The organism is Providencia sp. PROV188, from assembly GCF_027595165.1.
In the GTDB taxonomy this organism is placed as follows: Bacteria; Pseudomonadota; Gammaproteobacteria; order Enterobacterales; family Enterobacteriaceae; genus Providencia; species Providencia lanzhouensis.
Genome location: NZ_CP097291.1, coordinates 2,883,576 through 2,941,246, shown reverse-complemented (window position 1 = coordinate 2,941,246; position 57,671 = coordinate 2,883,576). Strand labels below are relative to the sequence as shown.

Sequence of the window (57,671 nt, the reverse complement as noted above, 5' to 3'; positions counted from 1 at the left end):
GCCAGCTCCGTATTGGCAGGTGATAAACTAATGACTCGGGATTTGGGGGTGGCGAATGCACTATTGATTAGGGTTAAGGAAAATAGAAAACCAATCAGTGAGCGCATGAGTTTGGTCGTTAGATTCATAGCATTACTTCACAAAGAGGTATTAGAAAAGGCATAAATGAAGGTCAGTTATGCCTTAGAAAGTGAGAAATAAATTACGCTAATGCTGTGACAATCGCAGCAACCATCAAGGATGATTGGCGTGCAGCGACAGGTAAAAACTCGTCAAAGCTAGTGTGGGACTCTTTATCTGCCACATCTGAAATTGCACGAACCACCACAAAAGGCACGTTAAACTGGTAGCAGACATGGCCGATAGCAGCGGCTTCCATTTCAACGGCAGCAACGGTCGGGAATGTCGCTTTGATACGCGCTAAAGGCTCAGCTCCGTTGATGAAAGCATCACCACTGCAAATCAAACCGCGAACGGCGTTCATATCTAACGCTTTCACGCACTGTTCGGTAGTTTCAATGAGTTTTGCATCGGCAATAAATGCCGGTGGGCACTGTGCCATTTGACCCGGCTCATAACCAAATGCGGTGACATCCGCATCGTGGTAGCGCACTTCGGTAGATACGACGATATCACCTACATTTAAACGTGGATCTAAACCGCCCGCAGAACCTGTATTGATGATAACATCAGGCTTGCAGTGTTCTAACAATAATGTGGTACCGATTGCCGCTGCGACTTTACCGATGCCCGATTTTAATAAAGCGACGTCAACGCCGTTTATTTTCCCTGTATAAATTTCACAGCCAGCAAGGCTCAATGTTTGGCAACCTTCAATTTTTTCGCGCAGGGTCGCAACTTCTTGCTCCATCGCACCTATGATACCGATTTTCATTATGTCATACTCACTGTTGATTAATTAGACACTTATGTCGTAGATGGCTAAAGTGTAACATCGAAAGGTGGGTTTTCCTCTGCCTTTTCTTTGGAGATTCAGGAATAAAACGGTAAGGCATAGAGGCTAGCATGGCGGGAAAAAAGATTAATTTTGTTAAAAAACTGAGTTTCCAGCGTAACTATATGAGCAGTGCGAAAAATCAAAAAGTCTCACCCGATGATGAAGATGCCGTAAACCGTCTCTTTGAAAGTGACCGTGGGCGGATTATCAACTCCGCTGCGATTCGTCGTTTACAACAGAAAACCCAAGTTTTTCCCCTTGAACAAAACTCCGCCGTACGCAGCCGTTTAACCCATTCTCTTGAAGTCCAACAAGTTGGGCGCTACATCAGTAAAACGGTGTTGGGTGAGCTGAAAAAGAAAAAAATGCTTGATGAATATGGGTTAACGGACCGTTGTGATGCCTTTGAAAGCCTGGTGGAAATGGCGTGTTTGATGCACGATATTGGCAACCCGCCGTTTGGGCATTTCGGTGAAGCGGCTATTCAACGCTGGTTCAGTAAATTGTTATCGCCAGATTATCTCTTCACGCCAGAAACGACAGACCCTTGCAAAATTAAAGCGTTACAACTGACTGGTAATGAAAAACAGGATCTATTTCGTCGTCAGCTTAAGCGTGATTTATGCTCGTTTGAAGGGAACGCTCAAGGGCTGCGCATGGCGCATCGCCTGCTCAAGCTGAATTTAACCTACGCCCAAATTGGCTCTATTTTGAAATACACTCGCGGCGCTTATGACCTTGAGCCTATCCCGCCAGAATTTGATTATTTAATGAAAAAACCGGGCTATTATTGGTCTGAAGCGGATTTTGTCAGCGAGTTAAGTAAAAAATTGGAAATGGGAAAATATTGCCGTTTTCCGCTCTCTTATATCATGGAAGCTGCGGATGATATTTCTTACTGTATTGCGGATTTAGACGATGCAGCAGAAAAGGGCATTTATACCGTTGAGCAGCTAATTGAATACCTAAAAGCGGAGTGGGGCGAGGTAAAATCTGGGGATCTCTTCGACCAAACTATTTTGCGGGCATTCAATAATATCAGCGATAACCACACAAGGCGCATTCAGCAAGATCAGTTTTTTATGTATTTGCGTGTCAATATTACAGGAAAACTCGCCCATTACAGTGCTCAGCGCTTTATTCAAAACTTGCCTGAAATTTATCACGGCAGCTTTAACAGCGCGTTACTTGAGGATAAAAGCCAAGAGCATCGCCTCTTAAAAGCTTTAAAAACAGTGGCGTTTAAGCATGTGTTTAATCACCATGAAGTGGAAGAGTTAGAGCTACAAGGCTACCGAATTATTAGCGGGTTGTTAGATGTTTACAGCCCACTATTGATGATGGATAGAGAGGATTTTGCGGCATTAGTGGCACAAAATTACCATAAACACTTTTTTATCGAAACTCGCCTATTTCATAAGTTATCGAATAAACATCGACTCTCCTATAACGAAGCCTTGGAAAAAATTTCAGTCACCAGCGATGCGGATAAATCGATGCTAGAGTTTTATTATCGAGCCAGACTGCTCCAAGACTACATTAGCGGAATGACTGACCATTATGCTTATGAAGAGTATCGAAAATTTATGGTGACGAATTAACGCTGATAAAAAAAGTCAGTATATAGCGTGACAAAAAAACTAAGTGGTCACTAATTTTGGTAAAAAAAATGCTATGATAGCCCGCTAATTTGTCTACCCAATTATCAGGCAGTCGCAGTGATAAAGTAAGCCGTTATAAAGTAAATATGGGCTTACCACCTGTGGCTTGAAATAGAATTTATTTAACTCCGTTTAGTGACTACTTATGGCCCAATTTTACTCGCCAAATCGCCGCACCACCCAACGCCGTCAAATCACGGTTCATGTCGATAGTTTAGATGCCGCTGGGCAAGGCGTAGCTCGTCATGATGGCAAAGCCATATTTATCACTGGTTTATTACCAGGGGAAGAGGCGCAAGTCGAACTGACGGAAGATAAACGTCATTTTGCCAAAGCCAAAGTCATTAAACGCCTTAGCACTAGCCCGCAACGAGTGAAACCCCGCTGCCGTTATTTTAATCAATGTGGTGGCTGCCAACAGCAGCATGTAGAGATTGGGCTTCAACGCGAAAGCAAGGCGCAGGCTTTACAACATTTAATGGGGCGGGAGACTGGCTCTGTACTGCCACCTATTTCGGTGATTGGCGGTGAAGAATATGGTTATCGCCGCCGCGCGCGTTTGGGGCTGCAATATCAAAATAAATCTAATCACTTAATGATGGGATTTCGCCAAACGCAAACCAACACGCTGGTGGACATTAAAAGTTGCTCAGTATTGCACGCAGAACTTGATGCACTGTTAGCGCCATTGTCCATCTGTTTAAATCAGCTATCGATTGCCAGCAAATTAGGGCATGTAGAGCTGATTCACGGGGATAACGGCAATCTTATCCTACTACGCCATTTAACCCCTGTTGACGCATCTGATAGAAAACACTTGCTAGAATTTGCCAAGTCTCATGGACTTAGTATTTGGTTAGCAGGGAATGAAGGTCAGTTAGTCCCGCTTGAGGCTGGCTCCATTTTACCTGAATATCAGGTGGCGGGTGAAACCTTACAATTTAGCCCTGCCAATTTTATTCAAGTGAATGGTGAAATTAACCAGCATATGGTGGCACAAGCCTTAGCATGGTTAGATCTAAGCCCAGAAGATAGGGTATTGGATCTTTTCTGTGGGATGGGTAACTTTACGCTGCCAATTGCCCGCTTAACAAAAATGGCGGTAGGCGTTGAAGGTGTTGAAAATTTAGTCAATCAAGCCAGGAATAACGCCCAGCGCAACTCAATTGAGAATGCGGCGTTCTATAATGAGAACTTGGAAGAACAGATTCACACTCAGCCGTGGGCGCAAGAAGGTTTCAATAAAGTGCTGCTAGATCCTGCTCGAGCAGGCGCCGCTGGTGTAATGGAACATTTAATTAAACTGATGCCAGAAAAAATTGTCTATGTTTCTTGTAATCCAACAACGTTAGCAAGAGACAGTAAAGTTTTGCTTGAAGGCGGGTATCAGTTATCTCAATTGCGGATGTTGGATATGTTTCCGCAAACTAGTCATCTGGAATCCATGGCGCTATTTGTTCGTAGCCCAGAGGTGTAACAGGTAGGGAGAATATATGGTTGCAGTAAGAAGTGCGCATTTAACCCCAGCAGGTGAATTTGCCCCCGAAAAATGGGTTAATGATTTGGGTTTGAATAATAAACAATCAGAAGAAAAACTCATCCATACCTGGCAGTATTGTCACGATAAATTATCGGGGCAGGATATTGCGCCTCTGCTACTGTGGCGCGGCATTGAAATGACCGAAATTCTATCCACGCTCAGCATGGATATTGGTAGCTTACAAGCTGCGTTGCTGTTCCCTTTAGTTGAAGAGGGAAAACTCGACGAACAATCCGTTATTGATGATTTCGGTCAATCCATTCATGCGCTGGTAAAAGGCGTGATTGAGATGGATGCCATCCGCGAACTTAAAGCTACTCAATCTAACGAAACCAGTTCCGTACAGGTGGATAACATCCGCCGTATGCTGTTGTCGATGGTAGAAGACTTCCGCTGCGTGGTCATTAAACTCGCCGAGCGTATCGCTCATTTACGTGAAGTCAAAGATGCCAGCGAAGATGAGCGCGTCTTAGCAGCGAAAGAGTGTTCCAACATTTATGCACCGTTGGCAAACCGCTTAGGGATCGGGCAATTAAAATGGGAATTAGAAGATTTCTGTTTCCGTTATTTGCACCCTGAGGAATACAAAAAAATTGCGAAATTGCTGCACGAGCGCCGTATTGATCGTGAAGAATACATCGACAATTTTGTTAGCACACTGCGCAAATATATGCTCAAAGAGCAAATTCAAGCTGAAGTGTATGGCCGACCAAAACACATTTACAGTATTTGGCGCAAAATGCAGAAGAAATCCTTAGCATTTGGCGAGTTATACGATGTGCGTGCGGTACGTATCGTGGTTGAACGCCTGCAAGATTGCTATGCGGCGCTGGGGATTGTGCATACTCATTTCCGTCATTTACCCGATGAGTTCGACGACTATGTAGCGAACCCAAAGCCAAATGGCTATCAGTCGATCCATACAGTGGTTTTAGGTCCAAATGGTAAAACACTAGAGATCCAAATCCGTACCCGCCAAATGCATGAAGATGCAGAGCTGGGCGTTGCTGCGCACTGGAAATATAAAGAAGGTGCAAGTGGCGTAGGTAAGGGCAGCAGCTACGAAAACCGCATTGCATGGCTGCGTAAACTCATCTCGTGGCAAGAAGAGATGGCAGATTCTGGTGAAATGCTGGATGAAGTACGTAGCCAAGTGTTTGATGACCGAGTGTATGTGTTTACGCCAAAAGGCGATGTGGTGGATTTACCAACAGGTTCAACGCCGCTCGATTTTGCTTACCATATTCACAGTGATGTCGGACACCGCTGTATTGGAGCGAAAATTGGTGGCCGTATCGTGCCATTTAGCTACCAATTGCAAATGGGCGATCAGATTGAAATTATCACCCAGAAGCACCCAAACCCGAGTCGCGACTGGCTCAATCCTAACCTCGGTTATGTGACAACCAGCCGTGGACGGGCGAAAATTCAAAACTGGTTCCGTAAACAAGACCGCGATAAAAATATTCTGGCGGGACGTCAAATTCTCGACAGCGAATTATCTCATCTAGATATCAGTTTACGAGATGCAGAAAAACAGTTGATTGCCCGTTATAACGTACACTCACTGGATGAAGTCCTTGCGGGAATTGGCGGCGGTGATATTCGTATCAACCAATTGGTTAACTTCCTACAAGCTAAGTTTAATAAAGCGACGGCAGAGGAAGAAGATCGCGCTGCGATGAAGTCGCTGGAGAATAAATCCGGTGTCCCAAGAGCACCATCCCACGGTAGTGGGCGTGTGGTGGTCGAAGGGGTCGGCAACTTGATGCACCATATTGCTCGTTGCTGCCAACCAATTCCGGGTGATGAAATCGTCGGCTTTATTACCAAAGGTCGTGGAATTTCGATTCACAGTGCGGATTGTGAACAGCTTGCCGAGCTGCAAAGCCACGCGCCAGAGCGTGTGATTGATGCAGTTTGGGGTGAAAACTACTCTAGCGGTTACTCGTTGGTGGTAAGAGTGATAGCCAATGACCGCAGTGGATTATTGCGCGATATTACGACAATCCTCGCGAACGAAAAAGTCAACGTGCTAGGGGTAAGCAGCCGCAGCGATGTGAAGCAGCAGCTCGCCACTATCGATATGACCATCGAGCTGTATAATATCGAGGTGTTGGGAAGGGTGCTTTCGAAACTGAATCAGTTGCCGGATGTTATCGAGGCGAAACGCCACTCTTCCTAATTTTCTTCATATTTTGGCGCGCAGCGTTGTTGGCTGCGCGCGCTCGCCCTAGTCACATACTTATGTATGCTCCTAGGGTCTTGCTTACTTGCCGCCTAGCTGCACATCCAAACTATTTTGAAAATCTACTTTCGGTATATTTGGGTATGATCTTGAAAAGAGTTTTTTCGTTGTTTAGTTAATAAAAATCTGAAAATTTAGCGTATTCAATTCAATTTGGTTAAGGTATAACCCTCATTAAAACACCATGTAATTATTTTTTGATAAGGGTTAAATATGCAGCAGGGCAATAAACAAATTGAACGGTTACTCACTATTATGGCGCGTTTGCGAGACCCGCAAAATGGCTGTCCGTGGGATACGCAACAGACATTTAAAACCATTGCCCCTTATACCCTTGAAGAAACCTATGAAGTTCTAGACGCCATTGAACGGGAAGATTTTACCGACTTAAAAGGCGAGTTGGGGGATCTTCTCTTTCAAGTGGTGTTCTACGCGCAAATGGCACAAGAGCAAAATCTATTTGATTTTGATGATATTTGCCAAGCTGTCAGCGACAAACTTGAACGCCGCCATCCTCATATTTTCGACGAAAACAACCAACTCAGCAGCCAAGAAGCCATTGCAGGTTGGGAGCAGCGTAAAGCCAAAGAGCGTGCAGAGAAAGACCAATACTCAGTGTTGGATGATATCCCGAATGCACTTCCTGCCTTAATGAAAGCCTATAAAATTCAAAAACGTTGTGCCTCAGTAGGCTTTGATTGGGATACACTGGGTCCTGTGGCTGGTAAAGTCACCGAAGAGCTAGCGGAAGTGATGGAAGAAGCCACTCAAGCAGTAGTGGATGAACAGCATCTTGAAGAAGAAATTGGTGATTTACTGTTTGCGACAGTGAATTTATCCCGCCATTTAGGGCACAAACCTGAGCTTGCCTTACAAAAAGCGTGCAGTAAGTTTGAACGCCGTTTTCGTGAAATCGAAAGACGATTAGCAAAAACTGGCAAATCGACAGAAACTGCTACACTTGATGAGATGGAAGCATTGTGGGTGTCTATCAAATTAAATGAATAACCCAATTCAGACAGCTAAATTTTGCAAAGAATGCTCGTCGATAATGATAGTCACGGATTGAAATAGTTATTCAAAATCAAACAATCGGCAAAATGATGTTTTTTCAGTGATAGATTAAGCTGAAAGGATTTAGCATTTACACAAAAATGTGTTAATCTTGCAAAACAGTTGAATAGCACCCTAGAAAGTGACTATTTATCAAACGATAAATATTTTTATTTTTAACTTGCTGATTTATTTAAGGTATTAATGAAAACTAGCCTTATTGCGCTTAGAACATTTGTAGGAGATTTAAGGTTCGGGTATACTGTTTTCCCGTCCTGTTATATCCATCATCTTTTAAACCTAAACGTTCAGGTTCAGCATGAAAACTAATTATATTTTTGTGACCGGCGGGGTCGTATCCTCTCTGGGTAAAGGCATTGCCGCAGCCTCCTTGGCGGCTATACTCGAAGCCCGTGGACTCAATGTGACCATTATGAAACTGGATCCCTACATTAACGTAGATCCAGGCACAATGAGCCCAACCCAACACGGGGAAGTTTTCGTTACAGAAGACGGCGCTGAAACTGACTTGGATTTAGGTCATTATGAGCGTTTTATTCGTACCAAAATGACACGTCGCAACAACTTTACGACTGGACGTGTTTATTCTGAAGTCCTGCGCAAAGAGCGTCGTGGCGACTACTTAGGCGCGACCATCCAAGTTATTCCTCATATCACTAATGAAATCAAAGATCGCATCATCCGTGGTGGTGAAGGTCATGACGTCGTATTAGTCGAAATCGGCGGTACAGTCGGTGATATCGAGTCTCTACCATTCCTAGAAGCTATTCGTCAAATGGCTGCAGAAGTGGGCCGTGAGCGCACACTGTATATGCACTTAACCTTAGTGCCATACTTAGCGGCTGCGGGCGAAGTGAAAACAAAACCAACACAGCACTCTGTGAAAGAGTTACTGTCAATTGGTATTCAGCCAGATGTGCTGATCTGTCGTTCAGATCGCGTCATTCCTGCGAATGAGCGCGCGAAGATTGCCCTATTCTGTAATGTTCCAGAAAAAGCGGTTATCTCTCTGAAAGACGCAGATTCAATCTATAAAATCCCTGGCATGCTGAAGGCGCAAGGTTTAGATGAATACATCTGTAATCGCTTCCGTCTTGACTGCAAAGAAGCTGATTTATCTGAGTGGGAACAAGTTATTTACGAAGAAGCCAATCCAGCAGGTGAAGTTACCATTGGTATGGTGGGTAAATATGTAGAATTACCAGATGCATACAAATCAGTTATCGAAGCACTGAAACATGCGGGTCTGAAAAATCGCTTAACAGTGAATATTAAGCTGATTGATTCTCAAGATATCGAAACCCGTGGCGTTGAGTTACTCAAAGGTCTGGATGCGATTTTAGTTCCTGGCGGTTTTGGTTCTCGTGGTATTGAAGGCAAAATTCTGACGGCACAATATGCCCGTGAGAATAAAATTCCTTATTTAGGTATTTGTCTGGGAATGCAAGTCGCTCTCATTGAATTTGCACGTAATGTTGCGAATATGAAAGACGCGAACTCCACTGAGTTTGATGCAGATTGCAAATTCCCAGTTGTTGCGCTGATTACTGAATGGCGTGATGAAGATGGCAACGTTGAAGTGCGTTCTGAAGAGAGCGACCTTGGCGGTACAATGCGTGTTGGTGGTCAGCAATGTCATTTAACCGATGGCAGTTTAGTGCGCGGTATGTATGGCGCAGAAACAATTGTTGAACGTCACCGTCACCGTTACGAAGTGAATAATCTGCTGTTGAAACGTATCGAAGATGCGGGTCTGAACATTGCAGGTCGTTCCGTGGATAATAAACTGGTTGAAATCATTGAAAATCCAAACCACCCATGGTTTGTGGCTTGCCAGTTCCACCCTGAATTCACTTCGACCCCAAGAGATGGTCATCCGTTGTTTGCAGGTTTTGTTAAAGCCGCTGGTAAGTACCAGAAAGGTGAGTTGAAATAAGATACGGGGAAGTCGGCAATTTTCGCCAACTTCCCGAAATTTAACTTGTACTGAGGAAAACCTAATGTCCAAAATTGTTAAAGTGATCGGTCGTGAAATCATTGATTCTCGTGGTAACCCAACTGTTGAAGCTGAAGTACATTTAGAAGGTGGTTTTGTTGGTTTAGCTGCGGCTCCATCAGGCGCATCTACAGGTTCTCGTGAAGCACTGGAACTGCGTGATGGTGATAAATCACGTTTTCTGGGTAAAGGTGTTCTGAAAGCTGTTGCCGCTGTTAACGGTCCAATCGCTCAAGCAGTTATCGGTAAAGATGCTAAAGATCAAGCAAATATCGATAAAATCATGATTGACTTAGATGGTACTGAAAACAAATCTAAATTCGGTGCAAACGCAATTCTGGCAGTTTCTTTAGCAAACGCAAAAGCAGCAGCTGCGGCAAAAGGTATGCCTCTGTATGAGCATATTTCTGATCTGAATGGTACTCACGGTCAATACTCTATGCCTCTGCCAATGATGAACATCATCAATGGTGGTGAGCACGCAGATAACAACGTTGATATCCAAGAATTCATGATCCAACCTGTTGGCGCACCGACTCTGAAAGAAGCGGTACGTATGGGTTCTGAAATTTTCCATCACTTAGCAAAAGTACTGAAATCTAAAGGTATGAATACGGCTGTTGGTGATGAAGGTGGTTATGCACCTAACTTAGAATCTAACGCTGCTGCACTGGCTGCTATTAAAGAAGCGGTTGAGCAAGCGGGTTATGTTCTGGGTAAAGATGTGACTCTGGCGATGGACTGCGCAGCTTCTGAGTTCTACAACAAAGAAACTGGCAACTATGAACTGAAAGGCGAAGGTAAAACCTTCACTTCACAAGAGTTCACTCATTACTTAGAAGAACTGACTAAACAATACCCAATCGTTTCTATCGAAGATGGTTTAAACGAATCTGACTGGGATGGTTTCGCATACCAAACTAAAGTTCTTGGTGACAAAATCCAATTAGTTGGTGACGATTTATTCGTAACTAACACTAAGATCTTAAAAGAAGGTATCGAGAAAGGCATCGCTAACTCAATCCTGATCAAATTCAACCAAATTGGTTCTCTGACTGAAACATTAGCTGCGATTAAAATGGCGAAAGATGCTGGCTATACTGCCGTTATCTCTCACCGTTCAGGTGAAACTGAAGACGCAACTATTGCTGATTTAGCGGTTGGTACTGCTGCAGGTCAAATCAAAACCGGTTCTATGAGCCGTTCTGACCGTGTTGCTAAGTATAACCAACTGATCCGTATCGAAGAAGCTCTGGGTAACAGCGCACCATTCAACGGCCTGAAAGAAGTTAAAGGTCAAGCGTAATTTATATTCGCTTAGATTAAATTGAGAAAAGGGACGAGAAATCGTCCCTTTTTTTTATTTAAAAAAAATGCTTTTGAAAGTATTTAAAATCTATAAATAATACAGATTAACTCTATTTAGTCATTTTGAAAGTTTGTGTTAGTAATAGGATAACAATCTAATAGGATTGTTGTATTAACTAATATGAATACTAAATAGGGATATAATTATGCCGACAAATAGTCGTAATTCATTGTTAACTGAAACAAAACATCTTTATCAATATGCCAATAGTAATACGGCTATTAAGAAATTAGTGATGGAGATAAAGACAGAATATAAAAATAATGGATCTTGGAGTTCATCTTCAGTTAAAAAACTAAAAATAATAGAATCAAATCTTTCAAATTTTATATATAAAAAATACAGTTCAAATAAGCCTATAGATGCAAGCAGCTTAACTAGTGAAGAGCAAAAAGAATATTTGGATAAGTTTAAATTATTAGCTGAAAATAATTCAAATATTGAAATTAGAATTCAAGGAAAAAATGAAGACTATTTTAGTCACTTATCGGATAGTGATCTCTTAGATGGTGATGCTTATCGTCTTTTACCCAAGGACTTCAATGGGCGATATAAAAATAATTCGATGTTAATGTCACGATTAACAATTAATGTGAAAAAAGAGCATTACTTTTCATTAGCTGAAGCACTAGTTTATTTGTATGAACGAGATCCTCATAATAAAATTATGCAGTCAAAGATTATGGGGCCTAAAAAATTAGGTAACTTAACAGATCAAGCTGTTATTTATTTTCCCAATGCAAATTTACAAGATGCAATTGAGATTGCGAATGAATTAAAGGAACTATTACCTGAAGATGCATTTGTTGAACATGTACCTATAGGGATGCACCGTATTGATAAGGGAATCTCTTATTCTGAAACCTTGAAAAATCAATCGAGCAGCCATGGAGAAGTGAGAGCAGAGATAATGGCTAAAGCTGTGTCCGAGTCATTATTAACAGGGACGCCTGTAGAGGAGTGTCTTGACCATCAGCTAAGTATCTATGGTTATTCAGTTGAAAATCCAGCATTGATCTCTCAATCCGTTCGCGAGGCTAGTCATGATATTAGTTTAGCTGGCAGCAATCATGGGGTAGAGGTATTACCCAGTAAAGATATTAATATTTTTAAACAGGATCCTATAAATTTTTCTCAGCAGTATATATTGAATGCGAAAGAATTGAATACAATTTTACAGTTACCATCGGAAGGCAAAGTTATTTTTAATAAAAAGATTGGTCACGGTTATTTTATTGAGTATGTAGATGATAGTTATAGAAATGATGACTTTAATTCTATTGATTGCTATTTTTTAGAATCAAAAATGAGAAGTAAAGATAGTCAACAAGTTGAATATATTGATATCCCTAAAAAAAATTCGGAAATACAATTTTTATTTACAGGGCAATTGCGTGGTGGTTCTATTATTGTTACAGAATTGAATAGTGAAACATATCGAGTATATAGGGATAATCGAAGTGATGCATCTTTATTATATGATAATGTCGTGATGGCTATTGATGAGCGAGATTACAATATTAAAGAACATAATATTACTAAAGCTAGCGTATTTATGCATTATAATGATGGAGAGTGGAGCCTTATTTTTCAGCCGCAAAGAAACGATAGTTCATTAAATCCAGAAAGTAATATGGTTATAAGGCAAAAGCCTGGAGATTACTCAAGAAAGCAAAGAATGCATGATTTTTATATTTATAGAAATAAGATACATCAAGAACTGAAAGATTTGGCTAGTAATCTAAATATTATATTTAGTGATATACCTGAAAGTGAAGATATGTTGCAAGAGCCATTAGAGCAAAGTGCATCAGTAAACACTTGGTTGGATATAGGTGAGTGTATAAAATTAAAATTAGATATCCAAAATAATAAGCTAAATGAAAAATGTAAATTCTTAGAATTTGAACTTTCCAATACAACCGATAGCAATAAAAGACAGTATCTAGAAAGCCTTATTAAAACGAATAAAACGATTGTTTCATTGAATAAAAGAAAATACGGGAATTTACTTTATGCTTTACGAGAGGTGGAACGGAGTTGGATATGGATCAGTACTAAAGAAAAACATGGGACAGATGCTGTTATTCAAACAATTGATCATGATGAAAATATAGAAGTAAATGCCAGCTCCGAATACCACCTTACTATTAATGAACGCTATGAAAATTTAATTTATTCACATAAGTTAACTCGAAACCTACGATTTAAAAATGAATTTAACCTAGGTATTGAAAATTATAAAGAGATTAACATTCCTGGTTTTGATGTATCAATGAATTCAAATAAATTAAAGAAATTGTATGTTACTGGAGAATATACAGCAAAAGAAAGAGGTGCACTATATCGCCAAATTCAAGATGTAAGTTATTCTGAATATATTTCAAAGGTTTTAAATCAAACAGGGAAGATTAGTGAGTTATTTTCTTCTTTAGGCAGTAAAACAAATCGGTTAATACCACAAGATTTTTATTTATCATTAATAAGAAGTGATTCAGGTGGTCGCTGTTACCCTTTAGTGAGAACGATGTCTGTAGCATTAGCTCTTAATGGACATACAGGTGCTGATAGATTTATTGATAAGCTATATATGGCAGCGGCAGCGCCTGAAAGTAAGGATGCGCTATTATTACAATCGTCACTCAAAAATCTTCATTCCAATGTTAGTGCGGTTGAATCCTCCTTTTCTCATGGCGTGATGGAATTGAAGAAAATACAGACATTACTAGATATCAATGAAGAAACAAAAATGTTTGCAATGAACAGTAAAAGCCATTCGATGCTAGTTGGGAAGGTTGTAGAAAATGGGAAAAGTACATATTATTTTTACGATCCTAATTTTGGTTTATTTTCCTTCAAAAATAGTAAACGATTATTTGCAGCCTTAAAGATTTTTTTTATTGATAAGAAAATGGCAAGTTATTATAGCGCTTTTGAGCGTAATAATAATCCTGCATTTGAGTTAGTCTTTATTGATGTCGGTCGTATGAAAGATGTTCCTATCGGTAATCATTTGACTGTAAATGACTTAGTTTCATCTGAAGAATTATCAATAAAGTCATTAAGAGAAAAGGAAATCGAGGATTTATTCCATCAACAAAATGAAATTATCCATGACACTCAATTGAAAACATCCTTAGTGATTTTAGATGCGGAGCAATGGGCTGAAAATATCGATCAATCGCTAACAATATTAACAACAGAAAATAAATTGGATGAAAACTGGATACCATTATTTTCGTCAGTAGAGTCATTGGGTAATGAAAATTACAAAATTCAGTTCGTTAATATTAAGGACTCAAAGTTAACTTGTTGGGTTGAAACTAAAGATAGTGTTTTTATGCGATTTCAGCGCCATTCCTTAGAACAAATGGGAATCTTCAGACAATATTACACATTTGAAGAAAACCATCTACGTGAAAAGTTTGGTGAAGCAAGTTCTTCATCATTTGATGGATTAAATGCAGGTATTGCAATCCAATCAATAATTCAATGGGCAGAAGAAAAGAATCATAATAATGTATCAAAAGGAAAAATATCATCAAATTTATATTTAGCATTAAAAATTCATAGCTATGTTAATTACTCAATGATGGCACATGGTGCAATGAATGACATAGTAAAAATCAATGATATTGTTAAATTAGAGATAGCCCAAGAAAATGAAATAGCAGGGAAAGGAATGAATTTTTTCTTTTCATCAATGACAAAAACAGCGAATGAAGGAATGACAGTTATTTTTAGTGGGGCCTTAGTTGGTTTTGATGCTTATGAATTATCAAATGCGGAAAATGATCCTGAACGTATTATATTTGGTACTCAACTTGCTTTTGACTCTGCTAGTTTTGCAGCAGGCTCTGGAGGAATAGGATTAGGTATTGCTGGATGTACAGGGGCCGCAAGTGCTTTAGGGAGCGCTAGTGTTCTTGTGGCAGGGTTAGGTATCGGATTTGTTGGATTAGCACGTAATTTTGCAATCATTGGTGAGGATGCAAAGGCAGTTGGACGCTATTTTTACACACTAGATGAAGCTTATAAAGGTAATGGTTTTGATTATATTTCAGATAAAAATATGCTCATTCCAAAATTTGGTGCGGTATTTAGTACTATCTCTCTTAGAGATAGTAAAATTGAATTTGATAGTCAGTATATATATCGTACAAAACCGAATTCAGCAGGAGGTGGACGGAAAAATTATATCTTTTGGGCTGGTAATTTTCCCTCGATGCTATTGGATAAATCTAAAGCCATAAATATTCGTCAAGGAATTGGTTATGAAAACAAAGAGCGTGATATTGATTTTCAACATGTGGACACAATAATCCTTCCAGTTATCCCTAAGTCTTATATAAAATACAGTTATAACTTATGGCCCGGTTGTACATCGCGTAATGATAGTGGCTTTAATGTTATTAGGCGTTTAGAGAAAAAAGATAACTTTGATTATGACTTTTACATATTCCCAAGTGAAAATACGATTACCCAAATTTTTCATGAATATGTAGATACATCTATAAATATTGTTCTTGATAAAAAGGACCGTAATTTAGTTATACCTCAATTAGCATCGGAATGGTATGGAAAGATTGAGTATCATATACAAGGCTATGGCGGTACATATAAATTAACGTTGAATAAAGGTGTCAAAATTAAGCTAACTGATGATTCATCTAATAATCAACATTCTAAGTGGATTATTGATATTAGTCAGTTAGGAAGTAATTATGTTGAGATAAAAAATGGTCAGTTGATAGTAGATGGAATCATTATTGATGTCGATTCCAGTAGTATTCAAGGAATGATACTATTTATTGATAAAAATAATGAAATACAAAAAGTTACTTTCTCATCACAACAAATGAGTATCCTTAGTGAAGATGAAAAAAAATGGAAAGAGGGGCCACAAGGTTTAACTCAACATTTACAACATTACGCTGAACAGAATCAAAATCATGGGCAATATGTTGTGATAGAAAATCATCAATATAATAATGAAAATGTTGGGCGGGCGTTCTATGAAGTCAGTTCTCAGCGCTATATTTTTATTAGTAGTACGAATGAAAATAAACAAAATGCAGTTTTTAGCACAACTGTTGGTCAAAACGCTTATTTTTACTTGCCGGAACAGAAAAAGATATGGGAAGTTGATATTGCTACAGGTGTGATTAATGCTGAATACCAATTAGAAAATAAAAATAATCGGAATTTTGAAATACTACAATTATGGAAAGGTGATGGACATATTTATTTTTCGTGCCGTTATTCTGATACTTATGAAGTTGCCAATTTTCAGCTTAAGGAAAATCAAGTCGAATTATTGGGTTTAAATGCAGATTCAAGATTATTAATGCGTCTTGCAGAAACGCCGACTCAATCTTCATCACAATCCCCTCACTCATTTCTACAGAGTTATATGCTTAGCAGTACCTATAAATTACATGGTCAACAAGTACAACATATGGATGCGATTTTAGGTCAAACAGTTACTATCTCAGGCGTCGATGGTAATCAAGCATTGCACCGCTATTGGTTGAGAAAAACGGATGGTTTACTTATCAAACCTAATTTATCCCCTTCTTTAGGCTATGGAGAAACACCGACAAATATTCGATTACACCAAAGTCATTGGCCTATTCCATCTGACCTCACATTAGTTGGTAGTTTGTTCGATAAACAAGGTACTGAGATTTTCTATTTTTATAGCAAGAAGAATAAGGAAGTTTATCGCCAAGAAGGGCCAGGACAAGATGTACTTAATGTGATTAAACCGACCGCATGGTTCTTAAATACCCCTTTTAGTTTACAAAATGTGGTGTTCTTACAGGGGAAAATTTTTATGTCTGATGCGGATGGAATTGTCAGCCGAATTGATGCAGAAGGGAAATTCCATGTGGTTGCAATCAATGAAACTTGGTTTAATCAACGAGCGGAATGGTGGAAAGCATTAGGTGATTACTACTGCTGTCAGCCTATTATGTTAATTGGATTACAGGATTCGACAGGTCAAGACTCCTTTCCCGGTTGGTTTGTTAATGGTGAAATTGTGATAGCACACGAATTATCACTGAAAAATGAGATTAAATTTTTGGGTTTTGATGAACAGAAATCAAGTGCTTTACTTTTCGATTCTACGACAAAAAAATTGTATAGGCAGCCTGTGGTGAGTGAACGCCAATTACGGTTGGCGTTTGCGCAAGGCTCAACACTTTTAAAGCATGAGGATCTACCTTCTGCTGAGGATATTTATCCCAATTTGCAATTTTCAAATATTAAACAGATTGGTCACGGGCTATTACTTTCAGCGGTGAGCGGTGAGATTATCTATATCGATATACTAGAAAATAATGGAATGCATATAGGCTCTTCGCTAGTCATACGTGGTGGAAGAGAGAATGATGTATTGTCTCCATCGACCATTAAGAATGTCAAAAATATCGTATTAAGCGCAGGTGAGGGTGAGGACACTTACTGGATTTCACAAGAAGTTTGGCAGCACTATCATGGAATTATCATTGATAATAATTCACATGACTTAAAGTTGGATACATTGATATTACCCATTGAAAACATAGATGAGCTACTCGTGAATCAACATGGGGATGATTTATTGATTACGGATGTTAGCCAAAATACTGTACTGGTTTTACGTCAGGTTTTTGGGGATCAGAAAGCGTCTCATCAACATTTGCAATTACGTTTTATTAACCAGCCAAATAGTATTCCTCTTGAGGAATTTATGAGTCAACATCTGCTCATAATGACTGACGACTTGGTAGAAACAAACATTAGCATACCAAACTACAGTGATATAGAGAGTGACGTGGATATATCACTATTGTCAGGGTACACATCCAGTCTTGAACAAAAAGAATCTTTAGGGGTATCAGGAATGCAGACTGAGCAGCTGCCTCAAAAGAGACTATATTATAGCCTGTTAAATTCCCCTTCCTAAGATAACAAAGAAAAATGTAAGCCAGTCTAAGTTACACAATTAGCTGGCTTACAGTTCACAAAATGAATATAGGACGATTTATCTGAACTATCAAATTGTTATATGTTTTTAAAGGGAATAATTTATAGAAGGGAAAGTAGTGAGTTATGCTTGCCTATACCTTGTTTTCGGTAATTAAATTGCGATTTTTGTGAATCGCTAGCGAGATTTTTAAGATTTTAGCTATAAAGCAAATAAATTGCGCGGCTCAGATCGCAGTTTTAGGTTATCTACATTTCCATCTCATTAAATTAACTCTATATTTTACCTCCTGTAAAAAATGATTAACAAAAATTACTTGAAAACTTAAATTGCTTCCGAGCTATGGAGTAAACATGGATGCTTCTGAATCTTTGACACCAGCAGTTCCTCCAACCCCTTCTAATAAGCGTGGTTGGATAATTTTAGCTGTTGATGTTGTATTACTGATTTTACTGTTGAAATATTTGCCTTTTGATGACAAAGCAAACGCTGGGCTGGCCTTAATGGTTTTTGTCGGTGTGCTTTGGCTGACAGAGGCTATTCACGTGACCATTACCGCACTTTGTATCCCATTATTGGCAGTAGGTCTCGGATTAATGGGAACAGGGGATGCTTTAAAAGCATTCGCAAACCCAATTATCTTCTTATTCTTTGGTGGATTTGCACTAGCAACTGCATTGCATATTCAAGGTCTTGACCGCCTGATTGCTAACCGCCTGCTGATGGCAGCACGTGGACGCTTATCTGTTGCAGTGATTTTGCTGTTCGGGGTGACCGCAGGGTTATCGATGTGGATCAGTAATACGGCAACTGCCGCAATGATGTTACCACTGGTTTTAGGTATTCTTTCTAACCTTGATGTTCGCCATGAGCGCAATACGTTTGTATTCGTATTATTGGGTGTGGCTTATAGTGCCAGTATTGGTGGCTTAGGAACCATCGTAGGTAGCCCACCGAACGCAATTGCAGCTTCTGCTCTTGGCTTAGATTTCCTATCATGGATGAAATACGGTATTCCAATCATGGTAGTTTTACTGCCAATGATGTTTGTTTTGATGTATATGATGCTGCGTCCAAACTTAAAACACCGTTTTGAAATTGAATTAGAAAAAGTTGAATGGAATGGCAAGCGTATTACTGCGATGAGTATCTTCTTATTGGCAGTTGTTTGCTGGATCACTAGTACATTTATTAGTGATGCTCTTGGTGGTGTGAAAGATTTAGATACCATCATTGCATTGAGCGCGGCAGTATTAATCGGTATTACGGGGGTGGCGAGTTGGTCACAAATCCAGAAAAATACCGAGTGGGGCGTATTGATGCTGTTTGGTGGTGGCTTGACACTGAGCGCGATTTTAAGCTCATCTGGTGCAAGTAAAATCATGGCAGATTGGATGCAAATGACATTTGGTGAAAGTCATTGGTTTGTAATCATTCTTGCGGTGACGACTTTTATTATCATCCTGACGGAATTTACCAGTAATACAGCCAGTGCGGCGCTGTTGGTTCCAATCTTTGCAACGGTTGCGGAAGCATTAGGTATGCCTGTTATGGCGTTAACCATGATTATCGGTATCGGTGCATCTTGTGCCTTTATGTTACCTGTCGCGACACCACCGAATGCGATTGTATTTGGTTCGGGTTATATTCGACAAATTGAAATGGTACGTGTAGGTGCTGTATTGAACGTGGCATGTATCATTGTCATCTCTTTATTTGCTTGGTTCTTCTGGCTGTAATAGCCCCCGGAAAATTCAACAAAATAGACGTTGTTAATAAAGCGCAATACCGTAAATAGCAACGTAATAATAGTACGGCCTCAGAGAATGAGGCCGTTTTTATTTTCTGATGCTGTTGATATGACATGCATCTATTGATTCTTCCCTAGCTGAAAGTCTCCTGTTCTGAATATTGAAATCTCACTATTTCCACGTAGTAAGGAATTTCTAGTTTGAGTGAATCCTTTAATATCAATTATATTTTGCGGGCAAAGAAGACATGCTTTGCATAATGTTTGATGGCTTTCAAGAGGGCGGATATTACCGAAAATCGTGACGTCCTTGTCTGTCACAAGATGGTGTGCTTGTTGATGAAAAGTCTCGATTTTCATATAACGAGCTGCACTCAAAATACCGTCATGAAGGGGAGTGAATAGAGTGTTTGATGGATTGAAGTTGTGTTGTTTCGAAGAAGTGATAAAAGGGGTGTTTTGATGACTGAAGCGATTAGCAAACAAGACAGGTTTTGCTAATTGAAAAGATGAGGATAATGAAGATTGGCTAGATGAACTTGAATTAACTAGCTTTATGACTCGTTGTTTTGGAAAGTGGTTCTCCATTTTGGGTATTTTCGCCCACATCATCTTGGCGATTTGAATGGTCAAACTCCGCTGACCATGATTCTCATTACTCAAGAAAAAATTATGCTCAATGACTATTGTTGAAAGAATGTTCCAACTGAGCAGAAAGGGGTTCGTTAGCATTATTGTGTGAATCATCTGTTATAAGTTCCTTGCTATTAAATGTCCTTAACGCAGATGACTATAACGCTAATTTTCTATTCTGACGTTATCAAAAAATAAGAGAGAGCTATTAAAAACACCAATGCTATTTAATACCTCTATTTTTAATGAAAATGAATTGGTATGGTTTTATATTTGATCTTAAATTTAATTTCACAGATGGATTTTGTTATTTATTTAAAACTATTGTGCAATAATTAAAATTAGAATAATTTTTTAATTATTACATTTTTTATTAAATAAATGGAGTTATAGAAATGAAAATTGATTTTCATTGTTCATCTGCTTTTTATTCTAAAAAAAATAACATTAACCCTAGAATCATATCTCAGGCATTACGTGATTTGGCGTTACGATCACCTTTTTGGTGGAATAGATCAGCTCAAGAAACTTCTGCAAGTCAAGATATTAAGCTATTTAAGGAGAATGCGATATCGTTCTCTAATACCAATACAATTAGTGCTGATAGCATGACAAGAGCAGGGAAACTCCCCTCACAAGGTTTTGTGAAATTGACTCAGAAATCACCAAATACTTACACCATTGAACCCATCTCCAGTGCTTCAAATCTTAGCCCAGAGCTAATCGTTAATGCTTACTTTTTAGGGTATAACGGCGCTAATCAATCAAGTACAAAACCGGCTTATGTTGATATACCTATACAGGCAGCGGAAGAAAGCTTTCTCTTTACTGGGTCTTTAACGGGATGCTCAGTTATCGTTACAAAACATAATGATACGACGTATCGTGTGTACCATGATGGAAGAGTTAATAGCTCGATATTATATGACAATGTGGTCATGGCATTTGATTTTATTGATTACCAAGTTGCCGGGACAGATGAAGGTTTGGCAATGGTTTATATGCGGTTTAATGAAGGTCAATGGGAGTTAATTTTACAGCGTCAGCAATATGAGATTATTAATGGCATTCCCACACCACAACGACGAACACAAGGTGAAACAATAAGTCAGTTATATCCAGATGAAGAATTATCTCAATCAAATCTAGAGAAATTTAATCGATACCGTAGTGATACTCACCAAGAATTAGTGAATCTTGCTCGGGATTTTAATATTGATACGGGGCATATTGAAGATGGTGTTTATGAGGGCGGTGACTTTTCATCACAACATCCTGCGATTCTTCCTTGGGTAAATCTTCGAAATGAAATAAAAAAACATCTCAATATTGAGAGAGAAAAAATAGATGTAAAAATAGAGGATGCAAAAAAGGAACTTAGTAGCTTACAAAATAAAAGAATCGAGTTAAATCAAACAGAAATCACACATGAAGATAAAGTTAGAATAGATGAATTAAATAAAATCATTGAATTTAATCAGAGGTTGAAAGAATATTATAAGCAAAAGTATAACTCTATTCTATCTGAAAGTTTATCTGTAGAACGTAGTTGGCTATGGTTGCAAATAAAAAACAATCATGGTGAAGATACTGTGATTAACGTAAATCAAGCGACTATTAAATCAGATGTTCAATCTGAAAACACCAGAGATAGAAAAAAATATAATGTCCTGTTAAGTAATGATATATGGAAAAATAATAGTGATTTTAATAATGGGATTCAACAATATGAAAAAGAAAGTATCCGCGGTTTCGATGATAAAATGTCTTCATCAGAAATGCGAGAGCTTTATATTAAGGGTGGGTTAAATGCTAATGAGCGTGGTGCTCTATCTCAATATATTAAAATAAAGGAAGAGTCTGAATACATAGAAAATGTTTTAAATTTCACATTAAAAACAAATACCCTATTTCAGGATGGAGGAAGCATTTATCAGCGCCTTGCTCCTCAAGATTTCTATTTACAATTAATGGGGGATGATGAAGGAGGGCGCTGCTATCCTCTCGTTAGATCCATGTCTGTTGCATTAGCGCTACATGATGGTACTTATGGTTCTGATGAACTTTTCAATAAGCTATTTACTGCAGCTGCATCACCGGAAGATAGAAACTCAGTTTTATTGAGATCATCACTGCAAAACTTACATTTTAATACGCAAGCTGTAGGAGCGTCCTCTTCAATTGGTCTACTTAATTTAAAGGAGATAAAAAAACTATTCATTGAATCTAATGGGACTCAGATGTATGCCTTAAATACCCGAAGCCATTCAATGCTAATAGGGAAAAAAAATTATAATGGTAAAACTCATTACTATTTTTATGATCCAAATTTTGGTCTTTACGTTTTTGATAACCCTAAAAAATTATTTAATTCATTAAATAACTTTTTGATCAAAGAAAAAATGGTATATCAATACGATGTGTTAATGGAAGAGTCTGTGCCTGTTTTTGATCTCGTATCGATTGATGTAGAGCAAATGGCAAACGTAGATGTTGGCTCAGGGTTAAAAGTCGAAGATTTAGTGTCTTCCTCTGAGTTATCTGAGGTTATTCCGAGGCGCCAAGAAACAATAAACTTTATTGAAAATCAAAGGTTATTGGCAAAAGATAGGCAAATAAAATCGTCTTTGAGTATTTTAAAAGCGGAGCAATGGGGAGGCCGCTTAGAATCATCACTTGATAAAATCACGCAAGAGCATCAATTAGATGAACACTGGCTACCTGTTTTTGCTAGCACGGATAAATTAGAGGATGGGCGGTATCAAATTCAGTTTGTTCATAAAGACAACGAAGAATCTTCCCGTTGGATTGAAACCTATGACAAAACGTTTTTTGAATTTAAACAATATTCTTATGAATCAATGCGTTATTTTAGTGATCATTACACATTTAATGATTTAGAGTTACAACATGAAGAGTGTCTTTCTGGTACTGAACATGTGGATGGGCTTAATTCAGCCATTGGTATTAAGGCATTGATTGAATGGTCAGCAAATCGCAATCGTCAGTCGGTTGCTTCGGGTAATCCTTCTAACTTAGAAAGTGCTTTGAAAATCCATGCATATGTGAGTTATACAATGATGGCTCATGGGGCGCTAAATGATGTATCACGGGTTGTGCGTTTAGCGGGGGCACTTTGGAAAGAGGGGGCTGAGGTTGTAAAAACAGAAATGAATAGCTTTTCATCATCAATTTTACGAACAGCAAATGAAGGGGTTGGTACGGTTTTTCAAGGGGTAATGGTCGGGTTTGATATTTATGAACTTGCAAATGCAGAAAATGAACCTCAGAAAACTATTATTGGGACTCAGTTGGCATTTGATTCTGCAGCGCTGGCGACAAGCGTTATGGGGTATGGGGCTTCGCTATTGGGAGCTGAAACTGCTGCTGGTGTCGCTATGCCATTAGCTGTGCCTTTAACGGGTCTTGGAATTGGTATCACTGAATTAGTCAAAATTAATGAGCGTCATGCACAAGAAACGCTAGAAGTTGGGATTATTTTTGCTCAATATAAAGATCACTATCAGAATGCAGCTATTAGTTATGATGAGGAGAAAAAATTATTAATTCCAACAGAAGGCATTGTTATTAAGGAAATTAACTTTCTTGATGGGAGCTTTACGCTAGGTAGTCACTATATTTATCGAGGTGAAAAAAGAACATGGATTTTTGGACATAGTGTTTTACACGATTTTCAATCACGTCCACGAGCTGATATCAATAAAGATGAAGCGATCAATATTAGAGAAGCAGTTGGTGTTTCGCAAAATGAGGTGGAATTTAATCCCTTTCAATCGAATATTCTGGTATTACCTGTAATACCAGAATGCTATTTAAGTTACAAGTATTCCTCTTTTTTGGGTGTTACAAGTCGTAACGACTATGGTTTTTCGGTTCTTAGAAAAATAGAGGAGGATTATCAGTTTTATTTTGACTATTTTTATTGTGCTCTAGAATCTGCTATATCAGAATTAAGACCTGAGTATGTTTTCACGCCTATTTCAGTTTTTTTAGATTCTAAAAATAAACATTTAATTGTTCCTATGCTTCCAGAATCTTGGCATGGCTATATAGAGCATGCAATTACAGGGAGCGGAGGGGAATATCAGATTACAATAAATCAAGGCGCTTCTTTAAGACTGAAACAATCTCCTCTTACGACTAGCCAGTCTACGTGGATTATTGATACTAGTTATATTGATGGTAATAAAGATCTGCCAATTAAAATTAATGATAATGATATTAAAATTGGCAATACAGTTATTTATATTGATGGTACGGCTAAGTCCAATAAATTTCAGATTATAAATAGTCAGCATGAGATCAGAGAAGTTGATTTTAATAATAAAACTATAGATATCGTTCGTCTGAATGGTAAGCTGTGGGATTCGGAAAAAAGCAGCATTAAATCCTATCTTGATGATTTAGATAATAAAAATAAGTTACATAAACAATATGTCATTATCGATAATTATCAAGTTAACGGAATGAATGTTGGCAGGGCATTTTATGATGTCGCTAACCAGCGCATGCTACATACCAACTCATCTAATAAAGAAAACCAATCTGCAATGTTGATTACGATTATTGATGACATGGCATATTTTTATTCTAAAGCTGAGAATATAATCTGGTCAACTAACGCTAATAATGGCGAGTTATATGGGAGATTTGATTTTTTTGATATTTTAGGTAATAACTCAAGCGTTGAAAATATATCGATAAAAAACAATGTGATTATTGTTGAGTTAAAAAATAGAAATAGACGTAGTGAAGTGAATGTCGTTTATTATTTAGTGGATAATAAATTGAAATTGGCGAATATTTCAAATGACTTTATTTTAATGGAAAAATTAGCCAAAATAAATCCAGTAATGTCACCACAGCAGAAAAAATATTTTTTAAATCATGATTATTTAGTTAATGATAACTATATTAGAGCGAGTAAGGAGGATAAAAATGCATCACAAATAACATCATTAATAACAGCCCCTTCGCCAAACCTCGCTCCAACTGTGATGATAAAAAATACAAACTATTTAGGTTTCCAGTCTGTTTATTGGCTACGTACTCGTGACGGCGTATTAATAAAACCTAATTTAGCCAGACCAGATGATCATGATCAAAAGGAAATTGATAACATATCTCAAACAATGCACTGGTTTTCTACTAACCCTGACGAATTAGCTTATATGAATCGTAGGCTTGCAAATGGTGAACCTTTCAAGGATGTATTAGATCCTACTTATGCTGGTTTTACAAACAAATGGATATTGTTAGGTGTTGAAGAGCGATTTAGGGTGGCAAATACAGAGCCTACATTAATAAAAATAGTGGGGGCATGCTTTGAAAAATTTGATCCGCTCACGGATACTTGGAACTGGAAACCGCCAACCGATCTCACATTGGTAGGTAGTCTATTTGATGATAATGGAGGCGAGGTCTTTTTCTTTTATAGCAAAGAGTCAGATACAATTTTTCGTCAAGAAGGGCTAGGGCAAAAGGATATTGATCTTAAGAATCCAACCGCTAAGCGATTAAGCTTTAATGAAATAGAAACAGTTTTTGATTGGCATGGTAATTTATTAATTATCCAAAAAAGCGGAGTGGTGAAACAACTTAATGTTAATGGTAGTGCAGATACTGTTGCAATAAATAAAAACTGGTTTGAAAATGAATCCTTTAATTGGGAAAATTTAAGCGGTTTTATTAATGAGCCTCATCCAATCACACTGTTTGGTTTAAAAGTAAAAGATGGAAAACAATCTTTATCAGCGTGGTATTTCAAAGGCAAAGTGATTATTAGTGAGTCTTTACCATCTGAAAATACATTACAGTTTTTGGGTTTTGACTTACATAATGACAGTGGAATTATTTTTGATACACAAGCCAAAAAATTATATCAACAAAAGGCAATCTCTAGTGTGCTGCTAGCGACTATGTTTGATGATGATAAATCTTTAAAGCCTTCGGAACATTTACCAGAATATATTGAATTATATCCAGATGTCTCTCTTGAACATGTTCAGAAAATAAATGGGGGGTTAATGTTATCTTCTCGAGAACGCCAAATTATTTTTCATCCATTATCAAAAAGTGAACCATTAGGCTCATCCTTTATTATTAAAGGAACAAATAATGATGATGTTCTTGCACCAAGACAGTTAAATACGGTTAAGACATTAATATTGAGTGGTGGGGAAGGTAAAGATATTTATCACTTGAAAATAGAAGATTGGCAAAACCATGAGACTATTGTTATTGATAATCAATCACAAGATAAGCAAATGGATTATCTTGCTATACCAATCAATGCGAAGAACAATGCAATTTTTGTTAATCGACTGAATAATGATTTAATTTTTACGGACTCCATTAATCAGACTTCACTAATTTTGCATAATATTTATGGAGATAATTCATCAAATAGCCGACATTTAATGATTCATTTTAATGATGGCATTTTAAATATCAGTGAACTTGCAGAAGCGGTTACCGATTATCGTGGTGCCATGTATTTATTAAGCTATTTTGAAGAGAAGCCAAGATGTAATGAAGAGCTGGCTTTTTTAGCTGAAAGTTGTAGCCAAATAACATTAAACAAAGATTTTAGTTATTTACAATATGATAATGTACAGATGAATACGCGAGGCCCAGAGATTTCTTCTATAGATATGATTCAATATAAAACACACTAAATGCTATTGATGGCAGTCATATAAATAAAAAGCCCCCAATTAAGGGGGCTTTTTTAACGCACTAGCGATTAATGAGCTGCTGGTGGCTGATTGTTATCAACGTGTTCTGGTGCCTTTGCAAAGCGGCGACGGATCACCACAAAGAATACCGGAACGAAGAAGATAGCCAATGATGTTGCTGCGAACATACCACCTAGTACGCCTGTACCGACGGAGTTCTGTGCTGCAGAACCTGCACCATTACTGAATACCAGAGGGATAACACCCAGCATAAATGCCAGTGATGTCATCAGGATTGGTCTTAGACGCATTTTAACTGCATCTAATGTTGCTTCAATCAATCCTTTACCTTCTTTCTCCATCAAGTCTTTGGCGAATTCAACAATCAAGATTGCGTTCTTCGCCGATAACCCAATGGTGGTTAACAGACCTACTTTGAAGTAAACGTCGTTATCTAAGCCTCGGACTGAGGTGAAGAGTAACGCACCGATAACCCCAAGTGGAACCACTAACATAACCGAGAACGGTACAGACCAGCTTTCATACAGTGCAGCTAGACACAGGAATACAACAATCAGGGAAATCGCATACAGGGCAGGTGCCTGGTTACCAGACAAACGCTCTTGATACGACATACCTGTCCACTCATAACCGATACCCGCAGGTAGGTTTTCGGTGGTCAGTTTTTCCATCATCAACATTGCAGCACCGGTACTTTGACCTTCTGTTGCTTGACCTTGAATGTTCATCGCTGGAACACCGTTATAACGTTCTAAACGTGGTGAACCGTATTTCCAAGGATCTTTAGATGTATCTAAGAATGCCGAGAATGGCACCATTTTTCCTTGGTTATTACGAACATACAGGTTGCTGATATCTGACGGCAACATACGGCTTTCCGCGTCACCTTGTACGTAAACTTTCTTCACACGACCACGGTCGATAAAGTCATTGACGTACGATCCACCAAACACGGAGCTGAGAGTTGCGTTGATATCGCTGATCGCAACGCCTTGCGCCTGTGCTTTTTGCTGGTCAATGTAGATTCGATACTGTGAGGTATCATCTTGACCATTCGGGCGTACGCCTTGCAAAATTTCAGGGTGCTGAGCGGCTAGTCCAAGTAACTGATTACGTGCTTCCATCAGTTTTTCATGACCTAAACCTGCTTTATCTACCAACTCAAAGTCAAAACCGTTTGATGTTCCTAATTCGACGATTGCTGGTAAGTTAAAGGCATAAATGAAGGCGCCTTGTTTTTTGGATAGTGCTGCGTTTGCACGTGCAACAATCGCATCCACATGGTTTTCGTCACCTTTACGCTCATCCCAGTTTTTCAGAACGACGAACGCAAGACCCATGTTTTGCCCTGCACCTGCAAAGCTAAAGCCACCAACAGTAAATACAGACTCAACGTTTTTACCTTCATCTACTCTGAAGTAATTACTCACTTCATCCAAGATGACCTCGGTTTGCTCTTGAGTTGATCCTGGTGGTAACTGCACCATGGATAAGAACACCCCTTGGTCTTCTGCTGGTAAGAATGATGATGGTAGACGAACGAACATAAATGCCATACCCACTACCAGTAAAACGTAGATCACAAGGTAACGACCTGTACCATTCAACATACGGCTTACGCTGTCTGTGTAATGGTGAGCTTGCTTTTCAAATACGCGGTTAAACCATCCAAAGAACCCTTTTGTGGAACCATGGCTGCCTTTTTCAATTGGCTTCAACATGGTTGCACACAGTGCAGGGGTCAGGATCATCGCAACTAATACTGATAGCAGCATCGATGAAACGATGGTGATAGAGAACTGACGGTAAATTGCCCCTGTAGACCCGCCGAAGAAGGCCATTGGGATAAATACCGCAGACAGCACCATTGCAATACCGACCAGAGCACCTTGAATTTGCCCCATGGATTTTTTGGTCGCCTCTTTTGGTGGCAGACCTTCTTCTTGCATTACACGCTCAACGTTTTCAACCACAACGATGGCGTCATCCACGAGAAGACCGATGGCAAGTACCATCGCGAACATGGTTAAGGTGTTTATCGAGTAGCCAAAGGCTGACAAGATAGCAAAGGTACCTAACAGCACCACTGGTACCGCGATTGTTGGGATCAATGTTGCACGGATGTTCTGCAAGAACAGATACATAACCACAACAACCAACATAATTGCTTCGACCAGCGTTTTAACTACTTCGTTAATTGAAATCTTAACGAATGGCGTTGTATCGTACGGGTAAACAACTTCTAGTCCTTCAGGGAAGAACGGTTCCATATCAGCTAATGCTGCACGGACGTTATTTGCCGTATCCAGTGCGTTTGCGCCCGTTGCGAGTTTAATACCAATACCCGCAGCTGGCATGCCGTTAAAACGAGCAATTGTACTGTAGTTTTCCGCACCTAATTGAACAGTAGCGACATCTTTCAAACGAACTTGAGAACCATCTTGGTTCACGCGTAATAAGATGTTAGAAAACTCTTCAACGTTGCTTAAGCGAGTTTGAGCAATAATTGATACGTTCAAACGCTGGCCGCCAACAGGAGGAGTTCCCCCTAATTGACCGGCTGCAACTTGGTTGTTCTGTACACGAATCGCATTAATGACATCCGAAGTTGCCATGTTGTACTTAACAAGTTGCTCTGGTTTTAACCAAATACGCATTGCATATTGGGTACCAAACAGCTGGGTTTCACCAACACCATTAACACGACTAAGAGGGTCTTTAATATTCGAACCTACGTAGTCGGCAATGTCGTATTGACCCATTGAACCGTCTTTAGAAATAAAGCCTGCAACCATTAAGAATGAGCTGGTTGACTTATCCACACTAATACCTTGTTGCTGTACTTCTTGAGGTAAAAGTGGCATAGCCAATTGCAGCTTATTCTGTACCTGTACTTGGGCGATATCGCCATCAGTACCCGCTTCAAAAGTCAGCGTAATACTTGCTGAACCTGATGAATCACTGGTTGATGACATATACACCAAGTTATCGATACCGTTCATATTCTGTTCGATAACTTGGGTCACCGTATTTTGTACCGTTGACGCATCCGCCCCTGGGTAGTTAGCTGAAATGGAAACAGCCGGCGGTGCAATCGTCGGATACTGAGCGACAGGTAACTTGATAATTGCCAGCAGACCCGCAAGCATGGTGATAATCGCAATTACCCACGCAAAAATTGGTCTATCTATAAAAAACTTAGGCATTAATCAATCGCTCCCTTATTTAGACGCGGTTTCAGGTTTTGCCTGAGTGTCTACAATGGATTGGGTTTCTAAGTTTGCTTGCTTCGGCACAACAACCATACCTGGTTTGATTTTCTGTAAGCCAATCACAATGACACGGTCGCCATCTTTCATGCCTTCAGTTACTAACCAGTTGTTGCCAATCGCTTGTGCGACTTGTACTTTGCGTACTTCAACTTTGTTTTCAGCGCCAACAACCATCACTTGCGCATCACCTTGCGGAGTACGTGCAACACCTTGTTGTGGGACTAAAATCGCGTTTTCTTTCACACCATCTTCTAAAATAGCGCGAACAAACATACCCGGCATCAGCTCTTTGTTCGGGTTAGGGAATACTGCACGCATCGTGATGGAACCTGTGGTTTCATCGACAGTAACGTCAGAAAACTCTAATTGCCCTTTCTGCGCGTATTCTTGCCCGCCATTAATGACTAAGCTAACAGGCGCTTTACCCGGTTCTTTTTGCAGAGCACCATTTTCGATTTCAGCTTTTAAACGTAAGAAATCTTCGCTCGACTGAGTGACATCCACGTAGATAGGATCTAACTGTTGAACGCGCATCAGTTCAGTTGCTTGACCAGCTGAAACTAAAGCACCTTCAGTCACGTTGGATTTACCAGTACGTCCACTGATAGGGGCAGTGACTTTGGTGTAATTCAAATTAATACGTGCTGTTTCAACTGCCGCTTCAGCCGCTTTTACTGCAGCCAGTGATTGAGCATACGTTGAGTTCGCTTGATCGTATTCTTGTCGGCTAATGTAATTCGTGCCAAGCAGTGGCTTATAACGTTTAACAGTTAATGCGGCGAGATTAGCATTTGCTTGCGCTTTGGCTAATTCTGCTTTAGCACTATTGTAGGTTGCTTGGAAAGGTGCCGGGTCGATTTGATATAACGATACGCCAGCCTCAACATCGCTACCTTCTTTGTAGTTACGTTTTAGGATGATGCCACTTACTTGTGGGCGAACCTCTGCAATACGAAATGCAGATGTACGGCCTGGGAGTTCGGTCTTAATGGTCAGAGGTTCAGCTTTCAGCGTAACAATTCCTACATCAGGCGCCGGGCGTTCACCGCCACCTTTCTGTTCTTCGTTACAACCAGATAACGCTAAGCCGCCTGAAAGGACCAACAGAGCCAGAGGTAACACCCCTCTGTTTTTTCGCATAAGTTAACCTCAATTAATCGATATGAGTTCAAAACAAAATTAAGAAAAAAAGCAAATTATATGATTTATCACTATGCTATAGTACAAACATACACTAATGTATGTAAATCAGCTTTCGATAAAAACGAGCGTCAATGGCACGAAAAACTAAACAACAGGCTGAAGAAACCCGTCAGGAAATATTAGATGCAGCCATCAAAACATTTTCTGAACGAGGAGTAACAGCCACATCATTAGCCGATATAGCCAAAGCTGCGGGCGTTACCCGTGGAGCTATATATTGGCATTTTAAAAATAAGGTGGATCTGTTCCATCAAGCCTGCGAATTTAGCGATAATCAAATTACTCAAGCTGAGGATTATTATCGTTCGAAATATACCAATGATCCACTTTTAATACTAAGAGAATTGCTAATATATATTCTTACCGATTTTATTAGTACTCCTAAAAACCGCGCGTTAATGGAAATCTTTTTCTTAAAATGTGAGCTCGTCGGAGAAATGGCTTCTGTCGTTGATTTTAAACGTGAAAATTATCTGGCAAGCGAACAGCGGATTATTAAGAATTTACGTGACTGTGTGGATGCAGGGCAACTTCCTGCCGATTTAGATTTAGCGTGTAGTGCGGTTATGATCCGCGCACTGATGTCTGGCTTACTTGAAAACTGGTTATTACAGCCAGAGCGTTTTATTATAGACGCACATACAACGACGTTAGTTGATACTCTATTAGAAACGCTCAAAAATAGCGTTTCGCTGCGAGTCAAACCGACGCCAAACGAATAATCGGAGAAAACCATGTCATCCATTTTGATCATTGCGAATGGCGCACCTTACGGAAGTGAAATGTTGTTTAACTCTCTGCGCTTAGCTATCACAATAAAAGAGCAATACCCTCAAACCGACCTGAAAATTTTCCTAATGTCCGATGCCGTCACTGCAGGGATCACTGCACAAAAACCGAAAGAAGGGTATAACCTTCAGCAAATGTTAGAGATTTTAACCGCGCAAAACGTACCTGTTAAATTATGCAAGACCTGTACTGATGCTCGTGGTATCAGTGAGCTGCCATTAATTGATGGCGTCGAAATCGGTACACTGGTTGATTTAGCTGCGTGGACATTAGACGCCGAAAAAGTTCTCACCTTTTAATTTTATCGCTATTGATTAAAAAAGCTTTTTGAGAATTGAGCTGCGGTTTGCCAGAATTGCAGCTCAAATAGCAAGTTAGAACTAATTGGTATTAGCGCTAAACAATTTAAGTGCTAAATAATAGTAGGATGACAACGAGATATCATGGGCTCACTGATGCAATATAGAAAAGTGTGGTTATATTCAATCAGAATATTTTTGGCATTTGCCATCACTTTTTTCTCTTTTCAAATTTCCGCTGCAACAATTAATAACCTTCCCAGCAAAAACGAGATAAAAACAGAGCTCAATTCGCTAAATAAAAAAAACAATGCGGGGCAAGAAGATAAATTCACTATTGCCGATTTGGAAAAGTCATTAAATTATTATGATGAGCTGGAAAAACTCGATCAGCGTTCAGACGAACTGCAAAAAAAATTAAGTCACTCCGGTGAAGAGTCAAAAAAAGCGGTTCAAGGTTTATTGCAAATAAAAAATCAGAATGAAAATCCTGATATTAACTTTCAGCATCAAATTGAAAATAGCAGCCTGCAACAATTAGAGTCCATGTTGGCAACCCATTTGGATAACCTGCAAGCGGAGCAAAATGATCTCGCCACGTACAACAGCCAACTGATCGGTTTGCAAACTCAACCTGAGCGCGCCCAAGCTATCATGTTGGATAATGCGAGAAGGCTGCAAGAGATCCGCAATGAGCTTAACAGCACATTGACTGACTCCAACAAGCTTCGTCCCTCACAAGTGAATATGCTGCAACTGGAGCAATACCTTCTACAGCAGCAAAACGAATTTCAAAAGCGCGTTCTTCAAGCCAATACGCAACTCCAAGATGTTTTACAGAAACAGCGTGATTACACGGCGGCGTACATTGAGCAACTCGATGCGCGAATTCAGGTGATCCAAGAAGCGATTAGCAAAGAGCGTCTCAGTGATTCCCAATCGACAGTCCGTGAAGCACAAAACACCTCTACGGATGATACCGTACAGCAAAATCCGATTATTCAAAAAGAGGTGGAGATCAATAACAAACTGAGCAACCGCTTGATTGAAGTGACTCAAGACGGCAACAAAATGGTGCAAAATGGCATCCGAGTAAAAACTTGGTTAGAACGTGCCACACAGTCAGAACGAAACTTAAAAGAGCAAATCAACGTATTACGCGGAAGTTTGCTGCTATCGCGAATTCTTTTTCAGCAACAAATTGATTTACCCGCTGATATCTTAACCAAAAACTTACCTGTCACCATCGCCGACCTGCGTTTGGAGCAATTTGATATTAACCAGCAGCGTGATGCGTTATACCAACCTACTGACTACATTAATACTCTGGAGCATGAGCAAGCGGTTAAGGTTGGAGAGCAAGAAAATGCTCGTTTGTTTACCCCAGAAGATAAAGCGGCACTGGTAAAAATCTTGGATGTTCGCCGTGAATTATTGGATGAATTGAATTTACAGCTAGGTGGGCAAATTTCCCAAGCCATTAATTTGCAACTGGATCAAAACCAATTATTGAGTGTGGTCAGCTCGCTTGAGCATACTTTGGCTCAGCAGATTTTCTGGGTAAACAGTAATAAACCGATGGATATCGAGTGGTTAAAAGCGTTTCCAGAAGCGGCCACAAATCAATTAACTCACCTCGATTTTGATTTTTCATTCTCTAGCCTGAAAAAAGGCTTGCTGAGCTCGCTGTGGGTGACGATCCCTTTATTATTGGCGGCACTGATCTTTATCTGGTTGAATCGAAAAATCACCCAACGTCTACATGATATTGACCTGCGTTTATCCAGTCTGCGTAACGACAGCGTATTGAATACACCGTTGGCGCTGTTTCTCACGTTGCTACAAACCATCCCAATCTCATTAGTGGTTATCGCCATTGGTTACTGGTTCTTAAAAACCGGTAACCTGCAAGGGGAGTTTATTTGGTCTTATTTCTTGCAACTCGCTATTTTCTGGGCGCTATTTGAATTAACGTTCAGGGTGTTAAAACCTCAAGGTATTGCAGAGAAACATTTTAATATTGAACATGAAAATGCTCAGCGTATGCGCCGTCGAATGGTGCGTTTATCAGTACCGCTGATCCCGCTTATCTTCTTTTCCACTTATGGAATGATTAACCCGCTGAAGGTGTCTGAGGATGTGATTGGGCAGCTAGTGGTTTCTATCTGTTTATTATTATTGTGTATTTTTACTATCCCGTTCTGTAAACAGGTGTGGAAGGAAACGGGGAGCCACTTAACTCGCTCGATTTTGATTACGTTACTGACATTCTCTCCGCTGATTTTAATCGGCTTGATGATTGCGGGATACTATTACACCACACTCCGTTTAGCCAACCGTTGGTTAGATAGCTTGTACCTGCTGGTGCTTTGGTACATCACATATAATGTTTGTTTACGTGGGTTAAGTTTAGGCGCAAGAAAACTGGCGTATAAGCGTGCGCTTGAGCGCCGAGCGCAGTCAAAACAGCAAGAAGATACTGAAAACGAGCCTATCAAAGAGCCACCAATGACCATTGAGTTGATTAGCCAGCAGTCTCTGCGCTTAACCACAATGGTGCTGTTTATTATTTTTGCGTTTGCGTTTTACGCCATTTGGTCTGATTTTATTACGATTTTCTCCTTCCTCGATAGTGTCCAACTCTGGAGCTATACCGCCACATCAGCGGAAGGGGCGAATATCATGCAGCATGTGACCTTAGCGAACTTGATTTTAGCGGTGGTGATTGTGGTAGTGGCGTGGATCATGACACGCAACCTACCAGGGTTACTGGAAGTGTTGGTATTATCGCGGCTCAAACTGCGCCAAGGTTCCACCTATGCCATCACCACCATGCTGACCTATGTGATTGTCAGTATCGGGGCAATTGCATCCCTTGGGATGATAGGGGTCACGTGGAATCAGTTGCAATGGTTAGCTGCTGCCTTAACCGTTGGTCTCGGTTTTGGTTTACAGGAAATTTTTGCGAACTTCGTTTCGGGGATTATTTTACTGTTCGAAAGACCGATTCGCATTGGGGATACCGTCACCATCGGGACTTACTCGGGAACAATCAGTAAGATCCGTATTCGTGCTACCACGATTGTGGATTTCGATCGCAAAGAGGTGATCATTCCGAACAAAGCATTCGTTACTGAGCGTTTAATCAACTGGTCGCTCTCAGACACGGTCACGCGAATTACGATCTCTTTAGGTGTCGCGTATGGTTCAGATTTGGAAAAAGTGAAGCGCGTATTACTGCAAGCAGCCACCTCTAACAGTAAAGTGATGACGGATCCTGCGCCAGCGGCATATTTCTTAAGTTTTGGTGCCAGCACATTGGATCACGAATTACGTTTTTATGTGCGCCAAATCGGTGAGCGTACTATCACCAGTGATGAAGTGAACCGTGAAATTGACCGGTTATGTCGTGAAAACGATATCAATATCGCCTTCAATCAATTGGAAGTGCATTTGCATAACAATCAAGGGGATGAAGTGCAGGAAGTGACCAAGATTATCAAAGATAAAGATAATGATAAAAATGGCGATTAAAAATAACCTGCGTTAATTATCATTCTGACAGGCTGCTTCGGCGGCCTGTTTGTTGAGATAATCCTGCTTAACCATCTCTAATGCTTTTAGGACTGTGTTGGTATCAACTTCAGCCGATTCTAACAAGTAAATTAAATCTACCGCGAGTTGGGTTTCGAGTGGTGCAGTGTCCAGTGTTTCCATTCGCGATCCTTTAATCAAAAAATTGGTTTTCTTGGTGTTCGATGGCTTTTTCAATACGCATTAATGCTTGTCTACAGCGATATAAACGACCAGCCAACGCGGCGAGTTCTTTTTGGCACTGGTGCTGTAAATGTGAGTCAGTTAAGCCACTTAAATAGAGCTCTTTTTCGCTCACCATTGCTTGTAAACGGCGTTCATAATCTTGATGTTGTGATAAACGTTCATATAAATCAACCTGTTCCTTTTTCGACCGAAAAGAATCTTCTTTTTCCCGTAGCCCTTGTGTAGACAGTTCTCGGGAGATAGCTTGCATTTGATGCACGATTTTTTCGGTTAAAAAATTCACTTGCTGGGCATGGTTAAGGGCAACGCTATTACACAATTGCTGATACAAGGTATTGAGCTCTTTCTGGCAATCCCCTAACTTGGTGGATTTATGGCTAAATAGCTGCATATCAAATCGGGAGTGTGAAAACTCATGGTCTTTGATGGGGGCCACGTGCTCCGCTAATTCATCAATCTGCTTTTTCAATGCCTCTAACAGAGCCTGTGTTTTCATTTTTTATTCTCAATAAATGTGAAAAGTGGCGGAATATTGATATCCAACAATAAAACTTACAGCAAATAGACGGCTTCTTATTGCATTTTGATGGTAGTTTGCATAGATTCTACCCTTTCGTATTTACTATATTGGTTTTTATTATGACCGCTAAAGAGCAACAACTGCAATTGATTAAAGAAAGTATCGCGACTATCCCTAACTATCCAAAAGAGGGGGTGCTGTTTCGCGATATTACCACACTGTTAAATGACCCGGCGGCTTATCAAGCGACAATCGATATGCTGGTTGAGCATTATCAAAACAAAGGTGTGACCAAAATTGTTGGTACTGAAGCCCGTGGTTTCCTATTCGGCGCTCCTGTTGCATTACGCTTAGGCGTAGGTTTTGTGCCTGTGCGTAAAAAAGGCAAATTACCGCGTGAAGTTTTAAGTATGACGTATGATCTGGAATACGGCACCGACACACTGGAAATCCACAAAGACAGCATTACCGCACAAGACAACGTACTGGTGGTAGATGACCTATTAGCAACCGGTGGTACTGTCGAAGCAACCGTGAAAATGATCAAACAGCTAGGCGCAAAAGTGGTGGATGCTGCTTTCGTTATCGGACTGCCAGATTTAGGCGGTGTTGAGCGTTTAGCTAAAGAAGGCGTTACGTCCTACAGTCTTGTTGAGTTCCCAGGCCACTAATCTGCTCCGCACTCTTCTTACTATTTTTACTGCAGTCTCGCCCAATGGGTTGAGGCTGTGGTAGCATGGTACTATTATTATATTTATCAATGTCCCATGTTGAATAACAGTGGAATCCATGAGCTATCAGGTACTTGCCCGTAAGTGGCGCCCCCAAAAATTTTCAGACGTTGTTGGTCAGCAGCATGTGTTGACTGCACTTGCTAATGGGCTTGAGCACCAACGGCTTCATCACGCTTATCTTTTCTCGGGTACCCGCGGTGTCGGGAAAACCACGATCGCCCGTTTGTTTGCCAAAGGGTTAAACTGCGAAACGGGGATCACGGCAACGCCTTGCGGAAAATGCGCCAACTGTTTGGAAATTGAACAGGGGCGATTTGTTGACCTGATTGAGATTGATGCGGCATCACGCACTAAAGTCGAAGATACGCGAGAGTTACTGGATAACGTCCAGTATGCGCCAGCGCGTGGTCGCTTTAAAGTCTACCTAATAGACGAAGTTCACATGTTGTCGCGCCACAGTTTCAATGCGCTGCTTAAAACACTCGAAGAGCCACCGGAACACGTCAAATTTTTACTTGCCACGACCGATCCGCAAAAACTGCCTGTCACGATTTTATCCCGCTGTTTACAGTTCCACCTGAAAGCGCTGGATGTCCCACAAATCAGTGAACAGCTCGAGTTGATCCTGAATGCGGAAAATATTGAGCACGATACTCGTGCTCGTCAGTTGATTGCCCGCGCCGCTGACGGCAGTTTGCGTGATGCGCTGAGCTTGACTGACCAAGCGATAGCTATGGGGCAAGGTAAGGTCACTGCGGATATCGTGAGCCAAATGTTGGGCACGCTTGACGATGAGCAGCCTCTTGCCATTATTGAAGCCCTCGTTCGTGCAGATGGTCTTGGCGTGATGGCTCAAGTGGAGCAAGCCGCTTCCCGTGGCGCTGATTGGGAAAACCTACTGGTTGAAATACTCTCTCAGCTTCATCGTATCGCGATGATCCAGCTGCTGCCCGCGGAACAAGAAACGGATCCTTCCTCTACGGAAGGGCGCCTAAGACAAGTGGCACGATTAATTTCCCCAGCGGATCTTCAACTTTTCTATCAAACCTTGCTGGTGGGGCGCAAAGAACTGACATTCGCGCCTGAAAGACGCATGGGCGTGGAAATGGCATTATTAAGAGCGTTAGCCTTCCATCCAAAGAGCATTATTGAAGAAGTGGAATTGCCGCCGAAATTAGTTTCAAGCGTGCCAGCTCCTGCTTTTCAGCCGGAACCTGCACCATCAACGGTAAGGCGCCCAGCCCCGCAACCGGCGAGCGCAGAGAACTTACCAGAAAATAGCCCAACATTGCAGCTATTGAAAGCCAGACAGGCACTACAAACGCCACAAAGTGAGGATCCGAGTCCAAAAAAGACTCATCCGGTGACGTCCGAAAGGGCTAAGCCGGCGGTTTCAGCACTTGAGCGGCTGGCCGCGGTAACCAGCAAACATCAGCAAAATGTGATGGAAAAAGCGTCACAGAAAACAAAGCCTGCGAAGCCGAAGGCATACCAGTGGAAGCCTCAAAATGGTGAGGTTCTCGACGCAAAAGACGCAGTGACAACGCCTACTGAGATCAAAGAGGCGTTGGAATATGAAAAAACCCCTGAATTAGCAATAAAAATCACCGAAGAAGGGCGTGAACGTGATAGTTGGTCGGGGGAAATCGCGCAATTAAATATTCCGAAGCTAGTTGAACAATTGGCTTTGAATTCATATAAAGAAGAATTGAACGAGTCGCAAATTGTATTGCACTTGCGCTCCGCTCAACGCCATCTTGATAAACCTAGCGCTCTAAAAGCGTTACAAGATGCGTTGAGTGAACATTATGGTCGCCCTGTTGAACTGAAAATCGTTCACGATGATAATACGGCGGTGAAAACGCCGTTGGAATGGCGTCAGGCGATTTATGAAGAGAAACTGGCGCAAGCCCGTCAGTCTATTATTGCGGATAAAACAATTCAAAAATTGCGTGCCATGTTTGATGCGCAGTTGGATGAAGAGAGTATTCGCCCCGTTTAACGCTACAGTTGCGAATCTGTAGCCTCAGTTGTGAGAGAAAACTATGTTTGGTAAAGGTGGATTGGGTAACCTGATGAAACAGGCCCAGCAAATGCAAGATAAAATGCAGAAAGTTCAGGAAGAAATCGCTCAACTCGAAGCTACTGGCGAATCTGGTGCTGGCTTAGTCAAAGTGACCATCAATGGTTCACATAACTGCCGCCGTGTTGAAATCGATCCTAGCCTGTTAGAAGACGACAAAGATATGCTGGAAGACTTGATTGCTGCGGCATTCAACGACGCAGCTCGTCGTATCGAAGAAACGCAAAAAGAAAAAATGGCTAGCGTATCTAGCGGTATGCAACTGCCACCAGGCTTTAAGATGCCATTCTAATGCAAACGAGTCCGCTTCTTGAATCATTGATGGAAGCGCTGCGCTGTCTCCCCGGTGTGGGACCCAAGTCAGCGCAGCGAATGGCTTTCCAACTTCTGCAACGTGACCGTAGTGGCGGAATGCGTTTGGCTCAGTCGCTGACTCGTGCAATGTCCGAAATCGGGCATTGCCGCGACTGCCGCACATTTACTGAGCAAGACACCTGCAATATCTGCGATAACCCGCGTCGTCAGCAAAATGGGCTGATTTGCGTAGTGGAAAGTCCCGCAGATATCTACGCTATCGAGCAAACCGGGCAATTCTCGGGGCGCTATTTCGTACTCATGGGGCATTTGTCGCCATTAGACGGCATTGGACCGATGGATATCGGGCTGGATAGGCTCGAAGAACGACTGGCATCGGAAAACATCACTGAAGTGATTTTGGCGACCAACCCGACAGTAGAAGGGGAGGCGACGGCGAACTATATTGGGCAGATGTGTGCGCAGTATGGGGTGGCGGCGAGCCGGATTGCGCATGGGGTGCCTGTCGGCGGTGAGTTAGAAATGGTCGATAGCACGACGCTTTCTCATTCGTTGTCAGGCCGCTCGAAATTGTAGCATCCTCGTCATATTTCAAATTGTAGGGGGTGTTGGCTGCACAACCTCACCCTAGTCACATACTTCAGTATGCTCCTAGGGATAAGCTTGCTTGCCGCCTACCTACAACTTTGAACTATTTAGAGGATGATGGTGGGGAGTTGATTTTAAAATTTAAAGGCAAACCCCTCAAAGCAAAAATATTAAAGCAAAACCTTCCAAGCAAAAGCATCGTAGTTTTTGGTCATTTCCTTTTGTTCATATTAATTTGGCTGCTAATTTGTGGTTAGTGGTTGAATTCTATTTTTTTGTCCCCAAATTAGTTTCCATCGATAAGTCAAAACTAACTATTAGATTGATGATATAGAGGCGATTAATGAGTATGAAAGGACAAGAAACTCGTGGGTTTCAATCAGAAGTCAAACAACTGCTCCAGTTGATGATCCACTCTCTTTACTCAAACAAAGAAATTTTTCTGCGTGAGCTAATTTCCAACGCATCCGATGCGGCGGATAAACTGCGTTTTCGTGCATTATCTAAGCCTGAACTGTATGAAAATGATGGCGAACTGCGTGTGCGTATTAGCGCAGACAAAGACAAAGGTACTCTCACTATCAGTGACAACGGCATCGGTATGAGCCGTGAAGAAGTGATTGAAAACTTAGGAACCATCGCTAAATCAGGCACTAAATCATTTTTAGAATCATTAGGCAGCGATCAAGTTAAAGATAGCCAAATGATCGGTCAGTTTGGTGTGGGTTTCTATTCTGCGTTTATTGTCGCGGATAAAGTCACCGTTCGTAGCCGCGCCGCAGGTGCTGAAGCGAGCGAAGGGGTATTCTGGGAATCTGCTGGCGAAGGTGAATACACTATCGCAGATATCGAAAAAGCCGATCGCGGAACCGAAATCACCTTACATCTACGTGATGACGAAAAAGAGTTTTTAGATAACTGGCGCTTACGTTCTGTTATCAGCAAGTATTCTGACCATATTGCACTGCCCGTTGAAATCGAAGAGAAAAACGAAGAAGACGGCACGGTTACTTGGGAAAAAATTAACCAAGCAAAAGCGCTGTGGACTCGCAGTAAATCTGAAATTTCGGATGAAGAATATGTGGAATTCTACAAGCATATCTCCCACGACTACGCAGACCCACTAACTTGGGCGCATAACCGTGTGGAAGGGAAGCAAGAATATACCAGCCTGCTGTATATTCCATCTCAAGCGCCATTTGATATGTGGAACCGCGACCAGCGCCATGGTTTAAAACTGTATGTTCAACGCGTCTTTATTATGGATGATGCTGAGCAATTTATGCCTAATTACCTGCGTTTCGTTCGTGGGGTATTGGATTCTAACGATTTACCGTTGAACGTTTCCCGTGAAATTCTGCAAGACAGCGCTCTGACGCGTAACTTGCGCAGTGCACTGACAAAACGTGTTCTGCAAACACTGGAAAAACTGGCGAAAAACGATGCAGAGAAATACCAAACTTTCTGGCAGCAATTCGGTCTGGTCATGAAAGAAGGTCCTGCGGAAGATATGGGGAACGGTGAAGCGATTGCAAAACTGCTGCGCTTTGCGACCACCCATAACGACAGTAGCGTACAAAATGTTTCGCTGGAAGACTACGTAAGCCGCATGGTGGAAGGTCAGGATAAGATTTACTTTATTACTGCCGATAGTTACGCCGCTGCGAAAAGCAGCCCGCATTTAGAGCTGTTCCGTAAGAAAGGCATCGAGGTTCTGCTGTTATCTGATCGCATTGACGAATGGATGATGAACTATCTCTCTGAGTTTGATGGTAAACAGTTCCAATCTGTGAGCAAAGCCGACGAGTCATTAGACAAGTTAGCGGATGAAAATAAAGCGGAACAAGAAGAAGCAGAGAAGCAGTTAGAGCCATTTGTTGAGCGCGTGAAAACCTTCTTGGGCGACCGTGTGAAAGAGGTTAAATTGACTCACCGTTTAACCGATACACCAGCCATTGTGACCACCGATGCGGATGAAATGAGCACCCAAATGGCGAAATTATTCGCTGCTGCGGGTCAAGCGGCGCCAGAAGTGAAATATAACTTCGAGCTAAACCCGAACCATGCATTGGTGAAAAAAGCGTCTGAAGTGGAAGATGAGAGCATGTTTGCAGATTGGGTGGATGTACTACTCGACCAAGCCCTACTGGCAGAGCGTGGTACGCTGGAAGATCCAAACTTATTTATTAAAAAAATCAACGAATTACTTTTAAAGTAGTCTATTAAGGTATTTTCGTTTTCGAACATAAACCACGTAAAAAAGCGATTTTTTGCGTGGTTTTTTTCTTTTGCGAAAAAAGATAAATGGGAAAACGTTTACGTGTCTTCTTGAGTCAGATGCCATGCTAATGGTATGGTAGAGCGTTTTCTTTTCAAATTATAAAAAACTAAATAGCAAGGGGTTTACGCAATGCGTATCATTCTGCTTGGCGCTCCAGGCGCTGGTAAGGGCACTCAAGCTCAATTTATTATGGAGAAGTTTGGGATCCCTCAGATTTCAACCGGCGACATGCTACGTGCCGCGGTAAAATCAGGGAGCGAATTAGGTTTACAAGCTAAAGAGCTGATGGATAACGGCAAATTAGTGACTGATGAACTGGTTATCGCATTAGTGAAAGAGCGCATCAAACAAGATGACTGTCGCAATGGCTTCTTGTTGGATGGGTTCCCGCGTACCATTCCTCAAGCGGATGCAATGAAAGAAGCAGGCATCAACGTTGATTACGTTTTAGAATTCGATGTTCCTGACGAAATCATTGTTGAACGTATCATTGGTCGCCGTGTTCACGCACCTTCAGGTCGTGTTTATCACGTCACTTTCAACCCACCTAAAGTTGAAAACAAAGATGACGTAACTGGCGATGAATTAACTATCCGTAAAGACGACCAAGAAGACACGGTTCGTAAACGTTTAGTTGAATATCATGCACTGACTGCGCCATTAATCGCTTACTATCAAAATGAAGCGAAAGCGAGCAGCACTCAGTACTTCAAGTTAGACGGTACTCGTAAAGTGACTGAAGTGAGCGCAGAGTTAGCAAAAATTTTAGGCTAATTTTTAACGCATCATATAAAAAGGCAGCGTTAATCGCTGCCTTTCTTTTTGTGCCACAAGTTGGCAAAATTAGTTATTAAAATCTGTTATTGTTGGGAATAATTATCAATTAGGAGCTGTTCTAATGTTAGAAAAAAAATATGGAATTCTATTGGTAAATTTGGGAACGCCCGATGCCCCAACAACAACAGCCGTTAAACGCTATTTAGCTGAATTCTTAACTGACCCGCGTGTTATTGATGTTTCCCCATTGATTTGGAAGCCTATTTTATATGGTGCTATTTTGCCAATCCGCGCTTCCAAAGTGGCAAAACTTTATGGCTCAATTTGGATGGATGAAGGCTCGCCATTATTAGTTTATTCACAGCGTCAAAAAGAAAAATTATCTGCATTTTTTCCTAATACACCGATTGAGCTGGGAATGACTTACGGCTCGCCGTCAATAAAGAGTGCTATCGACAGCTTGATTGCGCAAGATGTGACGGAATTAGTGGTTTTACCGCTGTATCCACAATATTCCTGCACCACGACGGCTGCCGTCTATGAGGCTATCACTCGCGCTTTTAAACCTATGCGGACTATCCCGTCGGTGCAATTTATCCGTAGTTACGCCACTCATCCTGCGTATATTCAAGCCTTAGCGGAATCCATCGAAGCCAGTTTTGCTAAACACGGTGAACCAGATAGGTTGATCCTCTCTTTCCACGGTATCCCGCAGCGTTACTGCGACTCAGGGGATATTTATGATAAAGAGTGTGAGCAAACCACCGAATTATTAAAGCAAGCCCTGAAATTCCCAAGTGACCGAGTGTTAATGACTTACCAATCTCGATTTGGTCGTGAACCGTGGTTAAGCCCATACACGGATCAGACGATGAAAAAGCTACCGTCAGAGGGGGTTAAGTCAGTGCAAGTGGTTTGCCCAGGGTTTTCGGTGGACTGTTTAGAAACATTAGAAGAAATTAGCGAGCAAAATAAAGAATTTTTCTTACATAATGGTGGTGAGCAATATCGTTATATTCCTGCACTGAATGACAGCGATATCAGCATTAATATGATTCAGTTAATTCTGAAAAATCACTTAGAAAGAGTGATTTCATAGGTAATTTCATAAAGAAGGTTAATGGTTATATCCAAAACTTAAATTTTGACTATAATTATGACCTCAATATTCAATGGTACAATTTAGAGTGCGTTGTTTGGAATTAACATGACTGAAAAAACCAATTTATCTCCAGAATTAAAAAAACAGCTAGAGCAAGATCCGCAATATAAATTGCAGCACAATGATGAAATAGATCTCATGGCGTTGATAGCGGTTCTGTTCAAGAATAAATTATTGATTATTATTGCAACAGTCATTGTTACCGCACTGAGTATTGGGGTTGTCAAAATGTTACCTCAGAAATGGACGAGTGAAGCGATTATTATCCCGCCAACGTCTGAAGAGGTAAAAGAAGCTAATGAATTTTCAGCGCACTTAAATGCATTAGGCATGGAAGTCGACTTAAGTTCTCAGCGTATTTACAACGAATTTATTGTTCAATACCGCTCTAAAGTTAACCAAGAAACCTTCGTTAAAAGCACCGATTATTTTAAAACACTGCTTGATAAGCTTGAGAATAAAAATGATCCGCTCGAGGTTCAACGCTTAGTGAATCGCATTATTGCGGATTCGATTAAACTTAAATACAACGGTAAAGAAAAAGACAGTGATGATAGCGACATTGTTCTGTCATTTACCGCGCCAACAGCGGTTGAAGCGCAAGATTTAATGGATGGGTATATTCGTTATACAGCGAGTATTGTCCGTAAAAGAATGAAAACAGAAGTGGATAATGCAATTTCACGCCAACTGATTTATAGCGTTGAAGCATTAAAACAAGATACCAACAAAATCCAGATTTCTTATGACGTTAAAATTGAGCGTTTAAAACGCGCTATTACTATCGCGAAAGCCGCTGGAATTACGCGTCCTATCGCAAGAGATTCAGTGGCCATTAATGATGACCCTGATTATCCAATTGCATTAGGTTCAGAAGCGTTAGAAGAAAAATTGGGGATTGAGTTAAAGAACCGCGACTTAGCGCTGATCAGTGAAAAACTGCAAAATGCAAAAGTCTATATTGAAAACTTAAACTCACTCACAACTAAAGAATTAGATTTTGAGCCTATCAGATTTATTCTGACTCCAGATTTACCGATTACTAAAGATTCCCCTAAATCGATGCTTATCGTGGCATTAGGCGCTATTCTTGGCTTTATTATGAGCTGTGCGTTTGTACTAGGTCGTGACCTGTACCGTAACTATAATCAGCAAAATACTCGCCGTAAGTAATCACTCTAAAGCATTATAAATACCTAACCGGCACCTTTTTATCGAAGGGTGCTGGTTTTGTTTTATCGTGTTAGAATACGGAAATGTTCCTTTTTTAATGTTCCCAATATGAAATTCCCCGGTCAACGCAAATCTAAACATTACTTTCCCGTCTCCCTCAGAGATCCTCTTTTACAACCGATGAAAGAGATGCTCTCTGATGATGAAAACTGCAAATCGTATATTGTGGGTATCGACCAAACACTCGTCGATATCGAAGCCAAAATTGATGATGAATTTATTGAACGTTATCAATTAAGTAAAGGTCACTCTTTAGTCATCGAAGATGATGCGGCTGAAGCGCTCTACAAAGAGCTCACCGATAAGAAACTGATCACCCATGAATTTGCAGGCGGTACGATAGGAAATACGCTTCACAATTACTCTGTCTTAGCCGATGACCGCTCCGTCTTATTGGGCACGATGTGCAACAATATTCAGATTGGTAGTTATGCTTATCGCTACCTCTGCCATACTTCAAGCCGAATGGATCTAAACTACCTACAAGGGGTCGATGGTCCTATTGGGCGCTGTTTTACGCTCGTCACTGATAACGGTGAACGTACGTTTGCAATTAGCCCTGGACATATGAACCGCTTGCACCCTGATAGCATACCTGAAGAGATTATTGCAGGCGCATCAGCGTTGGTATTAACGGCTTATTTAGTGCGTTGTAAGCCGGGGGAAACGATGCCGGATGCGACGATGCAAGCTATCCATTATGCGAAAAAACATAATGTTCCCGTGGTACTGACATTGGGAACCAAGTTTGTTATCGCTCAAGATCCGCAATTCTGGCGTGATTTCCTTAAAGATCATGTATCAGTAGTCGCCATGAACGAAGATGAAGCCTTGGAATTAACTGGCTTTAGCGATCCCCTATTGGCATCTAATATGGCGCTGGATTGGGTTGACCTTGTTCTGTGTACAGCAGGACCTTCAGGGCTGTATATGGCAGGCTTTACGGAAGAAGAATATAAACGTAAAACTCAGCACCCATTACTGCCGGGAGCAATTGCTGAATTTAACCTGTATGAATTTAGCCGCGCGATGCGCATGCAAGATTGTAAACAACCTCGTCGTATCTTCTCCCATATTGAGCCGTATATGGGCGGTCCCGAAAAAATCATGAATACCAATGGTGCGGGTGATGGTGCATTATCTGCGTTACTGCATGATATTACGGCGAATTCATATCACCGTTCAAATGTGCCTAATTCCAGTAAGCACGAGCGTCAATATCTCACTTATTCCTCACTGGCACAGGTGTGTAAGTATGCGAACCGTGTAAGTTATCAAGTGCTTTCTCAGCATTCACCGCGCTTAACTCGCGGGCTACCAGAAAAAGAAGATAGCTTAGAAGAGTCCTATTGGGATCGCTAACTTGGAATAAGTAATGCTGAAATAAAAAAACACCTCGAATGAGGTGTTTTTGTTTTTATCATGATGCTAACTATTACGCTTCTTTGGCGATCCCCGCAGGGTGCTCAGCTTTAACCGCCTCAACCGCTTTCTCATCTTCTTGTTCATAGCGCATCGCTTGTGGAACAGAGATTTTAATCGCAATAAATACCGCTAAGAAACCGCCCACTAATTTACCTAACAGAATTGGTAGCACCAATGTGGGTTGGAAGTTTGCGGTAAAGGCTAAGTGGTCGCCAATCGTCGCTTGAGCACAGACCCCAAAGGCTACGCACAACACTTTATCCCTTGCACGCATTTCTTTGAATAAGTGGTAAGTTGCAATGATATTTGCCATCACCATGATGAAACCCAGAGAACCTGTATCGCTCAGTTTTAATCGGCGGCTGAGTGCGCTGACTAGTGGCTTGCAGTAACGTTGGAACAGGTAACAGATAGGGAATGTACCTGCGAGCATGATCCCGATATAACCTGCAATCTCGATCGCACGGAATAACTCATTTTGATCGGCAAATAGTGGATCGAATCCCCAAGCCCCAAAGACTTTACTAAATACGCCGGTAAAATGTTCCACAATGGAGAAGGCTAATACTAATTTCACGAATGCATCCATGATCTTACCGAAGATCAGAAAGCCCGTAACCATTAGCATTGGACGATATTTTAATCCCGCAGCCAGCAAGAAACAGAAAACGAATAGCGGCATTAAATATTGCAGCATCGTCAAGAAATCAAGAGTGAGTTGATGAGTCGCTGGGGAGTTCGTCGAAATAATATCGCGAACAGGGATATTATTCAGTGTGATCAACAGCAATGAAGCCAATACCCCGAATGGGATTGAGATCAATCCTGCCATTGCCCCTAAGGCTAAATATTTGTGATCTTTACGATTTAACATCGTTAAACCAACGGGGATCAGATACACAATGGTTGCCCCAGATGTATAACCGATCAACATCGCAGTGATCCACATATCGCGATTCGTCGTTAAGGCGTCTGCTAACTGATATCCGCCCATATCTACCGCGATAATGGATAGTGCTGCGATAGAAACATCAGAGCCAACAGAGCTAAATACTGGTCCTAAGATGTAAGATATCAATTGTGAAAGTAGCGGAACGGCAGCCATGATCCCTGCTTGAGCGAGAAACACGGGACCAATAGAAAAAATACCGTTTACAAACTCTTTTCCGAGGTCGCTGGCAGGTCTGACAATCGATGCAACAGCGCCAATCACGGCGCCGCACATGATTAAGTAGATAATATAGTTTCCGAATTCGGCCATAGTAGGGTTTCCTTTCTTTTTTATTGTTGGAAGAATTAATTTCTTAGCTGGCGAGAACGGGCAATAATGTCGCGATACTGTTCCATTACGCCTTGCATGTTGGTGCCGTCTGGGCGCGTGACACTGGTGTTGCGTCGTATCGCCATTTCATGGCTTATTCCCAAACCTTTACGAGCAAGCAAGGCAGCCCCGAGTGCTGTGACTTCACGATTTGCTGGTGCTTCAATATTTTTTTGTAATAAATTGGCTAAAAACTGCTTAAAGTACTGATTTGACGATAACCCTCCATCGACTGAAATGGACTGACCTAATGGAGAGATTTTCTCCATTGCGAAAATAACTTCGGCGGAGCGGGCGGCTATTCCTTCTAAGACCGACTGCATCATATCTTTCTTATCGGTATCTAATGAGAGTCCCGCCCATAAGCCGGCAGCGCTGCGATCCCAATAAGGACAGCCTAAACCTGAGAGTGCAGGTACAAACGCTAAACCACGTTTAATCGCGGGTTCATCACGAAAATCTGAAAGTTCATCAAAATCCTCAAATAGGCCGATTTTACGTGCCCAGTTGATTGCTGAGGCAGCGTTATACACGCCACCATCTAAGCCGAAAACAGGGGCCTCACCCGGGAATTTCCAGCAAAGTGTGGGTAACAACCCGCTTTGATGAGTTTGTGGGATATCGCTCCCCGTCAAGGCTTGCAAGAAAGCGCCAGTACCAAAGGTAATTTTGGCATCCCCTTTTTGGCGGCAACCATGACCAAATGTTCCCGCAAATTGGTCGACAATAATGGCGGTGACTGGCGTGAGATGTCCGTCGAGATTGACGGCGCCAAAGTCACCGATATTGTCGCGCAGCGGCGGCAAGCAGTGGATCGGCACCCCAAAAATCTCACACAGCTGTGGATCCCACTCGAGGGTATGAATGTTGAGTAAAGAGGTACGTGATGCGGAGTTATAATCCGTCACAAAAACATCGCATAAACGGTCAAGGAAAAATGCATCCATAGTGCCTATGCGTAGGCGGTTTTTATCCGCAAGGGATTTGGCACCCACCACATTCTCCAGAATCCATCCCATTTTACTGGCTGAGAAATAAGGATCTAAGGGCAGTCCCGATTTTGATTGGACAAGCGGCTCAAGCCCCGCATCTTTAAGTTGCTGGATGGTTTTTTCAGTACGCAGATCTTGCCAAACAATCGCGTTATAAAGGGGGCGCTTGGTCTGAGCATCCCACGCAACAATACTTTCGCCTTGATGACAAATACCAATAGCATCAACAACTTCACAACTATTCAGACACTTGATGATGTTCGTTAGGATCTCTTCAGGATCGTGCTCAACCCAACCACTGTTTAAGGTGATTTGCTTGTGTGGAATACTCATCGGGGAATGGTAATGGCCGCCTTCTTCAAAGACGACGACCCGGGTTCCCGTTGTTCCCTGATCGATAGCGGCATAACGTTGATTGAGCATCGCTGAATTTCCCAGTGTTATAAATGTTGTAAATAGGTTTGTTTTTTTGCTTACTATCGTTTAATCGGAAATAAAATCCACAAAAAACTCACAATAACTTCTGTGAATGTGAGAACTGTCACAATAAGATAACAATGTGAGAAGTTTTTGGAGTGTTATTGTGATTTGTGTTGTTTTATATATTGAGGTTGTGGGAATTATGTGGTTTTATGTGTCCAAGTTTTATATTAAGGATTTCAGCCATGAATGCTAATAATAAAAAAATGTGGGATGTCATTGTCATCGGTGGGGGTGTCATTGGCTGTGCAGTGACCCGAAAATTCACATTGATGGGCGCTAAAACACTGCTGTTAGAGCGTGGTGGCGATATTTTATCAGGAGCAAGTAAAGCAAATAGCGCGTTGTTACATACCGGTTTTGATGCCACACCAGGGACATTAGAATTGGAATGCATGCAAGATGGGTATCAGGAATTCATTGATATTAGAGAAAAAATGAATTTACCGTTACTCAAAACAGGTGCGTTAGTCGTGGCTTGGAACGAAGAGCAGCTCAATAAGCTGCCGGGTATTGTAGAGCAAGCACACACTAACAACGTCATGGATGTGGGAATAATAGATAAAGAAGAGCTTTATCGTCGAGAACCTCATTTAGCGGAGGGTGCGCTGGCAGCGGTTGAAGTTCCGGGTGAATCGGTGATTGATCCATGGAGCACGCCACTGGCGTATTTAACTCAAGCCGTAAAACACGGTGCAGAGTACCAATTTCATTGTGAAGTGACTGAGGGTGAGCTAAATGCGGGAATTTGGACATTATCCACATCAAAAGGTGAATTTTCTGCCCGATTAGTGATTAACTGTGCCGGGATTAATGGGGATATCGTGGAATCTATCTGCCACCCATCACCATTTGAGATTAAACCGCGTAAAGGTCAATTTTTGGTATACGACAAAGCAGCAGCGGCAGATATCAATGCGATCATTTTGCCAGTACCCACCGCGATTACGAAAGGTGTTCTGCTATCGAAAACCATTTTCGGTAACTTATTGTTAGGCCCGACAGCGGAAGAACAACAAGACCGCTGGAAAGCGGAAGTGAAGCAAGAAGTCTTGCAAGATTTAATCGACCAAGGTTCTCGCATGTTGCCATCACTGCATAATTACAGTGTGACGGCCACCTATGCTGGATTACGCCCAGCCACGGAAGAAAAATATTATCGAATTAATGATTACCCCGAAAAGCAGTGGATATGTGCTGGGGGAATTCGCTCAACGGGCTTAACGGCAGCGTTGGGGGTCGCCAATCACTTAGGGAAACTTTACCAAGAGAATTTTGACGCATTATTTGAGCTATCACCGCCAACTGAATTAATTTGGCCTAAGATGCCGATGCTCTCTGAATATGATGAACGTGATTACCAATGTAAAAATAATGGCGGCATTGTGTGCCATTGTGAATTAGTGACTCAACGAGAAATTGAAGCCGCGTTTGATTCTGACATTCCACCAGAATGTTTAGGCGCACTTCGTCGCCGAACTCGCGTCATGATGGGGCGTTGTAACGGTTTTTATTGTAGTAGTCAGGTCGCTGAAATTATTAACGGTCGCTTTGACAATACCTTAGCGGTGGAGGCAGTGAAATGAGCTTAAATTACGATGTGATCATTATTGGCTCAGGGCCGGCGGGTATCGCGGCAGCACAAACATTACGTCGCCGTGGTATTCATAATATTGCGATTTTAGAGCGTGAAGCCCATGCAGGTGGTGTTCCTCGTCATTGCCAACATCCCACTTTCGGTTTGTTAGTGTTTAAACGCCCAATGAAAGGCAACCAGTTTGCGGAAAAAATTGTTAATAATTTAGGGGATACACCAATACTAACGCGTTGTACTGTGACGCAATTACAACCTAATGGCACTTTAACAGTCACAACTCCTGATGGCGTGGTTGAGATGCGCGGTAAACGCATTTTGATTGCAACAGGCGTTCGCGAAACACCACGTCACCCACGCTTAGTTTCTGGCTTGCGTCCTCAAGGTATTTTAACTGCGGGTGCGCTACAACAATTTGTCTATTTAAAAGGGCAAAAACCGTGTTTGAACCCAGTGATCGTTGGCAGTGAGTTAGTCAGTTTCTCTGCATTATGGACATTAAAAAATGCGGGCGTAAAAGCGAAAGCCATGATTGAAAGTGGCGAACGAATTCTGGCATTCAAACCAGCTTCATTGTTTGCTACAGCCATGGGAACCCCGGTGTATGTGAATAGCAAAATCACGGAAATTGGCGGCTTAGAAAGAGTCGAATATGTGATGGTGGAAACCGCAGGGCAAATACGCAAAATTGAGTGCGACTCTGTGATTTTTACCGGGGGTTTTGTGGGTGAAAATACGTTAATTCGTAAAAGCCACTTGAGTTTTGAGGCTAGTACAGGCAAACCCGTCACTGACCAACGTAGCCGCTGTTCTGATGGCTGCTATTACGCGGCGGGTAACATGCTGCACCCTGCGGATATGGGGGATCAGTGCTACCAAGAAGGTGAGATCACCGGCGGATATATTGCAGATGATTTATTAGCCAATCACCATCAAACGGATGTACAGCAAGGGAATAGATTGCCGATTCGATTTGCTGAGCCAATTCGTTTTACAGTACCTGCATGTATCAATATGTCCGAAAATACTGCGAAAAATGTGGATTTCAACATTCAAGTCAACACGGCGATAACGGGAACAATCCGTGTGATGGCAGGTAATACCGTGCTATATGAAAAGCGTCGTCGCTGCTTACCGACTCGTCGTATTTTGCTGAAAAATATCGATTTAACAAAAATCCAAGCGAGTGCTACTGAAATTACTGTCACTGTTGTATAGTGCTGGAAATGTTAAATGGTCAGAAGGATTAAACTATGTGTGAGGGACGCTCCTCAAAAGTACGACACCAAACCATCATTGAGATGTTATCGACTCAAGGTCAGGTGTATGTACAGGAGCTTGCAACGCATTTTAATGTGGCGCAAGAAACTATCCGTCGTGATCTGAGCAAGCTTGAAACTCAAAAATTATTAAAGAAAGTTCACGGTGGGGCTGTCAATATTCAGTCCAAATTTGAGCGTAATTTTACAGAACGAGCGCAAGCGGCTGTTGATGAAAAGAAAGCGATAGCAGCAAAAGCGGCGGAGTTAATTAAGCCTGGAGACACACTGTTTATTGATTTTGGCACGACGACCTTCGAGTTTAGCCAACGCATTAAGTCGATTGATAATATAACGGTGATAACAAACTCACCGTTATTAGCTAGCACATTGCAGGAAAACCCTACCATCGAAACGATTTTGATTGGTGGGCAATTTAATGCGGCACAAAATGCCTGCTTAGGCGCAATCGCATTAAAGAATATTACGGAATTTTTCGCAGATTATGCGGTTATCGGCGCTGGCGCTTTTCATCCTCAGCATGGTGTGATGGATCAACACGTTGATGAGGCTGCCATTGCACAAAAAATGCAGGAAAACAGTGATAAGCTGATGGTGTTAGCTGATGGAACAAAAGCCCATAAGCATGCGATTAACTTTGTGGCTGGGTGGGATAATATTGATTATCTCATTACTACCACTAAAGACTTTAAATTAGCTGAAAATAAAAAACGCCCGAAAACCAAAATTATTATTGCAGATATTCTGTAAGCCATAAAAATCAAAGCATTACCCATTTAATTTATACCCTATGGAAAATAATTCATTTATTTTTCATAGGATTACTTTGCTCAAAATTCGTTAAATACGACACTAGGAATTAAAATGAAACTTTATTTTATTGCGTGCCCATATTCTGATCCTGATAGCAATGTTGTGGAAATGCGTTTTCAAGCTTGTACCCAATATGCAGCGGAATTAGCGCTTAAAGGAATTGCAACCTATAGCCAAATTACCATGACTCACCCGATCAATCAGTACTTAGCTTCGCAAGGGCAAAAAGTGGCATGGTCAGCGATTGATATGGAATTTTTAAAGCGTTGCGATGGTTTGATTGTTCTGACGCTGGCGGGATGGGAAAAAAGTGGTGGTGTTGCCGCAGAAATTCAATTCTTCAAAGATAAAGGTTTACCTGTGTGGACTGACAGTGAATTTGCTGAACAAATGCTGAATTCATAATAAAAAAAGCCGTAACGTTAATCAGTTACGGCTTTTTTGTTTTCAATTAAAAATGAACTTAATTGACACTGAACTTAGTGGCTCGGTTTTAGATACTCATCCAAATTTTTGCCATCTGGGTTGTGATTATCTTTATCCTTATCATCTGGGATAGCACAACCAAATTCAGCCACATCATTGCACATTAACGTGGTGATAGATTTTGCAATCTCATGTTCACCAATAATAATGTGGTCTGCACCGCGTTCTCTAATAAAGCTGACTTCATCATCATAGTGGGCGCGTACGACCACGGTGATATTCGGATTCAGCTCTTTGGCGGTAGCCACAATTTCACCTGCTTCATAACCGTTTGGAATGGTTAGTAACAGGGATTTTGCACATTCAATACGGGCAAGGCTTAGGATATCTTTACTGGCACCATTACCTAAGATGGCACTGAAACCATTTTCAGCCAGCTCTTCAAAGCGTGCACGGGTATCTTCAACCACAACCAGTGGGATTTCACGACGACGCAGTTTATCAGCCAGCATACCACCAACGCGACCGTAACCAACTATCACTGCATGACCACAAATATCCACTGGGATCTGAGTCTCTTCTTCCAGTGTTTCTTCCAAAAGCTGCTCTTCGATGGTCTCGGTTTTTTCCAGATATTTATCCAACAGGCTGAATAACACTGGGTTTAGCATGATAGAGACAATCGCACCGGCTAATACCAAGTTTTGAGCGTCTTTATCCATTACCCCGAGTGCCAGACCCATTCCCGCCAAAATAAAGGCAAACTCACCAATTTGAGCCAAGCTGACAGAAATGGTTAATGCTGTACGGCGTGAGTGCCCAAACATGCGTACGAGCACCAGCGCGGCGGCAGATTTACCAATAATAATGATACCGAGAACAGCGATGATCCCTAACGGTTGCTCAATGAGAACCACTGGGTCGAATAACATCCCGACAGACACGAAGAACAGTACTGCAAACGCATCGCGTAGCGGTAAAGTGTCCTGAGCCGCACGATGGCTCAGCTCTGATTCATTCAGCACCATGCCTGCGAAGAATGCGCCTAATGCGAAGGAAGCGTCAAAAATCGCGACAGCAGCATAGGCGATACCTAATGCAAGCGCTAAAACCGCAAGCGTAAACAGTTCACGAGAACCTGTTGATGCTGTGCGAGATAAAATCCATGGGATAACTTTTCGCCCGATGACAATCATAATGACGATAAAGGCAACGACTTTACCTATTGTCCATCCAAGGCTCATGGCTAATTCGCCAAAACTGGCTTCATTACTATCCATGATCCCTGCGGCAGCAGGTAACAGTACTAAGGCGAGAACCATGGCTAAATCTTCAACAATTAACCAGCCAATAGCGATTTGCCCGCGTTGACTTTCAATGAGTTGCCGCTCTTCAAGTGCACGTAGTAATACAACGGTACTTGCTGTTGACAGACAGAGACCAAAGACAATTCCCGTAAATACGCCCCAACCGAATAACATCGATAAGCCAAGACCTAATAAAGTCGCGACGGCTATTTGAGCGATGGCGCCGGGGATGGCAATTGCTTTTACGGCTAATAAATCTTTCAATGAGAAATGTAGACCAACACCAAACATCAAAAGAATAACCCCGATTTCAGCGAGTTCAGGGGCTAGGGTGGTGTCTGCAACAAAACCGGGGGTAAAAGGACCCGCTAATACACCCGCGGCAAGATAACCGACAAGTGGCGAAATTTTTAAGCGCTGCGCGAGCATGCCTAATATATATGCAAGGGCGAGACCACCAACAATGGTTGTAATTAAGGGCGTTGAATGCTCCATTAAGTCTCCTCTGGTTTGTTTATGAATAAAAAGGTGGGTACATGCCTTTGGCTTTCAAAATGTTGATGACGTTAATCACCATTTTGAAATACAAATTGCGTGTTTATCTATTTTAGCGGTTTTGAAAACAAATTTCTTTAAAAAATTGCCTAGTTTCTAAAAAAAAATCGAGCTGATAGGGCTAAATCGTTACAAGCTTTTTATTTTAGTCGTTTTTATGGAAGTCTTTTGTGAAATAAAGGAAGGGTTATCCATACTTATAAAAACATAAGTATGGATAAAATAAGGTAATAAGCCTATTTGTTGTTTATATTTGGTAACAATACAGTAAAAATACCCAATAATGGTAGAAAGGCACAATATTGATAAACTTGCTCAATGCTGGTTTGGTCTGCAATATGACCCAAGACAGCAGCACCAACGCCCCCCATACCAAAGGCTAAACCAAAGAATAGCCCTGAAACCATCCCTGTTTTACCTGGGATCAATTCTTGTGCGTATACCAAAATAGCCGAGAATGCTGAGGCTAAAATCATCCCGATAATCACCGTCAGGACACCCGTCCAGAAGAGTGACGCGTGAGGTAAAATCAACGTAAATGGGGCAACGCCAAGGATAGAAAACCAGATAACATACTTACGCCCAATTTTATCGCCAATAGGACCACCAATCATGGTTCCCGCCGCAACGGCGAATAAAAATACAAACAAGTGAATTTGGGCGTTTTGTACCGAAACACCAAACTTATCGATTAAATAGAAAGTGTAGTAACTGCTAATGCTCGCTAAATAGAAATATTTTGAGAAAATTAAAACTAACAAAACGCTGAGTGAGCCAACCACGACTTTGCGAGGCAGCACTTTAACTTCTCCGTGAATGACGGGCTTTTTCTTTGCAGCGCGATGCTGCTGTTTATACCAACTGCTAACTTGCAAAAGAATAATAATGGCGAGTAGTGCCGCGAACGAGAACCAACCGATGTTGCCTTTACCATAAGGTTCAATGATCAGTGCGGCAAGTAGAGGACCTAATGATGCTCCGAGGTTGCCGCCCACTTGGAAAAAGGATTGGGCTAAACCATGGCGTCCACCAGATGCCATCCGTGCGACTCTTGATGATTCAGGATGGAAGACAGAAGAGCCAGTCCCCACTAACGCGGCAGCGATTAAGATGGTTGGGAAGGTTTCTGCCATGGCTAATAGCAATAGACCCGACAAGGTAAAGCTCATGCCTATCGGTAAGGAATAGGGTTGAGGGTGTTTATCCGTGTAATAACCAATAATCGGCTGTAAAAGTGATGCCGTGACTTGGTAAGTGAGGGTGATCATCCCAATTTGAGCGAAGCTAAGGGAAAAATCAGATTGTAATAAGGGATAAATCGCTAATATTAGCGACTGAATCATGTCATTGAGTAAATGAGAGACACTGATTGCCGTCAGGATACTGAAAACGGTTTTTCCCGTTTTATTGGCGGGTTTGGCGCCGCCATTCGCTGCTGTTTGCTCACTCATGATCATCACTTTAGTTTGTTGCGTAATTGTAACCAATATAACTAATATAGAAATTATTTAAATGGCAATA

At 41.2% G+C, this 57,671-nt stretch carries 36 protein-coding genes (1 of these 36 only partly in view); 25 read left to right on the top strand and 11 right to left on the bottom strand.

What is annotated here, in order from left to right; genetic code table 11:
* Both btuF and mtnN read right to left on the bottom strand, forming a co-directional pair.
* Positions 1–107 carry the 5' end (the start) of a vitamin B12 ABC transporter substrate-binding protein BtuF gene (btuF, locus tag M5X66_RS13500; protein ID WP_195848375.1) on the bottom strand. Its footprint begins 703 nt before the window's first position, so the window shows 107 of its 810 coding nt (coding positions 1–107); its start codon is at positions 105–107; its stop codon lies off the left edge, out of view.
* 95 nt (positions 108–202) lie between these two features.
* Positions 203–895: a 5'-methylthioadenosine/S-adenosylhomocysteine nucleosidase gene (gene mtnN, locus M5X66_RS13495; RefSeq protein ID WP_154609867.1), complete on the bottom strand. Its 693-nt coding sequence runs from the start codon at positions 893–895 to the stop codon at positions 203–205.
* Between the two features lie 131 nt (positions 896–1,026).
* On the opposite strand from mtnN, the gene dgt reads away from it, so the two are divergent.
* From dgt to M5X66_RS13455, 8 genes are all read left to right on the top strand, one after another.
* Positions 1,027–2,559 carry a dGTPase gene (dgt, locus tag M5X66_RS13490; protein ID WP_036952594.1) on the top strand — a complete coding sequence of 511 codons (1,533 nt, stop codon included), beginning with the start codon at positions 1,027–1,029 and terminating at the stop codon, positions 2,557–2,559.
* A 205-nt stretch (positions 2,560–2,764) separates the two neighbouring features.
* Entirely contained in the window at positions 2,765–4,096 is a 1,332-nt protein-coding gene (gene rlmD / locus M5X66_RS13485; protein WP_036952592.1) for a 23S rRNA (uracil(1939)-C(5))-methyltransferase RlmD, read from the top strand.
* A 16-nt stretch (positions 4,097–4,112) separates the two neighbouring features.
* On the top strand, positions 4,113–6,344 hold the full coding sequence (gene relA / locus M5X66_RS13480) for a GTP diphosphokinase (protein ID WP_036952589.1): 2,232 nt from the start codon (positions 4,113–4,115) through the stop codon (positions 6,342–6,344).
* Positions 6,345–6,620: 276 nt separating this feature from the next.
* Positions 6,621–7,415 (top strand): nucleoside triphosphate pyrophosphohydrolase, encoded by a 795-nt coding sequence (gene mazG / locus M5X66_RS13475; protein WP_154600103.1) that lies wholly within the window; start codon positions 6,621–6,623, stop codon positions 7,413–7,415.
* A gap of 364 nt (positions 7,416–7,779) precedes the next feature.
* Positions 7,780–9,417 (top strand): glutamine hydrolyzing CTP synthase, encoded by a 1,638-nt coding sequence (pyrG, locus tag M5X66_RS13470; protein ID WP_036952584.1) that lies wholly within the window; start codon positions 7,780–7,782, stop codon positions 9,415–9,417.
* A 64-nt stretch (positions 9,418–9,481) separates the two neighbouring features.
* Entirely contained in the window at positions 9,482–10,783 is a 1,302-nt protein-coding gene (eno, locus tag M5X66_RS13465) for a phosphopyruvate hydratase (RefSeq protein WP_006659306.1), read from the top strand.
* A gap of 208 nt (positions 10,784–10,991) precedes the next feature.
* Positions 10,992–17,798 carry a TcdA/TcdB pore-forming domain-containing protein gene (locus M5X66_RS13460; protein WP_270103650.1) on the top strand — a complete coding sequence of 2,269 codons (6,807 nt, stop codon included), beginning with the start codon at positions 10,992–10,994 and terminating at the stop codon, positions 17,796–17,798.
* Between the two features lie 374 nt (positions 17,799–18,172).
* On the top strand, positions 18,173–19,558 hold the full coding sequence (locus M5X66_RS13455; RefSeq protein ID WP_036952575.1) for an SLC13 family permease: 1,386 nt from the start codon (positions 18,173–18,175) through the stop codon (positions 19,556–19,558).
* A 131-nt stretch (positions 19,559–19,689) separates the two neighbouring features.
* Here the strand turns inward: M5X66_RS13455 and M5X66_RS13450 are convergent, their stop codons facing one another.
* On the bottom strand, positions 19,690–20,316 hold the full coding sequence (locus tag M5X66_RS13450) for a hypothetical protein (protein ID WP_036952573.1): 627 nt from the start codon (positions 20,314–20,316) through the stop codon (positions 19,690–19,692).
* Between the two features lie 281 nt (positions 20,317–20,597).
* Here M5X66_RS13450 and M5X66_RS13445 point away from each other — a divergent pair, with 281 nt between their 5' ends.
* Positions 20,598–26,900, top strand: coding sequence for a TcdA/TcdB pore-forming domain-containing protein (locus tag M5X66_RS13445; RefSeq protein WP_270103649.1), 6,303 nt, complete (start codon positions 20,598–20,600; stop codon positions 26,898–26,900).
* Positions 26,901–26,968: 68 nt separating this feature from the next.
* On the opposite strand, the gene M5X66_RS13440 is transcribed toward M5X66_RS13445, so the two are convergent.
* Together M5X66_RS13440 and M5X66_RS13435 are read right to left on the bottom strand one after the other, a co-directional pair.
* The gene (locus tag M5X66_RS13440; RefSeq protein ID WP_036952571.1) at positions 26,969–30,127 is read right to left on the bottom strand and encodes an efflux RND transporter permease subunit; all 3,159 of its coding nucleotides are present in this window, start codon (positions 30,125–30,127) and stop codon (positions 26,969–26,971) included.
* A 15-nt stretch (positions 30,128–30,142) separates the two neighbouring features.
* Positions 30,143–31,333: an efflux RND transporter periplasmic adaptor subunit gene (locus M5X66_RS13435; RefSeq protein ID WP_036952569.1), complete on the bottom strand. Its 1,191-nt coding sequence runs from the start codon at positions 31,331–31,333 to the stop codon at positions 30,143–30,145.
* A 134-nt stretch (positions 31,334–31,467) separates the two neighbouring features.
* Between M5X66_RS13435 and acrR the strand changes: the two genes are divergently transcribed.
* The 3 genes from acrR (at position 31,468) to mscK (ending at position 36,018) form a co-directional block, all read left to right on the top strand.
* On the top strand, positions 31,468–32,118 hold the full coding sequence (acrR, locus tag M5X66_RS13430; protein ID WP_036952567.1) for a multidrug efflux transporter transcriptional repressor AcrR: 651 nt from the start codon (positions 31,468–31,470) through the stop codon (positions 32,116–32,118).
* 12 nt (positions 32,119–32,130) lie between these two features.
* On the top strand, positions 32,131–32,484 hold the full coding sequence (locus M5X66_RS13425) for a DsrE/DsrF/TusD sulfur relay family protein (protein ID WP_270103648.1): 354 nt from the start codon (positions 32,131–32,133) through the stop codon (positions 32,482–32,484).
* A 144-nt stretch (positions 32,485–32,628) separates the two neighbouring features.
* Positions 32,629–36,018, top strand: a complete 3,390-nt coding sequence (gene mscK / locus M5X66_RS13420; protein WP_108478331.1) for a mechanosensitive channel MscK — start codon at positions 32,629–32,631, stop codon at positions 36,016–36,018.
* A gap of 12 nt (positions 36,019–36,030) precedes the next feature.
* Here mscK and M5X66_RS13415 read toward each other — a convergent pair whose 3' ends face one another.
* Both M5X66_RS13415 and priC read right to left on the bottom strand, forming a co-directional pair.
* Positions 36,031–36,201, bottom strand: coding sequence for a DUF2496 domain-containing protein (locus tag M5X66_RS13415; RefSeq protein ID WP_036952561.1), 171 nt, complete (start codon positions 36,199–36,201; stop codon positions 36,031–36,033).
* A gap of 10 nt (positions 36,202–36,211) precedes the next feature.
* Positions 36,212–36,760: a primosomal replication protein gene (gene priC / locus M5X66_RS13410; protein ID WP_270103647.1), complete on the bottom strand. Its 549-nt coding sequence runs from the start codon at positions 36,758–36,760 to the stop codon at positions 36,212–36,214.
* Between the two features lie 143 nt (positions 36,761–36,903).
* Here priC and apt point away from each other — a divergent pair, with 143 nt between their 5' ends.
* The 9 genes from apt (at position 36,904) to M5X66_RS13365 (ending at position 47,319) form a co-directional block, all read left to right on the top strand.
* A complete protein-coding gene (gene apt / locus M5X66_RS13405) occupies positions 36,904–37,455 on the top strand; it encodes an adenine phosphoribosyltransferase (RefSeq protein WP_036952557.1) in 552 nt (183 codons plus the stop codon).
* Between the two features lie 118 nt (positions 37,456–37,573).
* Positions 37,574–39,520 carry a DNA polymerase III subunit gamma/tau gene (gene dnaX / locus M5X66_RS13400; protein WP_270103646.1) on the top strand — a complete coding sequence of 649 codons (1,947 nt, stop codon included), beginning with the start codon at positions 37,574–37,576 and terminating at the stop codon, positions 39,518–39,520.
* 43 nt (positions 39,521–39,563) lie between these two features.
* Positions 39,564–39,893: a YbaB/EbfC family nucleoid-associated protein gene (locus M5X66_RS13395; protein WP_006659291.1), complete on the top strand. Its 330-nt coding sequence runs from the start codon at positions 39,564–39,566 to the stop codon at positions 39,891–39,893.
* A complete protein-coding gene (gene recR / locus M5X66_RS13390; RefSeq protein WP_036952553.1) occupies positions 39,893–40,492 on the top strand; it encodes a recombination mediator RecR in 600 nt (199 codons plus the stop codon). Before M5X66_RS13395 ends, recR begins: the two co-directional genes overlap by 1 nt.
* 355 nt (positions 40,493–40,847) lie before the next feature.
* Positions 40,848–42,722 carry a molecular chaperone HtpG gene (htpG, locus tag M5X66_RS13385; protein ID WP_108478328.1) on the top strand — a complete coding sequence of 625 codons (1,875 nt, stop codon included), beginning with the start codon at positions 40,848–40,850 and terminating at the stop codon, positions 42,720–42,722.
* A gap of 192 nt (positions 42,723–42,914) precedes the next feature.
* Positions 42,915–43,559 (top strand): adenylate kinase, encoded by a 645-nt coding sequence (adk, locus tag M5X66_RS13380; RefSeq protein ID WP_036952549.1) that lies wholly within the window; start codon positions 42,915–42,917, stop codon positions 43,557–43,559.
* 124 nt (positions 43,560–43,683) lie between these two features.
* A complete protein-coding gene (gene hemH, locus M5X66_RS13375) occupies positions 43,684–44,661 on the top strand; it encodes a ferrochelatase (RefSeq protein WP_154600098.1) in 978 nt (325 codons plus the stop codon).
* A 108-nt stretch (positions 44,662–44,769) separates the two neighbouring features.
* A complete protein-coding gene (wzz(fepE), locus tag M5X66_RS13370) occupies positions 44,770–45,897 on the top strand; it encodes an LPS O-antigen length regulator Wzz(fepE) (protein ID WP_270103645.1) in 1,128 nt (375 codons plus the stop codon).
* 108 nt (positions 45,898–46,005) lie between these two features.
* Positions 46,006–47,319 (top strand): inosine/guanosine kinase, encoded by a 1,314-nt coding sequence (locus M5X66_RS13365; RefSeq protein ID WP_036952541.1) that lies wholly within the window; start codon positions 46,006–46,008, stop codon positions 47,317–47,319.
* 73 nt (positions 47,320–47,392) lie between these two features.
* Here the strand turns inward: M5X66_RS13365 and eutH are convergent, their stop codons facing one another.
* Positions 47,393–48,643, bottom strand: coding sequence for an ethanolamine utilization protein EutH (gene eutH, locus M5X66_RS13360; protein ID WP_036952538.1), 1,251 nt, complete (start codon positions 48,641–48,643; stop codon positions 47,393–47,395).
* Positions 48,644–48,678: 35 nt separating this feature from the next.
* Positions 48,679–50,118, bottom strand: a complete 1,440-nt coding sequence (locus M5X66_RS13355) for an FGGY family carbohydrate kinase (protein ID WP_036952535.1) — start codon at positions 50,116–50,118, stop codon at positions 48,679–48,681.
* Between the two features lie 242 nt (positions 50,119–50,360).
* On the opposite strand from M5X66_RS13355, the gene M5X66_RS13350 reads away from it, so the two are divergent.
* The 4 genes from M5X66_RS13350 (at position 50,361) to M5X66_RS13335 (ending at position 54,267) form a co-directional block, all read left to right on the top strand.
* Positions 50,361–51,761 carry an NAD(P)/FAD-dependent oxidoreductase gene (locus M5X66_RS13350; RefSeq protein WP_036952532.1) on the top strand — a complete coding sequence of 467 codons (1,401 nt, stop codon included), beginning with the start codon at positions 50,361–50,363 and terminating at the stop codon, positions 51,759–51,761.
* The gene (locus M5X66_RS13345; RefSeq protein ID WP_154639531.1) at positions 51,758–52,987 is read left to right on the top strand and encodes an NAD(P)/FAD-dependent oxidoreductase; all 1,230 of its coding nucleotides are present in this window, start codon (positions 51,758–51,760) and stop codon (positions 52,985–52,987) included. Before M5X66_RS13350 ends, M5X66_RS13345 begins: the two co-directional genes overlap by 4 nt.
* 35 nt (positions 52,988–53,022) lie before the next feature.
* The gene (locus M5X66_RS13340) at positions 53,023–53,799 is read left to right on the top strand and encodes a DeoR/GlpR family DNA-binding transcription regulator (RefSeq protein ID WP_051422679.1); all 777 of its coding nucleotides are present in this window, start codon (positions 53,023–53,025) and stop codon (positions 53,797–53,799) included.
* A 114-nt stretch (positions 53,800–53,913) separates the two neighbouring features.
* The gene (locus M5X66_RS13335) at positions 53,914–54,267 is read left to right on the top strand and encodes a DUF1937 family protein (RefSeq protein WP_036952526.1); all 354 of its coding nucleotides are present in this window, start codon (positions 53,914–53,916) and stop codon (positions 54,265–54,267) included.
* 74 nt (positions 54,268–54,341) lie between these two features.
* Here M5X66_RS13335 and ybaL read toward each other — a convergent pair whose 3' ends face one another.
* A complete protein-coding gene (gene ybaL / locus M5X66_RS13330; protein WP_036952523.1) occupies positions 54,342–56,090 on the bottom strand; it encodes a YbaL family putative K(+) efflux transporter in 1,749 nt (582 codons plus the stop codon).
* A 296-nt stretch (positions 56,091–56,386) separates the two neighbouring features.
* Positions 56,387–57,601: an MFS transporter gene (locus tag M5X66_RS13325; RefSeq protein WP_108478325.1), complete on the bottom strand. Its 1,215-nt coding sequence runs from the start codon at positions 57,599–57,601 to the stop codon at positions 56,387–56,389.
* Positions 57,602–57,671: the final 70 nt, after the last annotated feature.

Excerpts from the sequence above, each read along its gene's own strand:
- mtnN (WP_154609867.1), bottom strand. The coding sequence starts at position 895 with ATGAAAATCGGTATCATAGGTGCGATGGAGCAAGAAGTTGCGACCCTG.
- dgt (WP_036952594.1), top strand. The coding sequence starts at position 1,027 with ATGGCGGGAAAAAAGATTAATTTTGTTAAAAAACTGAGTTTCCAGCGT.
- rlmD (WP_036952592.1), top strand. The coding sequence starts at position 2,765 with ATGGCCCAATTTTACTCGCCAAATCGCCGCACCACCCAACGCCGTCAA.
- relA (WP_036952589.1), top strand. The coding sequence starts at position 4,113 with ATGGTTGCAGTAAGAAGTGCGCATTTAACCCCAGCAGGTGAATTTGCC.
- mazG (WP_154600103.1), top strand. The coding sequence starts at position 6,621 with ATGCAGCAGGGCAATAAACAAATTGAACGGTTACTCACTATTATGGCG.
- pyrG (WP_036952584.1), top strand. The coding sequence starts at position 7,780 with ATGAAAACTAATTATATTTTTGTGACCGGCGGGGTCGTATCCTCTCTG.
- eno (WP_006659306.1), top strand. The coding sequence starts at position 9,482 with ATGTCCAAAATTGTTAAAGTGATCGGTCGTGAAATCATTGATTCTCGT.
- M5X66_RS13460 (WP_270103650.1), top strand. The coding sequence starts at position 10,992 with ATGCCGACAAATAGTCGTAATTCATTGTTAACTGAAACAAAACATCTT.
- M5X66_RS13455 (WP_036952575.1), top strand. The coding sequence starts at position 18,173 with ATGGATGCTTCTGAATCTTTGACACCAGCAGTTCCTCCAACCCCTTCT.
- M5X66_RS13450 (WP_036952573.1), bottom strand. The coding sequence starts at position 20,316 with ATGATTCACACAATAATGCTAACGAACCCCTTTCTGCTCAGTTGGAAC.
- M5X66_RS13445 (WP_270103649.1), top strand. The coding sequence starts at position 20,598 with ATGAAAATTGATTTTCATTGTTCATCTGCTTTTTATTCTAAAAAAAAT.
- M5X66_RS13440 (WP_036952571.1), bottom strand. The coding sequence starts at position 30,127 with ATGCCTAAGTTTTTTATAGATAGACCAATTTTTGCGTGGGTAATTGCG.
- M5X66_RS13435 (WP_036952569.1), bottom strand. The coding sequence starts at position 31,333 with ATGCGAAAAAACAGAGGGGTGTTACCTCTGGCTCTGTTGGTCCTTTCA.
- acrR (WP_036952567.1), top strand. The coding sequence starts at position 31,468 with ATGGCACGAAAAACTAAACAACAGGCTGAAGAAACCCGTCAGGAAATA.
- M5X66_RS13425 (WP_270103648.1), top strand. The coding sequence starts at position 32,131 with ATGTCATCCATTTTGATCATTGCGAATGGCGCACCTTACGGAAGTGAA.
- mscK (WP_108478331.1), top strand. The coding sequence starts at position 32,629 with ATGGGCTCACTGATGCAATATAGAAAAGTGTGGTTATATTCAATCAGA.
- M5X66_RS13415 (WP_036952561.1), bottom strand. The coding sequence starts at position 36,201 with ATGGAAACACTGGACACTGCACCACTCGAAACCCAACTCGCGGTAGAT.
- priC (WP_270103647.1), bottom strand. The coding sequence starts at position 36,760 with ATGAAAACACAGGCTCTGTTAGAGGCATTGAAAAAGCAGATTGATGAA.
- apt (WP_036952557.1), top strand. The coding sequence starts at position 36,904 with ATGACCGCTAAAGAGCAACAACTGCAATTGATTAAAGAAAGTATCGCG.
- dnaX (WP_270103646.1), top strand. The coding sequence starts at position 37,574 with ATGAGCTATCAGGTACTTGCCCGTAAGTGGCGCCCCCAAAAATTTTCA.
- M5X66_RS13395 (WP_006659291.1), top strand. The coding sequence starts at position 39,564 with ATGTTTGGTAAAGGTGGATTGGGTAACCTGATGAAACAGGCCCAGCAA.
- recR (WP_036952553.1), top strand. The coding sequence starts at position 39,893 with ATGCAAACGAGTCCGCTTCTTGAATCATTGATGGAAGCGCTGCGCTGT.
- htpG (WP_108478328.1), top strand. The coding sequence starts at position 40,848 with ATGAGTATGAAAGGACAAGAAACTCGTGGGTTTCAATCAGAAGTCAAA.
- adk (WP_036952549.1), top strand. The coding sequence starts at position 42,915 with ATGCGTATCATTCTGCTTGGCGCTCCAGGCGCTGGTAAGGGCACTCAA.
- hemH (WP_154600098.1), top strand. The coding sequence starts at position 43,684 with ATGTTAGAAAAAAAATATGGAATTCTATTGGTAAATTTGGGAACGCCC.
- M5X66_RS13365 (WP_036952541.1), top strand. The coding sequence starts at position 46,006 with ATGAAATTCCCCGGTCAACGCAAATCTAAACATTACTTTCCCGTCTCC.
- eutH (WP_036952538.1), bottom strand. The coding sequence starts at position 48,643 with ATGGCCGAATTCGGAAACTATATTATCTACTTAATCATGTGCGGCGCC.
- M5X66_RS13355 (WP_036952535.1), bottom strand. The coding sequence starts at position 50,118 with ATGCTCAATCAACGTTATGCCGCTATCGATCAGGGAACAACGGGAACC.
- M5X66_RS13350 (WP_036952532.1), top strand. The coding sequence starts at position 50,361 with ATGAATGCTAATAATAAAAAAATGTGGGATGTCATTGTCATCGGTGGG.
- M5X66_RS13345 (WP_154639531.1), top strand. The coding sequence starts at position 51,758 with ATGAGCTTAAATTACGATGTGATCATTATTGGCTCAGGGCCGGCGGGT.
- M5X66_RS13340 (WP_051422679.1), top strand. The coding sequence starts at position 53,023 with ATGTGTGAGGGACGCTCCTCAAAAGTACGACACCAAACCATCATTGAG.
- M5X66_RS13335 (WP_036952526.1), top strand. The coding sequence starts at position 53,914 with ATGAAACTTTATTTTATTGCGTGCCCATATTCTGATCCTGATAGCAAT.
- ybaL (WP_036952523.1), bottom strand. The coding sequence starts at position 56,090 with ATGGAGCATTCAACGCCCTTAATTACAACCATTGTTGGTGGTCTCGCC.
- M5X66_RS13325 (WP_108478325.1), bottom strand. The coding sequence starts at position 57,601 with ATGAGTGAGCAAACAGCAGCGAATGGCGGCGCCAAACCCGCCAATAAA.